Annotated in this window: 59 protein-coding genes (2 of these 59 running past the window's edge); 32 read left to right on the forward strand and 27 right to left on the reverse strand. The window is 65.2% G+C overall.

Going from position 1 to position 54,236, the window contains the following annotated elements; all coding sequences use genetic code 11:
- From I4484_RS03410 to I4484_RS03440, 7 genes are all read left to right on the forward strand, one after another.
- Nucleotides 1-167, forward strand: the end of a protein-coding gene (locus I4484_RS03410; RefSeq protein ID WP_197449627.1) for a bifunctional diguanylate cyclase/phosphodiesterase. The gene continues 1,144 nt to the left of window position 1, outside the view; the window shows 167 of its 1,311 coding nt (coding positions 1,145-1,311); the start codon falls outside the window, past its left edge; the stop codon is at nt 165-167.
- 95 nt (nt 168-262) lie between these two features.
- Nucleotides 263-466, forward strand: coding sequence for a 4-oxalocrotonate tautomerase family protein (locus I4484_RS03415; protein ID WP_197449628.1), 204 nt, complete (start codon nt 263-265; stop codon nt 464-466).
- A 9-nt stretch (nt 467-475) separates the two neighbouring features.
- Nucleotides 476-1,228, forward strand: a complete 753-nt coding sequence (locus I4484_RS03420; RefSeq protein WP_197449629.1) for a creatininase family protein — start codon at nt 476-478, stop codon at nt 1,226-1,228.
- Between the two features lie 25 nt (nt 1,229-1,253).
- Nucleotides 1,254-2,084 (forward strand): alpha/beta hydrolase, encoded by an 831-nt coding sequence (locus I4484_RS03425; RefSeq protein WP_197449630.1) that lies wholly within the window; start codon nt 1,254-1,256, stop codon nt 2,082-2,084.
- A 262-nt stretch (nt 2,085-2,346) separates the two neighbouring features.
- A complete protein-coding gene (locus I4484_RS03430; protein WP_197449631.1) occupies nt 2,347-2,802 on the forward strand; it encodes a hypothetical protein in 456 nt (151 codons plus the stop codon).
- 77 nt (nt 2,803-2,879) lie between these two features.
- Nucleotides 2,880-3,317 (forward strand): phage holin family protein, encoded by a 438-nt coding sequence (locus I4484_RS03435; RefSeq protein WP_197449632.1) that lies wholly within the window; start codon nt 2,880-2,882, stop codon nt 3,315-3,317.
- Nucleotides 3,314-4,492: a DUF3618 domain-containing protein gene (locus I4484_RS03440; RefSeq protein ID WP_197449633.1), complete on the forward strand. Its 1,179-nt coding sequence runs from the start codon at nt 3,314-3,316 to the stop codon at nt 4,490-4,492. Before I4484_RS03435 ends, I4484_RS03440 begins: the two co-directional genes overlap by 4 nt.
- A 67-nt stretch (nt 4,493-4,559) precedes the next feature.
- Here the strand turns inward: I4484_RS03440 and I4484_RS03445 are convergent, their stop codons facing one another.
- Nucleotides 4,560-5,282, reverse strand: coding sequence for a YebC/PmpR family DNA-binding transcriptional regulator (locus I4484_RS03445; RefSeq protein WP_197449634.1), 723 nt, complete (start codon nt 5,280-5,282; stop codon nt 4,560-4,562).
- A gap of 146 nt (nt 5,283-5,428) precedes the next feature.
- Between I4484_RS03445 and I4484_RS03450 the strand changes: the two genes are divergently transcribed.
- Nucleotides 5,429-6,622, forward strand: a complete 1,194-nt coding sequence (locus tag I4484_RS03450; RefSeq protein WP_197449635.1) for a Xaa-Pro peptidase family protein — start codon at nt 5,429-5,431, stop codon at nt 6,620-6,622.
- A 101-nt stretch (nt 6,623-6,723) separates the two neighbouring features.
- Nucleotides 6,724-6,945, forward strand: coding sequence for a hypothetical protein (locus tag I4484_RS03455; RefSeq protein WP_197449636.1), 222 nt, complete (start codon nt 6,724-6,726; stop codon nt 6,943-6,945).
- A 28-nt stretch (nt 6,946-6,973) separates the two neighbouring features.
- On the opposite strand, the gene I4484_RS03460 is transcribed toward I4484_RS03455, so the two are convergent.
- Nucleotides 6,974-7,609 carry a glutathione S-transferase family protein gene (locus I4484_RS03460; RefSeq protein ID WP_197449637.1) on the reverse strand — a complete coding sequence of 212 codons (636 nt, stop codon included), beginning with the start codon at nt 7,607-7,609 and terminating at the stop codon, nt 6,974-6,976.
- 76 nt (nt 7,610-7,685) lie between these two features.
- Nucleotides 7,686-8,135, reverse strand: coding sequence for a redox-sensitive transcriptional activator SoxR (soxR, locus tag I4484_RS03465; RefSeq protein WP_197449638.1), 450 nt, complete (start codon nt 8,133-8,135; stop codon nt 7,686-7,688).
- A 314-nt stretch (nt 8,136-8,449) separates the two neighbouring features.
- On the opposite strand from soxR, the gene I4484_RS03470 reads away from it, so the two are divergent.
- The gene (locus I4484_RS03470; RefSeq protein WP_197449639.1) at nt 8,450-10,342 is read left to right on the forward strand and encodes an ABC transporter ATP-binding protein; all 1,893 of its coding nucleotides are present in this window, start codon (nt 8,450-8,452) and stop codon (nt 10,340-10,342) included.
- Nucleotides 10,343-10,360: 18 nt separating this feature from the next.
- Here I4484_RS03470 and I4484_RS03475 read toward each other — a convergent pair whose 3' ends face one another.
- Nucleotides 10,361-11,338 carry a LysR family transcriptional regulator gene (locus tag I4484_RS03475; RefSeq protein WP_197449640.1) on the reverse strand — a complete coding sequence of 326 codons (978 nt, stop codon included), beginning with the start codon at nt 11,336-11,338 and terminating at the stop codon, nt 10,361-10,363.
- 313 nt (nt 11,339-11,651) lie between these two features.
- Between I4484_RS03475 and I4484_RS03480 the strand changes: the two genes are divergently transcribed.
- The 6 genes from I4484_RS03480 (at nt 11,652) to aroQ (ending at nt 20,868) form a co-directional block, all read left to right on the forward strand.
- Nucleotides 11,652-12,863 (forward strand): efflux RND transporter periplasmic adaptor subunit, encoded by a 1,212-nt coding sequence (locus tag I4484_RS03480; protein WP_197449641.1) that lies wholly within the window; start codon nt 11,652-11,654, stop codon nt 12,861-12,863.
- A 99-nt stretch (nt 12,864-12,962) separates the two neighbouring features.
- On the forward strand, nt 12,963-16,136 hold the full coding sequence (locus I4484_RS03485; RefSeq protein WP_197449642.1) for an efflux RND transporter permease subunit: 3,174 nt from the start codon (nt 12,963-12,965) through the stop codon (nt 16,134-16,136).
- A complete protein-coding gene (locus I4484_RS03490) occupies nt 16,129-17,607 on the forward strand; it encodes an efflux transporter outer membrane subunit (protein WP_234283615.1) in 1,479 nt (492 codons plus the stop codon). The genes I4484_RS03485 and I4484_RS03490 overlap by 8 nt, the downstream gene beginning before the upstream one ends.
- Before the next feature lie 293 nt (nt 17,608-17,900).
- Nucleotides 17,901-19,301 carry an ATP-dependent RNA helicase DbpA gene (dbpA, locus tag I4484_RS03495; RefSeq protein ID WP_197449643.1) on the forward strand — a complete coding sequence of 467 codons (1,401 nt, stop codon included), beginning with the start codon at nt 17,901-17,903 and terminating at the stop codon, nt 19,299-19,301.
- A 17-nt stretch (nt 19,302-19,318) separates the two neighbouring features.
- Complete coding sequence (locus I4484_RS03500; RefSeq protein ID WP_197449644.1) at nt 19,319-20,221, forward strand: PA4780 family RIO1-like protein kinase; 903 nt, start codon at nt 19,319-19,321, stop codon at nt 20,219-20,221.
- Nucleotides 20,222-20,274: 53 nt separating this feature from the next.
- Nucleotides 20,275-20,868 (forward strand): gamma subclass chorismate mutase AroQ, encoded by a 594-nt coding sequence (aroQ, locus tag I4484_RS03505; protein WP_197449645.1) that lies wholly within the window; start codon nt 20,275-20,277, stop codon nt 20,866-20,868.
- A 12-nt stretch (nt 20,869-20,880) separates the two neighbouring features.
- Here the strand turns inward: aroQ and I4484_RS03510 are convergent, their stop codons facing one another.
- From I4484_RS03510 to I4484_RS03520, 3 genes are all read right to left on the reverse strand, one after another.
- Nucleotides 20,881-21,660, reverse strand: a complete 780-nt coding sequence (locus I4484_RS03510; protein WP_197449646.1) for a molybdopterin-binding protein — start codon at nt 21,658-21,660, stop codon at nt 20,881-20,883.
- Entirely contained in the window at nt 21,644-22,525 is an 882-nt protein-coding gene (locus I4484_RS03515; RefSeq protein WP_197449647.1) for a cytochrome b/b6 domain-containing protein, read from the reverse strand. Before I4484_RS03515 ends, I4484_RS03510 begins: the two co-directional genes overlap by 17 nt.
- Before the next feature lie 90 nt (nt 22,526-22,615).
- Nucleotides 22,616-22,909 (reverse strand): hypothetical protein, encoded by a 294-nt coding sequence (locus I4484_RS03520; protein ID WP_197449648.1) that lies wholly within the window; start codon nt 22,907-22,909, stop codon nt 22,616-22,618.
- Between the two features lie 203 nt (nt 22,910-23,112).
- Here I4484_RS03520 and I4484_RS03525 point away from each other — a divergent pair, with 203 nt between their 5' ends.
- Both I4484_RS03525 and I4484_RS03530 read left to right on the forward strand, forming a co-directional pair.
- Nucleotides 23,113-23,877, forward strand: coding sequence for a response regulator transcription factor (locus tag I4484_RS03525; protein ID WP_111413070.1), 765 nt, complete (start codon nt 23,113-23,115; stop codon nt 23,875-23,877).
- Nucleotides 23,874-25,349 carry a cell wall metabolism sensor histidine kinase WalK gene (locus I4484_RS03530; RefSeq protein WP_197449649.1) on the forward strand — a complete coding sequence of 492 codons (1,476 nt, stop codon included), beginning with the start codon at nt 23,874-23,876 and terminating at the stop codon, nt 25,347-25,349. Before I4484_RS03525 ends, I4484_RS03530 begins: the two co-directional genes overlap by 4 nt.
- A 15-nt stretch (nt 25,350-25,364) precedes the next feature.
- Here the strand turns inward: I4484_RS03530 and I4484_RS03535 are convergent, their stop codons facing one another.
- Nucleotides 25,365-26,114, reverse strand: coding sequence for an NAD(P)H-dependent oxidoreductase (locus I4484_RS03535; protein WP_197449650.1), 750 nt, complete (start codon nt 26,112-26,114; stop codon nt 25,365-25,367).
- Nucleotides 26,115-26,235: 121 nt separating this feature from the next.
- Between I4484_RS03535 and I4484_RS03540 the strand changes: the two genes are divergently transcribed.
- Together I4484_RS03540 and I4484_RS03545 are read left to right on the forward strand one after the other, a co-directional pair.
- Complete coding sequence (locus I4484_RS03540; RefSeq protein WP_197449651.1) at nt 26,236-27,276, forward strand: zinc-dependent alcohol dehydrogenase family protein; 1,041 nt, start codon at nt 26,236-26,238, stop codon at nt 27,274-27,276.
- Nucleotides 27,277-27,322: 46 nt separating this feature from the next.
- Complete coding sequence (locus tag I4484_RS03545) at nt 27,323-28,198, forward strand: LysR family transcriptional regulator (RefSeq protein ID WP_197449652.1); 876 nt, start codon at nt 27,323-27,325, stop codon at nt 28,196-28,198.
- 4 nt (nt 28,199-28,202) lie between these two features.
- Here the strand turns inward: I4484_RS03545 and I4484_RS03550 are convergent, their stop codons facing one another.
- Nucleotides 28,203-29,024: a helix-turn-helix domain-containing protein gene (locus tag I4484_RS03550; protein WP_197449653.1), complete on the reverse strand. Its 822-nt coding sequence runs from the start codon at nt 29,022-29,024 to the stop codon at nt 28,203-28,205.
- Nucleotides 29,025-29,109: 85 nt separating this feature from the next.
- Here I4484_RS03550 and I4484_RS03555 point away from each other — a divergent pair, with 85 nt between their 5' ends.
- From I4484_RS03555 to I4484_RS03570, 4 genes are all read left to right on the forward strand, one after another.
- Nucleotides 29,110-30,312 (forward strand): MFS transporter, encoded by a 1,203-nt coding sequence (locus I4484_RS03555; RefSeq protein WP_197449654.1) that lies wholly within the window; start codon nt 29,110-29,112, stop codon nt 30,310-30,312.
- 66 nt (nt 30,313-30,378) lie between these two features.
- Entirely contained in the window at nt 30,379-30,615 is a 237-nt protein-coding gene (locus I4484_RS03560; RefSeq protein WP_197449655.1) for a hypothetical protein, read from the forward strand.
- Complete coding sequence (locus tag I4484_RS03565; protein WP_197449656.1) at nt 30,536-31,183, forward strand: aminoglycoside adenylyltransferase family protein; 648 nt, start codon at nt 30,536-30,538, stop codon at nt 31,181-31,183. The genes I4484_RS03560 and I4484_RS03565 overlap by 80 nt, the downstream gene beginning before the upstream one ends.
- A 56-nt stretch (nt 31,184-31,239) precedes the next feature.
- Nucleotides 31,240-32,247, forward strand: a complete 1,008-nt coding sequence (locus I4484_RS03570) for an NAD(P)-dependent alcohol dehydrogenase (RefSeq protein ID WP_197449657.1) — start codon at nt 31,240-31,242, stop codon at nt 32,245-32,247.
- On the opposite strand, the gene I4484_RS03575 is transcribed toward I4484_RS03570, so the two are convergent.
- A complete protein-coding gene (locus tag I4484_RS03575) occupies nt 32,244-33,059 on the reverse strand; it encodes a helix-turn-helix domain-containing protein (RefSeq protein ID WP_234283613.1) in 816 nt (271 codons plus the stop codon). The genes I4484_RS03570 and I4484_RS03575 overlap by 4 nt on opposite strands.
- Before the next feature lie 256 nt (nt 33,060-33,315).
- Here I4484_RS03575 and I4484_RS03580 point away from each other — a divergent pair, with 256 nt between their 5' ends.
- On the forward strand, nt 33,316-33,636 hold the full coding sequence (locus I4484_RS03580) for a DUF1330 domain-containing protein (RefSeq protein ID WP_197449658.1): 321 nt from the start codon (nt 33,316-33,318) through the stop codon (nt 33,634-33,636).
- Nucleotides 33,637-33,651: 15 nt separating this feature from the next.
- Here I4484_RS03580 and I4484_RS03585 read toward each other — a convergent pair whose 3' ends face one another.
- Entirely contained in the window at nt 33,652-34,683 is a 1,032-nt protein-coding gene (locus I4484_RS03585) for an AraC family transcriptional regulator (protein ID WP_234283611.1), read from the reverse strand.
- A gap of 141 nt (nt 34,684-34,824) precedes the next feature.
- Between I4484_RS03585 and I4484_RS03590 the strand changes: the two genes are divergently transcribed.
- Nucleotides 34,825-36,009, forward strand: coding sequence for an MFS transporter (locus tag I4484_RS03590; RefSeq protein ID WP_197449659.1), 1,185 nt, complete (start codon nt 34,825-34,827; stop codon nt 36,007-36,009).
- Between the two features lie 124 nt (nt 36,010-36,133).
- Nucleotides 36,134-36,337: a putative motility protein gene (locus tag I4484_RS03595; RefSeq protein WP_197449660.1), complete on the forward strand. Its 204-nt coding sequence runs from the start codon at nt 36,134-36,136 to the stop codon at nt 36,335-36,337.
- Here I4484_RS03595 and I4484_RS03600 read toward each other — a convergent pair.
- Together I4484_RS03600 and I4484_RS03605 are read right to left on the reverse strand one after the other, a co-directional pair.
- Entirely contained in the window at nt 36,328-37,029 is a 702-nt protein-coding gene (locus I4484_RS03600) for an aspartate/glutamate racemase family protein (RefSeq protein ID WP_197450909.1), read from the reverse strand. The two genes, I4484_RS03595 and I4484_RS03600, sit on opposite strands and share 10 nt — an antisense overlap.
- A 51-nt stretch (nt 37,030-37,080) precedes the next feature.
- Nucleotides 37,081-37,782 carry a DUF899 domain-containing protein gene (locus I4484_RS03605; protein WP_197449661.1) on the reverse strand — a complete coding sequence of 234 codons (702 nt, stop codon included), beginning with the start codon at nt 37,780-37,782 and terminating at the stop codon, nt 37,081-37,083.
- Nucleotides 37,783-37,982: 200 nt separating this feature from the next.
- Between I4484_RS03605 and I4484_RS03610 the strand changes: the two genes are divergently transcribed.
- Complete coding sequence (locus tag I4484_RS03610) at nt 37,983-38,882, forward strand: arylamine N-acetyltransferase (RefSeq protein ID WP_197449662.1); 900 nt, start codon at nt 37,983-37,985, stop codon at nt 38,880-38,882.
- A 4-nt stretch (nt 38,883-38,886) separates the two neighbouring features.
- Here I4484_RS03610 and I4484_RS03615 read toward each other — a convergent pair whose 3' ends face one another.
- Nucleotides 38,887-39,210 (reverse strand): hypothetical protein, encoded by a 324-nt coding sequence (locus I4484_RS03615; protein WP_197449663.1) that lies wholly within the window; start codon nt 39,208-39,210, stop codon nt 38,887-38,889.
- A gap of 160 nt (nt 39,211-39,370) precedes the next feature.
- Between I4484_RS03615 and I4484_RS03620 the strand changes: the two genes are divergently transcribed.
- On the forward strand, nt 39,371-40,270 hold the full coding sequence (locus I4484_RS03620) for a LysR substrate-binding domain-containing protein (protein WP_197449664.1): 900 nt from the start codon (nt 39,371-39,373) through the stop codon (nt 40,268-40,270).
- Between the two features lie 50 nt (nt 40,271-40,320).
- Here I4484_RS03620 and I4484_RS03625 read toward each other — a convergent pair whose 3' ends face one another.
- The 5 genes from I4484_RS03625 to I4484_RS03645 all read right to left on the reverse strand — a co-directional run bounded on the left by I4484_RS03625 (nt 40,321) and on the right by I4484_RS03645 (nt 44,284).
- On the reverse strand, nt 40,321-40,518 hold the full coding sequence (locus I4484_RS03625; RefSeq protein ID WP_197449665.1) for a hypothetical protein: 198 nt from the start codon (nt 40,516-40,518) through the stop codon (nt 40,321-40,323).
- Between the two features lie 165 nt (nt 40,519-40,683).
- Nucleotides 40,684-41,295, reverse strand: a complete 612-nt coding sequence (locus I4484_RS03630) for a cell wall hydrolase (protein ID WP_197449666.1) — start codon at nt 41,293-41,295, stop codon at nt 40,684-40,686.
- Between the two features lie 131 nt (nt 41,296-41,426).
- Nucleotides 41,427-42,407, reverse strand: a complete 981-nt coding sequence (locus I4484_RS03635; protein WP_234283609.1) for an arsenic resistance protein — start codon at nt 42,405-42,407, stop codon at nt 41,427-41,429.
- Complete coding sequence (locus I4484_RS03640) at nt 42,404-43,468, reverse strand: calcium/sodium antiporter (protein WP_197449667.1); 1,065 nt, start codon at nt 43,466-43,468, stop codon at nt 42,404-42,406. Before I4484_RS03640 ends, I4484_RS03635 begins: the two co-directional genes overlap by 4 nt.
- Before the next feature lie 72 nt (nt 43,469-43,540).
- Nucleotides 43,541-44,284, reverse strand: a complete 744-nt coding sequence (locus I4484_RS03645; protein ID WP_197449668.1) for a carbon-nitrogen hydrolase family protein — start codon at nt 44,282-44,284, stop codon at nt 43,541-43,543.
- A 189-nt stretch (nt 44,285-44,473) separates the two neighbouring features.
- Between I4484_RS03645 and I4484_RS03650 the strand changes: the two genes are divergently transcribed.
- Nucleotides 44,474-44,860, forward strand: a complete 387-nt coding sequence (locus I4484_RS03650; RefSeq protein ID WP_197449669.1) for a gamma-glutamylcyclotransferase — start codon at nt 44,474-44,476, stop codon at nt 44,858-44,860.
- A gap of 19 nt (nt 44,861-44,879) precedes the next feature.
- Here I4484_RS03650 and I4484_RS03655 read toward each other — a convergent pair whose 3' ends face one another.
- Nucleotides 44,880-45,548, reverse strand: coding sequence for a dihydrofolate reductase family protein (locus tag I4484_RS03655; protein WP_197449670.1), 669 nt, complete (start codon nt 45,546-45,548; stop codon nt 44,880-44,882).
- A 111-nt stretch (nt 45,549-45,659) separates the two neighbouring features.
- Complete coding sequence (locus I4484_RS03660) at nt 45,660-46,172, reverse strand: OsmC family protein (RefSeq protein ID WP_197449671.1); 513 nt, start codon at nt 46,170-46,172, stop codon at nt 45,660-45,662.
- Between the two features lie 165 nt (nt 46,173-46,337).
- Between I4484_RS03660 and I4484_RS03665 the strand changes: the two genes are divergently transcribed.
- Nucleotides 46,338-47,078, forward strand: coding sequence for a dienelactone hydrolase family protein (locus tag I4484_RS03665; protein ID WP_197449672.1), 741 nt, complete (start codon nt 46,338-46,340; stop codon nt 47,076-47,078).
- Nucleotides 47,079-47,386: 308 nt separating this feature from the next.
- Here the strand turns inward: I4484_RS03665 and I4484_RS03670 are convergent, their stop codons facing one another.
- The 5 genes from I4484_RS03670 to I4484_RS03690 all read right to left on the reverse strand — a co-directional run bounded on the left by I4484_RS03670 (nt 47,387) and on the right by I4484_RS03690 (nt 52,637).
- Nucleotides 47,387-49,792, reverse strand: a complete 2,406-nt coding sequence (locus I4484_RS03670; protein ID WP_197449673.1) for a CARDB domain-containing protein — start codon at nt 49,790-49,792, stop codon at nt 47,387-47,389.
- Between the two features lie 413 nt (nt 49,793-50,205).
- A complete protein-coding gene (locus I4484_RS03675; RefSeq protein WP_197450911.1) occupies nt 50,206-50,379 on the reverse strand; it encodes an FRG domain-containing protein in 174 nt (57 codons plus the stop codon).
- Nucleotides 50,380-50,607: 228 nt separating this feature from the next.
- Complete coding sequence (locus tag I4484_RS03680) at nt 50,608-51,624, reverse strand: DUF2235 domain-containing protein (protein ID WP_197449674.1); 1,017 nt, start codon at nt 51,622-51,624, stop codon at nt 50,608-50,610.
- 148 nt (nt 51,625-51,772) lie between these two features.
- Nucleotides 51,773-52,042 (reverse strand): hypothetical protein, encoded by a 270-nt coding sequence (locus tag I4484_RS03685; protein ID WP_197449675.1) that lies wholly within the window; start codon nt 52,040-52,042, stop codon nt 51,773-51,775.
- A gap of 193 nt (nt 52,043-52,235) precedes the next feature.
- The gene (locus tag I4484_RS03690) at nt 52,236-52,637 is read right to left on the reverse strand and encodes a RidA family protein (protein ID WP_111413095.1); all 402 of its coding nucleotides are present in this window, start codon (nt 52,635-52,637) and stop codon (nt 52,236-52,238) included.
- Between the two features lie 127 nt (nt 52,638-52,764).
- Here I4484_RS03690 and I4484_RS03695 point away from each other — a divergent pair, with 127 nt between their 5' ends.
- Nucleotides 52,765-53,358 (forward strand): TetR/AcrR family transcriptional regulator, encoded by a 594-nt coding sequence (locus I4484_RS03695; RefSeq protein WP_242597197.1) that lies wholly within the window; start codon nt 52,765-52,767, stop codon nt 53,356-53,358.
- A 45-nt stretch (nt 53,359-53,403) separates the two neighbouring features.
- Here I4484_RS03695 and I4484_RS03700 read toward each other — a convergent pair whose 3' ends face one another.
- A protein-coding gene (locus I4484_RS03700; RefSeq protein ID WP_197449676.1) for a LysR family transcriptional regulator crosses the window boundary here: on the reverse strand, nt 53,404-54,236 show its 3' portion. It continues 85 nt past the right edge of the window; the window shows 833 of its 918 coding nt (coding positions 86-918); its start codon lies off the right edge, out of view; its stop codon occupies nt 53,404-53,406.

A 54,236-nucleotide genomic window follows, 5' to 3' on the forward strand; every position in this document is an offset into this window, starting at 1 on the left:
CGGTCATTCGCTCGGTCATCAGGATGGCGCACGAGCTGGGAGTGCGCGTGGCGGCGAGCGGGGTCGAGTCTCGCCTGCAGGCCGATTTCCTGCGCGAGCAGGGGTGCGACCTGTTGCAGGGCAGCCTGTGGTCGCGCATGGAGTACAGCGACCCGTCGCCGGAGTAGCGAGGCCGAAGGGCAGGCGGGACACATGAGGTTGCGGGAAAGTGCCTTTGGGCCGACCATGGACCTTTCCACCACCCGCGCTGACAGGAGCCCGCATGCCCATCGTGACCATTCAGCAGTTCCCGCGTGAACTGGCACAGAAGCGCGAGCTGGCGCGCCGCATCACCGAGGCCTTCGTCGAGATCTATGGGGTTCCCGAGCAGAGCGTCCAGGTGTTCTACCAGGAAGTGGATGGCGAGAACTGGGCCAAGGCGGGAGTGATGGGCTGCGACCGCAGCGGTGGGCAAGGCGGATCATAAGGAGACGACATGCGGCTGCAGCACGCTACCTGGCAGGAGGTCGAGGCCTACCTGCGGCGCGAGACCGGCATCATCGTGCCGATCGGCTCCACCGAGCAGCATGGCCCCAACGGCCTGGTGGGCACCGATGCCATCTGCCCCGAAACGATTGCCTGGGAGCTCGGCGAGCGTCACGGCGTGCTGGTGGCGCCGACCCAGAACCTGGGCATGGCCCAGCATCACCTGGCCTTTCCCGGCACCATCAGCCTGCGCCCCAGCACGCTGCTTGCCGTGCTGCGTGACACCGTGACCTCGTTGGCGCGTCACGGCTTCACCCATGTGTTCTTTCTCAACGGCCACGGCGGCAACATTGCGACCCTGAGTGCGGCTTTCGCCGAGATCTACGCCGAGCGCAGCCTGGGTTACGGCTCCCAGCCAGCCAGCCGGCTCAACCTCACCACCTGCAACTGGTTCGCCGGCCCGCGAGTCCGCGAGCTGGCCGAATCGCTCTACGGCGAGGCCGAGGGCACCCACGCCACCGCCTCGGAGGTGGCGCTCTCCTGGTTCGCGCGGCCCGAAGCGGTCAAGCAGGTGGAGATGTCGCCGCGCATCGCCCCTCGCGGTAGCGCCCAGTGCGATGCCGACGAGTTTCGCCGCCGCTTTCCTGACGGGCGCATGGGCTCCGATCCGACGCTCGCCAGCGTCGAGCATGGGCAACGTTTCCTCGAGGCCGGTGTGGATGATGCCTGGGAGACCTATCGGGCCTTTATCCAGGCCGGCTAGCGTGTGAGGAGGAAGGCGGAGGACCATGCTGCGCGTGATCGCCTCCCTGGTTGGCATCTACGGCCTCGTGGTGGTGCTGGCCTGGTTCTTTCAGGAGCGGCTGCTCTACCTGCCGCACATGGGACGTGAGCATGTCGCCACTCCCGCCGACCGCGGCCTGGCATGGCAGCAGATCGAGCTGGCGACCGCAGACGGCGTGACCCTGGATGCCTGGTGGATTCCCGTCGAGAGCGCCCGCGGCAGCCTGCTGTTCCTGCACGGCAATGCCGGCAACATCTCCCATCGTCTCGACTCTATCCGGCAGTTCCATCGTTTGGGCCTGTCGGTGCTGATCCTCGATTACCGCGGTTACGGCCGCAGCGAAGGCCGCCCCTCCGAAGCGGGAACGGCGCATGACGCCCGGGCCGGTTGGCGCTGGCTGATCGAGCAGGGGGTTCCTGCCGGCGAGATCGTGCTGTTCGGGCGCTCGCTGGGGGCGGCCGTTGCGGCGGAGCTGGCCGCCGCGCTGCCTCCCGAGGAGCAACCGGCGGCGATCATTCTCGAATCGCCTTTTCGCTCGGTACCGGCGCTGGGTCAGCGACTCTACCCCTTCCTGCCGGTGCGCTGGCTGGCGACGCTGGACTATCCCACCGAGCGCTACGTGAGACAGATCGAATCGCCGCTGTTGGTGATTCATAGCCGTGAGGACGAGATCATCCCCTATGCCGAGGGAGAGGCGGTCTTCGCCGCCGCCAACGAACCCAAGGCGATGCTCACCATTCGCGGCGGTCACAACACCGGCTTTATCGAAAGCGAGCCGGAGTATTCCGCCTCGATCGATGATTTCATTGCTCGCCAGGCCGGCCTGACCCGGTAGCCTTGAGCCCAAGGGCGAGGACGTGTTTGCCAGGTAAGTGCCGTTTCTCCTCGGTGAGTTTCGGGTGCCAAAGGTAACGTTCATTATCCGCTCATTGCACCCATGTGTTCCGTTTTTCCCTCCCTCCTCCGGGAAATTGACAGGCCCATCACGAGTACTATTTTGCGAGTGTCGACCACAGCTTTCGAGCCTTGGACGGAACAAGGTTGCATGGAGCCCTTCCGAGGGCGTAGTGACACTTGGCAAAACATGGAGGTGGCGAATGAGCGATACCGATAGCCGCGCGAGCCGGGAAGCTGGCGTTGGCAACGACAGTGATCGGCACGGCCTCGATCGCGAGGAGATCCGCCAGCAGGCGGAGGAGACCCGCGACGAACTGCGTGATGCCGCCCGTCAGCAGGCCGAAGGACTCCTCGACCGTCAGAAGGCGGCCGCGGCCGATCAGGCCGAAAGGGTGTCCACGGTGCTGCATAAGATGGCCGATGAATTCGAGCGTCAGGAGCAGCCGTACTTTTCCGGCTGTGTCAACGAGTTGGCCAGACGTTCCGACGCCTTTTCACGCAATCTACGCGAGCGCGACCTGGAGGCATTGATGGAGCAGACCCGTCACTATACCCGCCAGCACCCGGCGCTGTTCATGGGCGGGGCGATCGCCGCTGGCTTCATGCTGTCGCGCTTCATGCGCAGTTCCAGTCAGAGCGACGCGTCGACCCATTGAGTCGCAGCATGTGAGGCGAGAGCGTTGGCTTTCGTCGAACGATGCTTTGCCGTGAGATGCAAAGGAGGCGACACCTCATGGAAGCGGAAAACAGAGTACGTACGGGAGAGCCCTCGATAGGGTCTCTCTTCTCCAATCTGGCACGTGAAGTCACCTCGCTGGTGCGCAAGGAGACCGAGCTCGTCAAGGCCGAGATGGGCGAAAAGACCAGTCAGGCCATGGGTGCCCTGGCCTCGATCGCCATCGCCGGTGCGGTTCTCCTGTGTGGTTTCCTGGTGCTGCTTGCCGCGGCGGTCTTCGGTCTCAATACCGTGCTGCCTCCCGACACCACCCCTTGGCTCAGCGCCCTTATCGTCGGTGGGGTGGTAGTGGTGATCGGCTTCATCATGCTCCAAGCGGGGCGCAAGAAACTCAGGCAGGAAAACCTGATGCCGACGCGCACCATGGCCAGCCTGCGGCGCGACAAGGCGCTGACCCAGGAGCACGAGGCGGCGGTCAAGGAGGAGTTGAGATGAGTCAGCGTGACCGACGTACCTCGGACGAGATCGAACACGAGATTCACCAGACGCGCGCGCGTCTGGATGAGACCCTTCACGAAATCGAAGAGAGATTCTCTCCCCAAACGCTTATGAACACGACCTATGATTACCTCCGCCACGGCGGTGCAGAAAATGCGCTCTCCTCGCTGGGTAGAACGATTCGCGAGAACCCGCTCCCTGTCATGGTGACCGGCATTGGCCTGGGCTGGCTGCTGCTGGCGCAGCGCCGCTCCGGCCATGACCACGACTACCTCGACCGAGAGCCCTATGCGGGGGGCTACCCCGGCTCCACGCTGCCCGTCACGCGCATGCCCGATGGCGACACCGCCCCGGGGGGCGGCATCAGCGGCGCCGGCACCACGACCCTGGGGCATGACCCCGCGGCGCTGGGCGCCTCGCCGCAGCATGGCGAAGCAGAGCACGGCCATGGCGCTGGCATGACGCACAAGGCACAGCAGATGGCCGGCAACATGAGGGATCGCGCCCAGCACATGGGCGGCCAGGTACGGGACCGCGCCCAGCATGTCAGCGATCAGATGCGCGAGCGCGCCCAGCACATGGGCGGGCAGATGCGTGACCGCACCTCGCGGCTGCGTGATCGCCAGCACTCCACCATGCAGGCCGTCAGCCATCGCGCACGCGATGCGGGGGCACAGACCAGCCACTTCGTCCAGGATCATCCGCTGGTGGCCGGCGCCCTTGGTATCGCGATGGGAGCCGTGCTCGGCAGCCTGTTCTCGCCGACTCGTGCCGAAAACCGGCACCTGGGCGAGATGCGCGACCGGGCCCTGCAGCGCGCGGAGGACGCGGGGCGAGATCAGCTCGCGCGGGCCGAGGAGAAGATTCACGAGACCGCAGACAGGCTCAAGGAGGAGGCTCGCACGGCACAGCCGTCGAACTCGTCGAGCTACGTGGAAAACCCCTCGAGCGAAGCGCGCTATGCCAAGGCGGGCTCGGCTTCCACGTCGGGCAGCCCTGGCCCCGGGCGGGAAACGGCGGCAGGCAAAGGCGGTACCGGCACCAGCACTGCTTCTGCCGGCGGCCCCTCCGGGACCACCGCCTCGGGCTCCCGTTCGGCGAACCCGCAGCCCCCCGGCGCTTCCGGATCGAAGCCTGGCGATAGCGGTTCTACGCCGTCACGCGGGGCTTGACTGTCGGCTGAAAGCGCTTCGGCAAGAGGAACGCAACGCCGCGCCCAGCCGGGCGCGGCGTTGCGCGTCAGGCGCTGACTTCGGCGTTATGGAAGACGTTCTGCACGTCGTCGAGGTCGTTGAGGGCGTCGAGCAGCTTCTCGAACAGTGCCACATCGTCACCCTCGACCGGGGTGGTGGTCTGGGGCACGAACTGGATCTCGTCGACCTCGAACTCGAGCTCGCCGAAGGCATCGATCAGTGCCTGCTTGGCCTTGGCATACTCGGTGTGCGGGGCGAAGACGGTGATGCGACCCTCCTCGTTCTCGATGTCGGTGACGTCGACATCGGCCTCCATCAAGGCCTCCAGCGCCGCTTCCTCGTCGTCGCCGGCGTAGGCGAGAATCGCGCAGTGGTCGAACATGTGGCTGACGCTGCCCGGGGTGCCGAGCTTGCTCTTGGCCTTGTTGAAGCAGGCGCGCACGTCGCCGAAGGTGCGGTTGGGGTTGTCGGTCAGGCAGTCGACGATGACCATGCAGTTGCCCGGGCCGAAGCCCTCGTAGCGCGCCGGTGAGTAGTCCTCGCCGCCCACGCCGCTGGCCTTGTCCAGTGCCTTGTCGATCACGTGGCTGGGCACCTGGTCCTTCTTGGCGCGCTCGATCAGCCCTCGCAGCGTCAGGTTGCCGTTGGGGTCGGTGCCGCCCTGCTTGGCGCAGACATAGATCTCGCGCCCGTACTTGCTGTACACCTTGGTCTTGGCGGCGGCCGTCTTGGCCATGGATTCCTTGCGGTTCTGAAAGGCCCTGCCCATAACGTTGTCCTGTTGCATCGGATACGAGGCTGGATTCTACGAAACCGGCCTGCCCTGGAACAGCCCTATTTCGCCTCGATGAGGGCTGACATGATGCCGGTCACGGCTACACTGCCTTGAGATTCCCCAAGTGTCGGAGCCGCACCATGGACCACCACCAGTACCGCCACGCCCTGGCGGCACGGCTAGAGGCCAGCGAGCTGGCCTTCCCCGAGAGCGAGTTCGATGCCCGCCTGGCCCGCGTGCGTGACGCCATGCAGCACGCCGGCCTGGATGCCCTGCTGCTGACCGACCCTGCCGACATCTACTACCTGACCGGCTACAACACCTTCGAGGTGTCGGTACATACCTGCCTCGTCTGCTCGGCCGACCGGCTGGTGCTGCAGGTCCCTTCCATCGAGACCGGGCCGGCGGTGGTCACCGCGCGGGTCGACGAGCTGCTCGGCTACCGCTGGGAGGGCATCGGCGAGGTGATCGAGCCCCTGGCCGAGACCCTGGCTCCCTTTCGTGCCATCGGCCTGGACCTCTTCGGCGCGGGGCTGCGCCACGGCGTGTTGCGCGAGCTGCAGGCGCGCCTGGGCAGCGAGCGCTTCCGTGACGATGGTGGCGAGCTGCTCGACCGCATCCGCATCGTCAAGAGCGAAGCGGAGCTCGCCTGCCTGCGCGAGAGTGCCCGGATCACCTCGCTGGGGCTCAGGGCGGCAGCACGGATCGTCGTCCCCGGCATGACGGACGGCGACGTGGCGGCGGAGGGCGCGCGGGCGATGCTGGCGGCCGGCAGCGAGTTCATGAGCATGCAGCCCATCGTGACCACCGGCCGGCGCATCAGCGTGATCCACGTGAACCATCAGCGTCATCGCATTGCCCTCGATGAGCCGGTCTTCCTGGAGTTTGGCGCCGCCTACCGGCGCTACACCGCGCCGATGATGAAGACGGTCGTGGCCGGGCGCGCCACGCCGCCGATGCTGGTGCTGCGCGATGTGTGTCGTGACCTGTTCGAGGCCCTGGTCGCGACGATGCGTCCCGGCAACAGCTTCGACGATGCCGCCCGGGCCGCCGAGGCCGTGCTCGAGCCCCACGCCGAGCGAGTGTTCTTCTCGGGCGTGTTCGGCTATGCCGTGGGCGCGCAGTTTCCGCCCAGCTGGGTCGAGGGCAGCGGCTACATCGCCCGCGGCCAGCCGCGTCGGTTCGAGGCCGACATGGTCTTTCACCTGCCGCTGTGCCTGCGCGTGCCGGGAGCGTGGGGCATCGGGCTCAGCGATACCGTGCGGGTCACCCCCGAGGGGGCCGAGCCGCTGACCGACAACGACTGGACGCTGGCGGAGACCCTTGCCGGGTGAGACTGGACGACGAGAGCCTTTCACTATACTGAAGGAGGCAAAAGGACATCCCAACGGGGTGCCGTCGTGCTCGTAGAGACAACCAATGGAAGGAGAACGTCATGACTCTGACCGTAACGGCGACCTATCACGACCTCATGAAGGCGACCAACGCCTACGACGGGCTCATCTCCAAGAACTTTCCGCGCGAGAAGCTCCACTTCGACAAGGAGGCCAATCAGGTCAAAGTGATCGTGCCGGACGAATCGAAGCCGGAAGCGGAGGAGATTCTCAATCGTCACCAGCCTGACGATCTTTGGACACGCCCCTTCGAGCAGCATTGATCTTCCGCCGTTGGCGTACTGCTGTGCTTCAGGCTCCCTGTGGGTTGGCCGCCTGGCGTGCGGCCTGCTCGTCGAGGGAGTTGGCACGCCGGTACGCCTCGCGGTCGCTGACCCGTGCCCAGTAGTCGGCAAAGGCGGGGCAGGACTCCAGGCTGCCGAACTGCAGCCCCCAGCCGATGTGGGAACCGAGGTAGACGTCGGCGGCGCTGAAGTGCGGGCCGGCAATGAACTCGTGAGCGCTGACGGCGACTTCGAGGGTCTCCAGGACGGCCTCGATGCTGCCGTAGCCGACCCTGCCCTGCTGTTCGATGTTGGGTTCCATGCCCAGGTCACGATCGGTGATGGCGGCCTCCAGCGGGCCGGCGGCGAAGAACAGCCAGCGGTAGTAGGCGCCGCGCTCGGCGAGAGGCGGCGCCAAGCCGGCTTCGGGAAAGGCATCCGCCAGGTAGGCGCAGATGGCGGCGCATTCGGTCACCACCGTATCGCCGTGACGTATTGCGGGTACCTTGCCCATGGGATTGATGGCAAGGTACCGGGGCGACTTCATGGCTGAGCCGAACGTCACGATCTCGGTATGGTAGGTCGTCCCGGTCTCCTCGAGCATCCAGCGGGCGATGCGACCGCGGGACATGGGGTGCGTGTAAAGCGTCAGTGGCTCAGTCATGGCGGGTCCCTCCAGGCGCGCTTAGCACAAGATAGCAGGTCCCGTCGCTAACGTAACAGAACGGTTAAACGGTAGTTCAGTCGGGGTCGAGTAATCGCGGTCCCGAGCCCTCGGCGGCCAGTTCGTCCTCGGGGTTGCGCAGCGGGCAGTCCTCCATCGACAGGCAACCGCAGCCGATGCAGTGGTCGAGCTGGTCGCGCAGCTGGGCAAGGCGGGCGATCCGTTCGTCCAGAGCATGCCGCCAGTTCGTCGAGAGCCGCTTCCAGTCGGCGGCGGTGGGGGCGCGGAAGTCGGGCAGGTCCTCGAAGGCGGTGCGGATCTCGGCGAGGGGGATACCGGTCCGCTGGGCGACCTTGATGATCGCCACGCGCCGCAGCACGTCGCGGGAGAAGCGGCGCTGATTGCCGGCGTTGCGGCGGCTCTTGATCAGCCCCTTGGCCTCGTAGAAGTGAATGGCGGAAACCGCCAGGCCGCTGCGCTTCGCGACTTCGCCAACACTGAGGTCGCGCTGGAGGTGGGCCGGCATCTTCCGTCTCCTTGGCTTCTGCTGGGGAGACGTTTTTAGCGCTTCGCCAAGCGTCTGGCAAGTCATTGCACGCATCCTCCAGACTTGGGCTTATATATATAAGGTTTCTTGATGATTAAAATCACCAAGATTGATTTTGCATTCACACGGTAGGCTCGTATGGTTTTCAGCTCGCCTTTCTCTCATTTTTTTCATTCTCCTTCTTGACCTCAATTTAAGTTTAGGTTTTAGCCTGCGAACTGTCAGTCGCTCTGGAGCCTCGGGAATCATTCCGGAAGCGCCGCCTGTTTCTTTTTCCTGACGATGGAGTTGTCATGTTCCGTTTCTTCGAGACACTGGTGGATCCCTACCCCTCGGGGCAGACCGGGACACCGCCGCGGGAGCTCGGCCCGTTCATCCTGCACTTCTCGCGCCCACTGCTGCCGCTGCTGGCGGCGCTGGCGCTGTTGACGGCGCTGGTCTCTGCCGCGGAGGTGGTGTTCTTCAGTTACATGGGCGAGGTGGTGGACTGGCTGGCGGACGCCGAGCGCGAGGGGTTCTTCGCCGAATATGGCTGGCGCCTGGCCGGCATGGCGGCACTGGTGGCGATCGGTCTGCCGCTGCTGACCCTGCTGCAGTCGCTGGTGATGCATCAGGGTATCTTCGGCAACTACCCGATGCTCGGCCGCTGGCTGGCGCACCGTCACATGCTCAGCCAGAGCCTGGCCTTCTACCAGGACGAGTTCGCCGGACGCGTCTCGCAGAAGGTAATGCAGACGGCCCTGGCGATCCGCGAGACGGTTACCAAACTGCTCGACCTGATGGTCTACGTACTGGTCTACTTTGCCGGCGCCATGCTGGTGATGGGGCAGGCCGAACCCTGGCTGATGTTGCCGCTGCTGGTGTGGCTGGCCGGCTACGTGGCGATCCTGCGCCACTACGTGCCGCGGCTGCGGCGGGTCTCCATGCAGCAGGCCGACGCCCGCGCGGTCATGACCGGGCGCATCGTCGACAGCTACAGCAACATCCAGACCATCAAGCTGTTCGCCGACACCCGTCGCGAGCAGGCCTATGCCCGCGAAGCCATGGAGCAGTTCATGGTGACGGTACATCGCCAGATGCGCCTGGCCACGGGGCTCACCGTGAGCCTGACGCTGCTCAACTCGCTGCTGCTGGCCGGGGTGGCGGCGGTGGCCATCGGCGCCTGGTACCTCGAGGCCGTGTCGCTGGGCATCATCGCCGTGGCCATCGCGCTGGTGATGCGCATTCGCTTCATGTCCAACTGGATCCTGTGGGAGGTGGCGGCGCTGTTCGAGAACATCGGTACGGTGCAGGACGGGATCAATACCATCGCCCGCGAGCAGGCGGTCCAGGACGTGCCCGGTGCCGGTGAACTCGTGGTGCCGCGCGGCGAGATCCGCTTCGAAGCGCTGCGCTTCGGCTACGCGCGCCCGGACGGCGAGACGAACCGGGTCTTCGATGGCCTTACCCTGGACATCGCCCCGGGGGAGAAGGTCGGGCTGATCGGGCGCTCGGGGGCCGGCAAGTCGACCCTGGCCAACCTGCTGCTGCGCTTCTACGACCTGGAGGGCGGGCGCATCCTGATCGACGGCCAGGACATCGCCGGTGTCACCCAGGAGTCGCTGCGCCGCAAGATCGGCATGGTCACCCAGGACACCTCGCTGCTGCACCGCTCGGTGCGCGACAACATCCGCTACGGCAGTCCCGACGCCAGCGAGGAGGAGATCCGGGAGGCGGTGCGCCGCGCCCACGCCGATACCTTCATCGACGAGCTGGTGGATCTCGAAGGCCGCCGTGGCCTGGACGCCCATGTCGGTGAGCGCGGGGTCAAGCTCTCCGGCGGCCAGCGCCAGCGCATCGCCATCGCCCGGGTGCTGCTCAAGGATGCGCCTATCCTGGTGCTCGACGAGGCCACCTCGGCGCTCGACTCCGAAGTCGAGGCGGCGATCCAGGAGCAGCTCTATACCCTGATGGAGGGCAAGTCGGTGATCGCCATCGCCCACCGGCTCTCCACCATCGCCATGCTCGACCGCCTGGTGGTCATCGACGAGGGGGAAATCGTCGAGAGCGGCACTCACCGCGAGCTGCTGGCGCAGGGCGGCCTCTACGCCTCGCTGTGGCGCCGCCAGTCGGGCGGTTTCCTGGGACTGGATACCGAGGAGGAGGCCGAGCGCCGGCATGACAAGCCGCTGGACGTGGCGCCCTGAGTTGCGGCGCCCGGCGAATCATGCCGTTTCGTCGACGGCCTCGGCCGCTGCGCCGGTGGACACCGGCGGCCGCCACGGCTCGGGTGCCGACAGGCTCTCGATCCGCATGCTCTCGACCACGAAGTCGACGAAGGTGCGCACCTTGGGCGAGATGAGCTGGCCGCCCGGGAACACCGCGTTGAGCTCCACCTCGGGGCCTTCCCAGCCTTCGAGGATGCGCCGGGGCCGCGCGGTTTCCGCACCGAGGCAGACGACGAACTCGTTGGCGAGCATGATGCCCTGGCCATCCTCGAGCATGCCGCGCAGGGCCAAGGGGTCGTTGGCAATGGCCACCGGATCGACTTCCACCTCGACGCTTTCCCGGCTCGCGCTGTTGCGCAGCTGCCAGACGTAGCGCTGGCCGCGCTGGTCCAAGGCCTTGGCCAGCACCGCATGGGAGGCCAGGTCCGATGGCGTGCGCGGCTCGCCGTGGCGAGCGAGGTAGCTCTCGCTGGCATAGACGAACGAGCGGAAGCGGGCCAGGGGGCGCGCCACCAGGCTGGAGTCCGGCAGGGCGCCGACCCGCAGGGCGACGTCGATCTGGTTGGCGACCAGGTCCAGGCGCTCGTTGGAGAGCACCAGCTCGATGCGCACCTGGGGGTACAGCTGGCGGAAATCGCGTATCAGGACCGAGGTGAATTCGGTGCACATGGTGAAGGGGGCGGTGACCCTGAGCCAGCCGCGGGGGCTCTCCTCGAGGTGGTGCACGGCCTTTTCCGCCTCGCCGAGGTCGCGGGCGATGCGATTGCAGTAGTCGAAGTAGATGGCACCGGCTTCGGTGAGGCTCAGCCTGCGGGTGGTGCGGTTCAGCAGCCGGGCACCGAGGCGCCGCTCCAGGTCCTGCACCTTGCGACTGACGGTGGTCTTTCCAAGGCGAAGCTGCTTGGCAGCGGCAATGAAACTGCCCTGCTCCACGACCTTGGCAAAGATCAGGGCATCGTTGAGGTCTTGCAGCATGGTCGTTGTCCTGTGCCGTGCATGCAATGTCAGGGGAGAGCAACACTGCAGGGCGAGAGTCGACGAGAACGGCCGCACGGAAACTGTCCCGCCAATGGGACAGTATTTCCCTGTTGGCCCGACTAATCAAGTGACCGGTAACACTATATGGTGGCCTTCGGCAAAGTTTGCAGTTGTCGATTTATCGCGCCGACAAACGACATTAATAAATCAAGACACAGATATTAAGAATAATGAGGCAAGGGATGGGCGTCGCTGGCCGGAACGAATAACGACACTGCTAACTGCTACTTGTATCGGGAGAAAAGAAACAATGAACGTCCACAAGATGTTCGCGAATCGAGAAGGCCGGCGAGCGCTCATGGCTACCGCCGTGGTCGCCGGGTTGGTCATCCTGACAGGATGCGAAAGCCAGGCCGATACCCAGGAGGCTGCGGAGCAGGGGCCGCCGCCGCCCCAGGTCAGCGTGGCCCAGGTGCTGGTCGAGGACGTGGAGCTGTGGGACGCCTTCACCGGCCGTATCGAGGCGGTGGAGACGGTCGACCTGCGCCCGCGCGTGTCGGGCTACATCGAGAGCGTCAACTACACCGAAGGCCAGGAGGTCGAGAAGGGTGAGGTGCTGTTCGTCATCGATCAGCGCCCCTACCGCGCCGAGCTGGAGCGCGCCGAGGCCGAGCTGCAGCGGGCCCGGGCGCGTGCCGAGCTGGCGCGCAGCGAAGCCGCCCGGGCCGAGGCGTTGGCCCAGAGCCGCTCGATCTCGCGCGAGGAGCTGGACCAGCGGCGCGCCGCGGCGGCCACCGCCGAGGCCGACATCCTGGCGGCCCGGGCCATCGCCGAGACGGCCAGGCTCAACATGGAGTTCACCGAAGTGCGCGCGCCCATCGCCGGGCGTGCCGGCAGGGCATTGGTCACCCCGGGCAACCTGGTCTCCGAGGCCTCGCCGCTGACCCGGATCGTTGCCCTGGACCGGGTCCATGTGCACTTCCACAGCGACGAGCTGGCCTACCTGCACTACGACGCCATGGCGCGTAACGGCAGCCAGGCCAGTTTCCGCGAGGGCGGCATACCGGTGCGCGTGGGGCTGGCCAACGACGAGGGCTACCCCTACCGCGGCGAAGTCGATTTCGTCGACAACCGCCTCGATGCCGAGGCCGGCACCATTCTCACCCGCGCCGTGCTCGACAACAGCGACGGCCGCTTCGCCCCGGGCATGTACGCCCGCGTACAGCTGCTCGCGGGGGAGGCGGAGGGCTCCCTGCTGATCGACGACAAGGCGGTGCTCACCGACCAGGACCGCAAGTACGTCTACGTGGTCGACGAGGAGGGGCGCGCCATGCGCCGCGACGTGCAGCTGGGGCGCATGGCCGACGGACTGCGTGTCGTCGCCGCCGGTCTCGAACCCGGCGACCACGTGGTCGTGAATGGCGCCCAGCGGATCTTCTTCCCGGGGATGCCGGTGGCGGCGGAGAGCGTCGACATGCGCGGCCAGGCCGAGGGAGGCAACGAGCTGGCCGCCACGCACTGACCGCCAGACTCCACTGCCCGATGTAACAGAACAAGCGCTATAAACCCTGAACGATCTTCGGCGCGGACGTGGCTGTCCGCGCCGGGAGGGAGTCTTGTCATGGATTTCGCCAAGTTCTTCGTCGACCGGCCGATCTTCGCCGCGGTGCTGTCGATCCTGATCTTCATCGCCGGTGCCATCACCATCCCGCTGCTGCCGGTCAGCGAGTATCCCGACGTGGTGCCGCCCACCGTGCAGGTGCGCGCGGTCTATCCCGGCGCCAACCCCAAGGAGATCGCCGAGACGGTGGCGACACCGCTGGAGGAGGCGATCACCGGGGTCGAGGACCTGATGTACATGAAGTCGGTGGCCGGCTCCGACGGGGTGCTGGCGATGACGCTGACCTTCCGCCCCGGTACCGACCCCGACGAGGCCCAGGTGCAGGTGCAGAACCGCGTCGCCCAGGCTCAGGCGCGGCTGCCCGAGGCGGTGCGCCGCCAGGGCGTGACCACCGACAAGCAGTCGCCCGACCTGACCATGGTGCCGCAGTTGATCTCGCCCGACGGGCGCTACGACAGCACCTACCTGCGCAACTACGCGGCGCTGCACGTGCGCGACGAGCTGGCGCGGCTGCCCGGGGTGGGGCAGGCGATGCTGTTCGGTGCCGGCGATTACGCCATGCGGGTGTGGATCGATCCCGACCGGGCCGCCGCGCGCGGGCTCACCGCGGGTGACATCATCGCGGCGATTCGTGAGCAGAACGTGCAGGTCTCGGCGGGACAGCTCGGCGCGCCGCCGACCCCGACCGCGTCGGATTTCCTCGTCTCGATCAACGCCCAGGGGCGCCTGACCACCGAGGAGGAGTTCGGCGATATCGTGGTCAAGGCCGGAGCCGACGGGCAGATCACCTACCTCTCGGACGTGGCGCGCATCGAGCTTGGCGCCGCCGAGTACTCGCTGCGTTCGCTGCTCGACAACCAGCAGGCGGTGGCCATCGGCATCTTCCAGGCGCCCGGGTCCAACGCCATTGCGCTCTCCGATGCGGTACGCGACAAGATGGACGAGCTGGCCGAGCGCTTTCCCGAAGGCGTTGAGCACACCATCGTCTACGACCCCACGGTGTTCGTGCGCGACTCGATCAAGTCGGTGATCAAGACCCTGCTCGAGGCGGTACTGCTGGTGGTGCTGGTAGTCACGCTGTTCCTGCAGACCTGGCGCGCTTCGGTGATCCCGCTGCTGGCGGTGCCGGTGTCGATCGTGGGGACCTTCGCCGTGCTTTATCTGCTCGGTTTCTCGATCAATACCCTGACGCTGTTCGGCCTGGTGCTGGCTATCGGCATCGTGGTCGACGACGCCATCGTGGTGGTGGAGAACGTCGAGCGCAACATCGAGGAGGGGCTCGCGCCGCTGGCGGCGGCCCACCAGGCCATGCGCGAGGTGAGCGGGCCGATCATCGCCATCTCGGTGGTCTTGTGCGCGGTGTTCGTGCCGATGGCCTTCCTCGAAGGCGTCACCGGGCAGTTCTACCGCCAGTTCGCGGTGACCATTGCCATCTCCACGGTGATCTCGGCGATCAACTCGCTGACGCTGTCGCCGGCGCTGGCGGCGATGCTGCTCAAGCCCCACGATGCGCCGAAGGACCGCCTGTCGCGGCTGATCGACTTTCTCTTCGGCTGGCTGTTCCGCCCGTTCAACCGCTTCTTCAATGCCAGCTCGCGGGGGTATCAGCGCGGCGTAGGGCGCAGCCTGCGCCGGCGCGGCGCGGTGTTCGCCGTCTACGTGCTGCTGCTGGCGGGTACCGGGGTGATGTTCCAACTGGTGCCGGGAGGCTTCATTCCCACCCAGGACAAGATGTACCTGATCGGCGGCGCCAAGCTACCCGAGGGGGCCTCGCTCGACCGTACCGAGGCGGTGATCCGGCAAATGACCGACCTGGCGCTGGAGACCGAAGGCGTGAGTTCGGCGGTGGCCTTCCCCGGGCTCAACCCGCTGCAGTTCACCAACACGCCCAACACCGGCACGGTGTTCTTCGGCCTCGACCCGTTCGAGTCGCGTTCGCGCAGCGCCGAGGAGATCGTCGGTGAGCTCAACGGCAAGTTCGGCGCCATGCAGGAGGCATTCAGCTTCGCCTTCACTCCGCCGGCGATCCTCGGCATCGGTTCGGGGTCGGGTTTCTCGCTGTTCGTGCAGGACCGTGCCGGGCTCGGCTACGGCGAACTGCAGCAGGCCGTCGATGGCTTCAGCGGGGCGCTGATGCAGGCGCCGGGCATGGGCTACCCGATCACCTCCTACCAGTCCAACGTGCCCCAGCTCGACCTGCACGTCGACCGGGTCAAGGCCAAGACCCAGGGCGTGGCGCTGACCGACCTGTTCGAGACCCTGCAGGTCTACCTCGGCTCGGTCTACGTCAACGACTTCAATCGCTTCGGTCGTACCTGGCAGGTGATGGCCCAGGCCGACGGCGACTACCGCATGGACGTGGAGAACATCGATCGCCTGCGCACTCGCAATGCCTACGGCGAGATGGTGCCGATCGGCAGCATGATCCGCATCGACCGAACCTTCGGCCCCGATCCGGTGATCCGCTACAACGGCTACCCGGCGGCCGACCTGATGGGCGAGGCCGACCCGCGGATCCTGTCGTCGAGCCAGGCCATCGAAGTGGTGGAGCAGCTCGCCCCGGCAGTGCTGCCCGCCGGCATGAGCTTCGAGTGGACCGACCTGAGCTACCAGCAGGTCAACCAGGGCGGGGCGGCGCTGGTGGTGTTCCCGCTCGCCATCCTGCTGGTGTTCCTGGCGCTCGCCGCGCTCTACGAGAGCTGGACGCTGCCGCTGGCGGTGATCCTGATCGTGCCGATGTGCATGCTCTCGGCATTGATCGGCGTGAAGCTCACCGGCGGTGACAACAACATCTTCGTGCAGGTGGGCCTGGTGGTTCTGATCGGCCTGGCATGCAAGAACGCCATCCTGATCGTCGAGTTCGCTCGCGAGCTGGAGCTGCAGGGTCGCGGCATCGTCGAGGCGGCCCTGGAGGCGTGCCGCCTGCGCCTGCGTCCGATCATCATGACCTCGATTACCTTCACCGCCGCGGTGGTGCCGCTGATGCTGGCCGGCGGTGCCGGCGCCGAGGTACGCCAGGCGCTGGGCACGGCAGTGTTCGCCGGCATGCTCGGCGTGACCCTGTTCGGCCTGTTCCTGACGCCGGTGTTCTACGTCGCTCTGCGCAAGCTGGTCACGCGCGGTCAGGTCGAACCTCGCGACGCACAGCCTGTGGAGGGCGCCTATCATGCCTGATCTGGCCACGCGCAAGAGAACCATGCGACACCTGCTGCCTTTGCCTCTCGTGCTGGCGTTGGCCGCCTGCGCGGTGGGGCCCGACTACCGCGCGCCGACGCTGCCCGAGCCCGCCGCCCTGGTGCGCGCCGAGCCGGGACTGGTGACGACGGAAGCCGTCGAGCGGGACTTCTGGCGCGGCTTCGACGATGCGCTGCTGACCGAGCTGGTCGAAGAGGCCTTCGACGCCAACCACGACCTGCGCATCGCCCTGGCGCGCCACGACCGCAGCCTGGCGCTGCTGCGCCAGTCGCGTCGCGACCTGGCGCCCAGCGTCACCGCCGAGGCGGGCGCCGCCCATCAGCGCGCCAGCGCCGACCAGATGCCCGAGGCGACACGCTCCCAGCGCGACTTCGAGAGCTATGATGCCGGCGTCGCCGCGCTGTGGGAGCTCGACTTCTTCGGCCGCGTGCGGCGTGCCGTGGAAGCCCAGCAGGCCGAAGCGGAAGCCTCGGCCGCCGATGTGCGCGCCATGCAGGTAGTGGTGGTCGGCGAGCTGGTCGACCAGTACATGCGCCTGCGCGGCCTGCAGGAGCAGCTGCGCGTGGCCGAGGCCAATGCCGATTACCAGCGTGAGTCGCTGGAATTGGTGGATGCACGGCTGGAGGCCGGGCGCGGCACCGAGTTCGACAGCGTGCGCGCCCGGGCGCAGCTCGAGAGCACGCTGTCGCGCATCCCGGCGCTCGAGGCCGAGATCGCCGCCATCACCCATCGCCTGGCGGTGCTGACCGGCCGCGAACCCGCCGCGCTGGTCGCCCGGCTGGAGGCTCCGGCGCCGCTACCGGCATTGCCGGACCAAGTGGCGGCCGGGCTGCCCGGCGAGCTGCTGCGTCGACGCCCGGACATCGCCGCCGCCGAGCGTCGCCTGCACGCCGCCACCGCCAGCATCGGCGTGGCCACCGCCGACCTCTACCCGCGCTTCACCCTGAGCGGCCTGCTCGGTACCCAGGCCGCCAGCACCGGCGACCTGTTCGGCCGCGACAGCGAGACCCGGCTGGTGGCGCTGGGGGTGGACTGGTCGTTCCTCGACAGCGGGCGGGTGCGCGCGCGCATGGCGGCGGCCGATGCCGACGCCGAGGCCAACCTGGCGCGCTACGAGCAGGCCGTGCTGCTGGCGCTGGAGGAGGCCGAGACGGCACTTGCCCGCTACGCCCAGTCGCTGCGTGAACGTGAGCATCTGGCGGCTGCCGCCGAAGCCAGCACCGAGGCGGCCCGACAGGCGCGGGTACGCTTCGAGGTCGGCGTGATCGACTTCCTCGAGGTGATCGACAGCGAGCGTTCGCGACTCGAGGCCGAGGATGGCCTGGCGCGAGCCAACGTGCGCGCTTCCAGCGCCCTGGTGGGGCTCTACCGGGCGCTGGCCGGCGGCTGGGACGAGCGCATGGACGAGCCGCGCCAGGCGAGTGAGGAACCTGCACTGACCTCCACCTGAGGAGGGCGAGCCCTGGTTTGCCCTTCGAAGATGAGCCGGCATGGCGCCATGCGTCGTGCCGGCTCAACCTGTTCCATGTTCCGCGTTTCACGTTCTATGTAGCACGTTCCGCGGTACGGCCCCAGTAAGCACTCGCTGACTCGGCGCTGTCGATAGCACGATGCCGTCCGCCTTTTTCTGCTATGCTGCCTGCCTTTCCCCAGCAGACGAAGCCCGGCCTCGGCTCGTGCCTTCGCATTCACCCTCGCTTGCTTGCCGCTTCGGCAATCGCTCAGTCTCGCAGGTCCATTTCCGTGTCCGACTCTCCCAACGACGGGGCCTTTGCCTCGTTGCCGCTGGCACCAGAACTGCTGGCCAATCTCGATTCGCTCGGCTACCACGCCATGACGCCGATTCAGGCCGAAAGCCTGCCGCCGCTGCTGGCGGGCCGCGACGTGATCGCCCAGGCCAGGACCGGCTCGGGCAAGACCGCGGCGTTCGGCCTGGGGCTGCTTTCGCGCCTCGATATCTCGCGCTTCCAGGTTCAGGCGCTGGTGCTCTGCCCCACGCGCGAGCTGGCCGACCAGGTGGCCGGCGAGATCCGGCGGCTGGCGCGCACGCTGCCCAACGTCAAGGTGCTGACCCTGTGCGGCGGGGCGCCCTTCGGCCCTCAGCTGGCCTCGCTGGCGCATGGTGCGCATGTGGTGGTGGGCACCCCCGGCAGGGTGGAGGAGCACCTGCGCAAGGGCGCACTCGATCTCGCTTCGCTCGACACGCTGGTACTGGACGAGGCCGACCGTATGCTCGACATGGGCTTTCAGCCCAGCCTGGAGGCGATCGTCGGTGCGACGCCGGCCAGCCGCCAGACCCTGCTGTTCAGCGCCACCTTCAGCGACGAGATCCGACGCATCGCCGAGGGGCTGCTGCGTGATCCGGCCGAGGTGGCGGTGGCCGCAAGCCATGACGAAAGCACCATCCGCCAGCGCGTCTACCGGGTGGCCGACGAGGCGCAGCGCTTCGAAGTCCTGCGCGGGCTGCTGCTGCAACACCGGCCGCGCTCCAGCGTGGTGTTCTGCAACACGCGGCGCGAGACGCAGGAGGTGGCCGATGCCCTGTGCGAGGCGGGCTTCAGCGCCCTGGCGCTGCACGGCGACCTGGAGCAGCGCGATCGCGACCGCATCCTGGTACTGTTCGCCAACCGTAGCATCTCTATCCTGGTGGCCACCGACGTGGCGGCACGCGGGCTGGATATCGCCGCGCTGGATGCGGTATTCAACTACCAGATCGCCCGCGACCTCGAGGTCCACGTACATCGCGTCGGGCGTACCGGCCGTGCCGGCGGCTCCGGCATCGCCTGCACCCTGGTCAGCGAGAGCGAGGCCTATCGCCTCGAGCGGCTCAACGAATTCCTCGGCGAACCCCTCGAGGAGGCGCCGCTGCCGCCGCGCAACGTGCTGGCGCGGGACCCCTTCCTGCCGGAGATGACGACGCTGCAGCTCGACGGCGGCAAGAAGCAGAAGGTGCGCCCCGGCGATATTCTCGGCGCACTGACCGGCGAGGGTGGCATCGAGGGGGCTCAGGTGGGCAAGATCAAGGTGCTGGAGCGCAGCGCCTACGTCGCCGTGCAGCGCGAGGTCGCCAAGGCGGCGCTCGCCCAGCTCGGCACGGGCAAGCTCAAGGGGCGCTCGTTCCGCGCCCGGCGCGTCAGCCGCTGAGAACAGAAGGAGGATAGGTGAAGGTACCTAAACGATTGCAGCCGCTGATCGACGACGGCTTGATCGACGCAGTCGAGAGCCAGCTGATGAGCGGCAAGGAAGCCCAGGTCTTCGTGGTGGTTTCCCACGGCGAGCGCCGCTGCGCCAAGGTCTTCAAGGAGGCCAAGCAGCGCAGCTTCAAGCAGGCGGTGCAGTACCAGGAGGGGCGTCGCGAACGCAACAGCCGCCGCTCGCGGGCCATGGCCAAGAAGACCCGCTACGGCCAGAAGGAGCAGGAGCAGGCCTGGCTCAATGCCGAGGTCGACGCCCTCTACCGGCTGGCGGCGGCGGATGTGCGGGTGCCGCAGCCCTATGGCTTCATCGACGGCGTGCTGCTGATGGAGATGATCAGCGATGCCGAGGGCCTGACCGCCCCGCGCCTGGACGACGTGATCCTGAGCCCCGAGCAGGCCCGCGAGTACTACGCCAAGATCCTGCGCGACGTGGTCAAGATGCTGTGCGCCGGACTGGTGCACGGCGATCTCTCCGAGTTCAACGTGCTGCTGGCCGCCGACGGCCCGGTGATCATCGACCTGCCCCAGGCGGTGGACGCCGCCGGCAACAACAGCGCCGAGTGGATGTTCGAGCGCGACGTGGACAACATGCGCCGCTACTTCGGCCGCTTCGCACCGGAGCTGCTCGGCACCGACTACGGCAAGGAGATCTGGGCGCTCTATGAATCCGGCGAGCTGCATCCCGAGAGCCGGCTGACCGGCTGCTTCGAGCATGACACCAGCACCGTGGACGTGGAGGAGCTGATGAGCGTGATCGACGATGTGCGCGAGGAGGAGGCCTATCGCCAGGGGGCGCGCAACCGCGGTGACGAACCCGGCGTCGAGGAGGCCGCCGAAGAGTGGCGGGAATCCCAGCGGGAGCGTTGAGCCGAATTGGAGTACCCTTTCGAAGCATCTCCAATAACCGAGCGAGGATCGCCATGTCGTTGCGTAAGACGTTGCCCATCCATCCTGGCCGCTGGCTTGTCGTTGCCTTGGCCCTGCTGCTGGCAGGCTGCCAGATGCAGCCACCGGAGCCACCCGACGAGGACAAGGCGGCCATCGACCGCATGCTGGGGCTGATCGACGAGCGGCTCGACGTGGCGCCGCTGGTGGCCCAGTCCAAGTGGAACAGCGGTGCGCCCATCGAGGCGCCCGAGCGCGAGGCGCAGATCCTCGACCAGGTGGCGGAGGATGCCGAAGCCGCCGGCGTCGAGGAGGACTTCGCCCGGCGCTTCTTCGAGAAGCAGTTCGAAGCCAGCAAGCAGATCCAGCGCCGCCTGCACCATCAATGGCTGCAGGAGGGGCGTTCCCCCTTCGCCGACCCGCCCGACCTCGCCGAGGAGGTGCGCCCGGTGCTCGACCGCCTGACGCCGCAGCTGATCGAGTCGCTGGCCGACATCGAGCGTATCGCCGCGGTCGAGGGTTCGGGGCGCTATCTCGAACGGCGCGCGACAGAGCTGATTCAGGACGACTTCGACGGCGAACCGCGTGACGTCTCGATCCAGCCGCTGCTGGAGCGCCTGTCGCGGTAGTACTCGGCTAGCCTATATCCCCGCCCACCACTCGTAGCCGCAGTCCTCCCAATAGCCGCCCCGGCCGCGGCCGAGGTGGGCGAAGTTCTCCACCAGTTCGATGCGCATCACGTACTTGGCCATCTTGTAGCCGAGCTGGCGCTCGGCTCGCAGTCTTATTGGGGCGCCGTTGGCAACGGGCAGATTGCCACCGTTCAGGCCGTAGGCCATCAGCGTCTGGGGGTGATAGGCCTCGATCATGTCCAGGCTTTCGTAGTAGGCATCCCCGCCGCGGTAGCGGTCGGCACAGTGGAAGACCACGAAGCGCGCCTCGTCACGCACCCCGACCTGGGCCAGCAGGTCACCGAGGACCACGCCGGTCCATTGGCCGATGCAGCTCCAGCCCTCGACGCAGTCGTGGCGGGTGATCTGGGTACGCGAGGGCATGCTCCTCAGCTCATCGAGCGAAAAGCGCTGCGGACGCTCGACCAGCCCGTCGACCGTCAGGCGCCAGTCGCGGAAGCCGTCGGCCGCCAGGCGTCGGTAGGTTGCGTCCTGCGGGTCGGTCGTGCCGTTGGCGCGAAAGGTCGGCGCGATGTCCTCGGGCGAGTATTCACGGGCGAGGGATTCGCGCGAGGCCAGCAGGCGCTGGGCTTTCTGGGTCAAGGCACTGCTGGCATCGAACAGCCGGCCCATGGTGTCACTGCGCGTCAGCCGGTCGCAGCCCGTCAGCAGGACGGCGGATGCGGCCAGCAGCGAGCGGGTCAGAAAGCGTCGACGCCGAGGGTCGGTGGGTCTATTTTTTCTGTTCATCGGAAAGCACCTCCTCGCTCGCGGGCAGGGCCGGGGGCAGGCGATAGCGCCCGGTGATCATCGAGCGCAAGTTGTTGGCGACGCCGGAGACCAGCACCAGCACGATGTGAATCAGGAGGAACCCCACCAGGGCCAGGGCGCACAGGAAGTGGATCGTGCGTGCGCTCTGGCGGCCGCCGAAGACATCCAGCAGCCAGGGCCAGGCGGCATCCATGGTCGGTGACATGGTCAGCCCGGTCAGCACGACCAATGGCATGACGACGAACAGCACCAGCAGGTAGGCGAGCTTCTGCAGCAAGTTGTAATGGCGCGCTTCCTCGCCGCGCGGAAAGCGCAGCCGCAGGTGGTCGTAGAAGGTCTGGCCGAGGGTTCGCCATTCCTGCCGACGCGGCAGCAAACGTCGCCTTAGCTGACCGCTGAGGACCAGATACGCCAGGTAGGCGAGCAGCATGGGAACGAAAACCCAGGCGGCAAGAAAATGCCACCCACGACCCGCGGACAGCCAGCGCGGGCCGGGCAGGGTGGCCCAGGCCGGGAAAGCGCGTCGTTCACGGGCCTCATCCGGGCCGGAAATACCCAGCACCCCGGTAGTATCGAAGCGGTAGGGGCCGATCTGGGTGATGCCGCGCCACTCGCCGTCGTTACCCGTCGCGGCGTGAATCGACAGTGCCGGGTTGGCGAAACTGGAATCCTTGCCCCAATACAGGGCGGGATGGGCGTTGAAGATCTGCAGGCCACTCATCAACAACACCAACAGACAGGCGGCATTGACCCAATGCCAGAGCCGTGTGAAGGCGCCATGTCGCTGGATGACCGTGGCAGCCTGGTCCCTGTTCGTACCGGTGAATGAGTCGAAGACACGCATCGCGGCACCCTCCTGCGAGCGAAGATCGAGAAAAATCGGCCGGTGGAGGGAAGGAATGGACGAGCACCGGCCGATACCGCGAGTCGAGCTTCACATGGCATCGTCGTCCGACATCATGTCGTCGTCTTCCTCCTCCATCATGTGATCGTCTTCCTCCATCATTGCGCCTTTCTCTTCCATGGCGTCTTCTTCCATCATTGCGCCTTTCTCTTCCATGGCATCGCTGTCCATGGCATCGCTGCCCATGTCATCGCCGGTCATGGCCTCGTGCTCCATGCTGTCGCTTTCCATGGGCTCGTCGGCCAGGGCGACGGTCGGCAGCAGCAGCGCGGTGGCGAGCAGGGTGGCAAACAGCGCGGTCTTGGGACGGTTCAACGGGTTCATCGGCTTGCACCTCTTGTTCGGATTGGTTGTTCGGATTGGCCGTCGGCGATATGCCGGAGCGGCAAGGGTCACACTAGTCAGGCACTGTCATGGGTTCATCACGGAACCATCACGTCGTGGTATCTTTTTCCGTGATGATTTCGTGATGTAGCAGAGCCAGTGCCGTTCTAGAGTGGGCGCAGGCAACGGGCGGGAGTCTGGCGATGAGCTATCGAATCCTCTGTGTCGAGGACAATGCCGAGATCGGCAGGCTGCTCACCGAATCGCTGGCGGCGGCGGGGTATGCCTGTGACTGGGTTCGCGACGGCGAGGCGGCGCTGGCACTGCTTGGTGCCGAGGCGGCGGGAGTACGCTATGACCTGGTGACCCTGGACCTGATGCTGCCCGGCGTGGATGGCCTGGAAGTGTGCCGCCAGCTACGTCGTCGCGACAGCCTGACGCCGGTGCTGATGGTGACCGCCAAGGCGGCGATCCGCGACGTGGTGGTGGGGCTGGAGATCGGTGCCGACGACTACGTCACCAAGCCCTTCGCCATGCCGATCCTGATGGCCCGGATCCAGGCCCTGCTGCGCCGCGGCCAGCGCCAGGCGCCCAGCGACGACGGCCTCGCCAGCACGCCGCCGCTGGTCTGCGGCCCGCTGGTCATCGATGCCGACCGGCACCGGGTCCAGCTCGATGGCAAGCCGCTCCAGCTCACCGGCAAGGAGTTCGCGCTGCTTTCGCTCTTCGCGCGCCATCCCGGGCGCAGCTTCAGCCGCGGCGAGCTGCTCGATCATGTCTGGGGCGAGGAATTCGATGGCTACGATCACACCGTGAACACCCATATCAATCGTCTGCGCAACAAGATCGAGGTCGACCCGGCCAGGCCGCGCTTCATCCAGACCGTCTGGGGGGTGGGCTATCGCTTCGCCGAGACACCGGAGGGCCAGGGCTCGCCGTCGTCCGCGCCGGGCGCCGAGCGCCCATGAGGGGGCTGCTGCGCCGCTGCGGGCGGCTGGGGCGTAGCCTCTATGCGCGCATCGCGCTGGTCTACCTGAGCAGCCTGTTGCTGCTGTCGGTGGCCACCGCCTGGATCGCCATCAGCCAGTTCAACCAGCTCACCCGGGAACTGCAGCAGCGGATGGAGATCGATCTCGCCAAGAATCTCGCCCAGGTTATGCAGCCGGCCTTGTGGCAAGGTGCCGGGAGCGACGCCGCGCGCGACATGGCCCGCCATATTCTGTCGATCAACCCCTCCTTGTCGCTGTATGTGCTCGACGAGCAGGGCAGGGTGATCGCCGACTACGCCGAGCCGGCCTGCGGGCTGGGGCGGCGGATCGAGATTGGGGCGCTGGAAACCCTGCTGAGTGAAGAGCCGATGCTGCCCGTGCTGGCGACGGCGCCCTGCGGTAGCGAACCGGGCATCTTCTCCGTCGCGCCCATCCAGCATGGTGAAGCGCGCCGCCAGGGCTTTCTTTACGTCGATCTCGCCAATGCCGGCCAGGCATCGATGTTCTCCATGCTGCGCACCAGCTCCATCACGCGCACCCTGGTCGCGGCCGGGCTGATGGCGCTCCTGGTGTCCGGAGTCTTCGGCCTGGTGTGGTTCGCGCTGCTGACCCGACGCTTCTCGCGCCTGACCACGGCGGTGCAGCGATTCGCCAACGGCGTCTACGGGCAGCGCATCGCCACGCCCCGCGACGACGAGCTGGGCCGCCTGGCCAGGGCCTTCAACGACATGGCCGGGACCATCGAGGCACAGCTCCAGGCCATGCGCGAGACCGATCGCCAGCGCCGCGAGCTGGTTGCCAACCTCTCGCACGACTTCCGCACGCCGCTGACTTCGCTGCGCGGCTATACCGAACAGCTGCTGGCCGCGGAGACCGCCGACGAGGGCCGCCGGCGCATGCTGACGGCAATTCTCGACAATGCCGACCGCTTGACCCGTCTCGCGCAGCAGCTCTCGACCCTGGCGCGGCTGGACGCCGACGACCGGCCACTGCAGTGCGAGCCGTTCTCGCTGGCTGAACTGGCCCACGACATCGTCGGCAAGTTCCAGCATCAGGCCCGCACGGCCGGCATCTCGCTGACGGTAGCCTGCGAGCCCTCGCTGCCCCGGGTCGAGGCCGATCTGGGGCTGACCGACCGGCTGTTGTCCAATCTGATCGACAATGCCCTGCGCGCCACCCCCGCCGGGGGCTGGGTGCGTCTCGACGCCGAAGCGTTGCCGGAGGGGGTGCGGTTGGCGGTGATCGACAACGGCGTCGGTATCCCCGAGGAGGAGTTGCCGCTGGTGACCCAGCGCTTCTACCGCACCCGGGCCAGCCTCGACAGGGGCGATGGCTCGGGGCTGGGGCTGTCGATCGTGCGCGAGATCTGCGAACGGCAAGGGGTGGCGTGGAAGATCGCCAGCGCGCCGGGGAAGGGCACCGAGGTGAGCGTCATCCTGCCCCGCGCGTGACGCTCACCCAGGTATTCACAGTCGCCAGGTCTCGGGATGTCCCGCTTTCAGCACGCCCTGCTCGTCCCAGTCGTCCCAGCCGGCGAAGGGGATCGGCGCCTCGCCGTCGAGCCCTTCCAGCCGCCGTGCCCAGGCGGCCTTCTCCGCTTCCAGGCGCTCACGAAATGCCGCCTCGTCCTGGTAGCTCAGCCCGCCGCCCTGCACCCCGTAGGTGACCTGGGGCGGCAGCACCCGCACCCCGAGGTAGTAGAGCGAGTAGTGGATCGGCCACAGCAGCGCCACGATATGGCCGCTGCGGCCATGCCGGCTGAAGGTCGGCGCCGGGGCGCCGGTGGTCACCGAGAGCATCACCCGCTTGTCGGGAAAACGGCCGCGGTCGTAGCGCATGCGACCGCTGTAGAGCCCACCGTAGACGAATACCCGATCGAACCAGCCCTTGAGCATGGCCGGCTGGGCGTGCCACCACAGCGGGAACTGCAGGATCACCAGGTCGGCGCGCTCCAGGCGTTCGATCTCACGCTTCACGTCGGCGGGCAGGGTGCCGCCTTCAAAAGCGCTGCGCTGCTCGGTGAGGGGGAAGAACGTGTCAGGCTCGGCCCGTTCGACGTAGTGGCCAGGCCGCTCCAGCGGATCGAAGCCTTCGGCGTAGAGATCCGAGACCTCGACACGGTAGCCTTGCCGCTGCAGGGTCTCGACGGCGGCCTCCTTCAGGGCGCCATTGAACGAGCGCGGTTCGGGGTGGCAGAACACGATCAGGGCGTGCATCGGAACCTCCGGAAGCGTTGAGTGCTTCGCTTCAGGCTATGCTGTACGTTGACGAACCGACATTCCCAAAACATGACAGCTGACTTTGCATGATTGAACAAACCGCCAGAGAGGATCTTGCATGAAAGCCGTGGTCTACGAGGCCTTTTCCGCTCCACCGCAAATCCAGCACGTTCCCGACCCGACGCCGGAAGCGCACGGCGTGGTGGTCAAGGTAATGGCGACGGGCGTGTGTCGCAGCGACTGGCACGGCTGGATGGGCCACGACCCCGACATCCGGCTGCCTCACGTGCCGGGGCACGAACTGGCGGGCATCGTCGAGGCGGTGGGCAAGGACGTGACGCAATGGCGCGTGGGGGATCGCGTCACGGTGCCGTTCGTCGGCGGCTGCGGCAGCTGCCCCGAGTGCTACTCGGGTAACCACCAGGTCTGCGTCAGCCAGTTCCAGCCCGGCTTCACCCACTGGGGCTCCTTCGCCCAGTATGTCGGTATCCATCATGCCGACATCAACCTGGTGGCCTTGCCGGAGACGCTGGACTTCGCCACGGCGGCCAGCCTGGGCTGCCGCTTCGTGACCTCGTTTCGCGCCGTGGTCGACCAGGGCAAGGCATCCGCCGGGCAGTGGGTGGCGGTGCACGGCTGCGGCGGCGTCGGCCTCTCCGCGATCATGATCGCCAACGCCGTGGGCGCCAACGTGGTGGCCGTCGATATCTCTGCCGAGAAGCTCCAGTTGGCCCGCGAGCTGGGCGCGGTGGCCACCGTGAACGCGACCGAGGTGGCGGACGTCGCCGAGGCCGTCATCGAGGTGACGCGGGGCGGTGCCCACGTGTCGCTGGATGCGCTGGGGCACCCCACTACCTGTTTCAACTCGATCAGCAATTTGCGCAAGCGCGGCAAGCACGTTCAGGTCGGGCTCATGCTGGCCGATCACAGCACGCCGGCCATTCCGATGAGCAAGGTGATCGCCAACGAGCTCGAGATTCTGGGCAGCCACGGCATGCAGGCCTATCGCTACGGCGCCATGCTCGACATGATCCGGACCGGCAAGCTCTCGCCCGAGAAGCTGGTTGGCCAACGGATCGACCTGGAACAGTCGATCAAGGCGCTGACGAGCATGGACGAGTTCCAGGGTGTTGGCGTGACCGTGGTCACCGAATTCTGAACAGTGACCGGAGCCGAGCCATGCCGGTGCTGGATGGGAGTGAGCCGTGAATGAGCAGTCGCTGCACTGGGACGACCTGCGTATCGTGCAGGCTATCGCCGAGGCGGGTTCGCTCTCCGGCGCCGGCCGGCGGCTGGGGGCCAGCCATGCCACGGTGTTCCGCCGCCTGAACGCCATCGAGCGGCGCCTGGGCGTGGCGCTGTTCGAGCGCTCACGCACGGGCTACGCGCCGACCCCGGCGGGGGAGGACCTGGCCGCCACTGCTTCCCGGGTGGCGGCCGAGGTGCATGGCGCCGAGCGGCGCGTGGTGGGGCGTGACCTGCGCCTCTCCGGCGCCATCCGCGTGACCACCACCGATACGCTGCTGATGGGGCTGCTGTCGCCGATCTTTGCCGACTTCCAGCGTACGCATCCCGAGATCGTGCTCGAGGTGGCGGTCTCCAACCAGCTGTTCAACCTCTCCCAGCGCGACGCCGACGTGGCGGTGCGGCCCTCGCCCATGCCACCCGAGCACCTGGTGGGGCGGCGTATCGGCACCATCGCCCAGGCCATTTACGCCTGTTCGGATAGCGCCGCCGATGCCTGGGTCGGGCCGGATCGCCATCTGGGCTATGCCGCGCTCGATGCCTGGATGGCCGAGCAAGGAGCGAATGCGTGCTGCCGCTATCGCGTCGACACCATGTTCGGCATGCTGGCCGCCGCCCGCGACGGGCTGGGCCGTGCCGTGCTGCCCTGCTATCTCGCCGATGCCGAACCGACCCTTACGCGACTCGGCGAGCCGATCCCCGAACTTGCCACCGACCTGTGGCTGCTGACCCACCCCGACCTGCGCCGGGTGGTGCGCATTCGCGCCTTCATGGCCTTCGTGGCCGAGGTGCTGGTCGCCGACGAGCGCTTGCAGCAACCTCACGGCATGGAATAGCGACTCAACCGCCACCGGCCGGGCGGGAAAAGTAGCGCCCGGGGCTGACGCCGAGGCTGCGGCGAAAGGCGGCGATGAAGGCGCTGGGCGATTCGTAACCGACCTCCTGAGACACGGCCGTGACCGGGCGCCCTTCCGCCAGCATGGGCAGGGCGGCGAGCAGGCGGGCCTGCTGACGCCAGGCGGCGAAGCCCAGGCCGGTCTGCGCCTGGAAGCGCCGTGCCAGGGTGCGTGACGAGGCACCGACCGTGCGGCCCCAGGTGGCCAGGTCGTCCCGGTTGGCCGGGTCGTCGCGCAGGGCGGCGCAGATCCGCCGCAGCGCGGGGTCGTCGGGCTCGGGGAGGTGCAGCGGCAAGGTAGGCCCCTCGTGCAGCTCATCCAGCAGCACCGCGACCAAGCGTGCTCCGACACCGTGGGCAGTCGCCTCGGCCGGCAGCTCCATCAAGCGCAGTATCAGCTCGCGCAGCAGCGGCGAGACGTTGACCACGCGCGGCTGGGTGGGTAACCCCGGTAGCCGCTCGTCGAGATAGAGCGTACGCAGCTTCACGGCCCGATGCATCAGCAGGGCATGCTCCAGGCGAGCCGGTATCCATACCGCGAGCTGGGGCGGCACCACCCACCATCCCGCCGGGGTCGAGACCGTCATCACGCCGTGGGTGGCGAAGACGAGCTGAGTACGCAGATGATGATGGCGGCCGGTATCCCAGCCGGCGGGATAGTCGCAGGCATAGGGCTGTACCGGACCCGAGGCGCTCTCGATGCGCCGCTGCTGGGCTTCGCGTGAGAGGGGCAGGGAGTGGGCCAGAGTGTGAAGCATGTTGTCCATTACGCGATATATCTTGTCAGAATGGCGAGAGAAGTCGCCTCGCCTCCAGTTTAGCCTGAAAGTCCGGCAATCCTGGAGTCTGGTCATGAGCGGCAATCGCGTTCGGTTACTGTTCCTCAATGTGGGGCACGCCTATGCCCACTATTTCATGCTGATCCATCCCACCGTGGCGGTGGCGCTCGAGAGTCGTGGTCAGGGCGATTACGGTGCACTGCTGTTGCCGGCCACGGCGGGCTTCGTCGCCTTTGCCGCCTTCACCCTGCCGGCGGGCTGGCTGGGCGACCGCTGGAGCCGGCACGGCATGATGGCCGTGATGTTCCTGGGGCTCGGCGTGGCTTCCCTGCTCACCGCTTTCGCCAGCGGCCCCTTCCAGATGGCGGCTGGGCTGTTCCTCATGGGCAGCTTCGCGGCGATCTATCATCCCGTCGGCATCGCCCTGGTCGCGGAGAGCGGCGAAGGGGTTGGCCAGGCGCTGGGAGTAAACGGCGTGTGGGGCAACATGGGCGTCGCGGCGGCGCCGCTGGTGACCGGAGCGCTCACGGGCATGTTCGGCTGGCAGGCGGCCTTCCTGATTCCCGGCGCGCTGTGCCTGGCGAGCGGTATCGCCTACCTGATGCTGGTACCGGCCGAATGCGGTAAGCGTGGGGCGTCCGCTGTCGCCGCCGAACCCCCGGCAGCGGTGCCGACCGCGGTGGCGCTGCCGGGCCGAATCCTCGCCTACCTGGTCATCACGGCGCTGATGGGCGGGCTCGTGTTTGCGGCCACCACCGTGGTGCTGCCCAAGGTCATGGAGGACGCCTTCAACGGTGGCGGGAATGGCCTGGTCAGCGCTGCCGGCCTGGCATCGATGGTCTTTGCCTGCGCCTCCGTGGCGCAACTCGTCACCGGCAGGGCCGTGGACAGGGTCTCGCCGCGGCAACTGATGCTGCTGCTGGCGCTGTTGCAGGTGCCGCTGTTCCTGCTGATGGGGCAAGCTGGGCAGTGGTGGGTCGTGGCGCTGTCGCTGGGGCTGATGATAACGGTGTTCGGCGTCATTCCCGTGCAGGACGCCATCGTGGCGCGCCATACCGCAAGCGACTGGCGAGCACGGGTCTATGCCGTGAAGTACGTGCTGTCGCTGGGCGTCGGCGCCCTGGCCGTGCCGGTCGTGGCCTGGGGGTACGACCCGGCCAGCGGCTTCATCCGGCTCTACCTGCTGCTGGCCGCCTGTGCCGTCGGCGTGGCGATGGCCGCGCTGCTGCTGCCGGCCCGGCGCTACGCGCAGGCGGCCCTGGGCGACAACGCATGACGTCGACCGCCGGGCGCCTGCTCTGGCAGAGGCTCGTGGCCTGGCAAGACGCAATGGAGATAACGAATGAAGCTCTCTTCCCGGGCGGCCGAACGGCCGCTACCCAAGGAGGCCGTGGCCGCCTTCGACATCATCGTTCGCGAGCTGGGCGAGAGCGTGGTCGGCGTCTATCTGTTCGGCTCGGCGCTCACCGGCGGCCTGCGCCCCCAACAGCGACGTGGACATGCTGGCGATCATCAGCCAGCCACCCGACGAGCCGGTGCGCCGGCGCCTGGTCGAGGCGCTGATGCGGGTCTCGGGTAGCCCTGCGAACGACGGCTCGCCCAGGCCATTGGAAGTGACGCTGCTGTGTCGAGAGTCGCTGGTGCCGTGGCGCTACCCGCCGAGAAGCGAGCAGGTCTACGGCGAATGGCTGCGGGACGAGTTCGCGCAGGGCCGCATTCCCCCGGCGACTACCGATCCCGACCTGGCGCTGGTACTGACCACCGCCAGGCAGGCGAGCCTGGCGCTGTGCGGGCCGGAACTCGCGGAGCTGATCGCGCCGATTCCCGAGGCGGACCTGCGACGGGCGATCGTCGATTCGCTGCCCGGCCTGATCGATGGCTTGCCGGGCGACGAGCGCAACGTGCTGCTGACCCTGGCACGAATGTGGATGACTCTCGAGACGGGAGAGATCGCGCCCAAGGACGTGGCCGCCGCCTGGGCCCTGGAGCGCCTGCCCGCGGAGCTTCAGACCGAAATGGCACTGGCGCGGCGCGGTTATCTTGATGGGGACGGCGGCGACTGGCCACAGCGTATGCCCCAGGTGGAAGCGCTGGCGGCCTATCTGCGGCGCGCCATTGCTTGCCCTTCCTCCGGCATGATGGACTAGTCTCTTGGCACTCTCAGTAAATGCCAAAGGCAGTGAAAAGATAGAGGAGTGCCGAGATGAAAGTGGTAACCCTGAAGAGCCCCGGCGGGCTGGACCAGCTGCAAGTCGTCGAGCGGGAGGCACCCGGTGAGCCGGGACCGGGCGAGATCCGCGTGCGCGTGCATGCCAGTTCGCTCAACTTCCATGACTACGGCGTGGTGTCCGGCAAGATGCCGACCGAGGATGGCCGCATTCCCATGTCCGACGGCGCAGGCGTGGTCGAGGCGGTGGGCGAGGGCGTCGAGGCGTTCGCCGTGGGCGATGCGGTGGTCTCGACCTTCTTTCCCTACTGGCTCGACGGCCCGGCGCGGGTCGGCGATTTCAAGACCACGCCCGGCGACGGTGTCGATGGCTACGCGCGCGAGCAGGTCATTCGCCCGGTCACCTGGTTCACCCACGCGCCGAAGGGCTACAGCCACGAGGAGGCCGCCACGCTGACCACCGCAGGCCTCACCGCCTGGCGCGCGCTGGTGGTGGACGGCCACCTCAAGGCCGGCGATACCATCCTCACGCTGGGCACCGGCGGCGTTTCCATCTTCGCCCTGCAGTTCGCCAAGGCGATGGGAGCGCGGGTGATCTCCACCTCGTCTTCCGACGAGAAGATCGAACGGCTCAAGCAGCTCGGCGCCGATCACACCCTCAACTACAAGGCCGAGCCGGAGTGGGGCAAGAAGGTGAAGGCGCTGACCGACGGCCAGGGCGTCGACCATGTGATCGAGGTCGGCGGGCCGGGGACGCTGCCGCAGTCCATCGACGCCGTGCGCATCGGCGGTCATATCTCGCTGATCGGCGTGTTGACCGGGCGTGGGGGCGAGGTACCCACCGCCAAGCTGATGGCCAAGCAGGCGCGCCTGCAGGGGCTGATCGTCGGCAGCCGCATCCACCAGCAGGAGATGGTGCGTGGCATCGAGGCCAGCGGTGTACGCCCGATCATCGACAGCCGTTTTTCTCTGGAAGAGATCGCCGACGCCTTCCGTCACGAGGAGGCGGGGCGCCACTTCGGCAAGATCTGCCTGTCCTTCTAGCCGGAGGAGGCCGCCGCCAGCTGCTGCAGCGCGTCCTGGGTGGCGGCATCCGCGGGGAAGAACGACTCGATGGCGAGTTCCTCCAGGGTGATGTCGAGCGGAGTGCCGAACACCGTGGTGGTGCTCAACAGCGACAGCACGCGGCCATCCGGCATGACCAGCTCCAGCGGCACGACGATGCCGCCGTGGCGCGACGGCGCGCTGGCCAGGTGGGGGCGAGCGCCGGCCGGCACCGGGTAGCCCTTCAGCTCCTCGCCGAGCGAGGCCAGCGCCGGGTCGGCGGTCGTCTCGGCCTGGCGGGCCAGGCGTTCGAGAATATGCGCGCGCCATTCGCGGAAATTGCCGATACGCGATGCCAGTCCACGGGGATGCAGGGTGAGCCGCAGCACGTTGACCGGGGGCTTCAGCAGTTCGGCGTCGATGCCGTCGAGCAGCCGCTCGAGCGGGCGGTTGGCCATCAGCAGGTGCCAGTGGCGGTCGACGGCCAGCGCCGGGTAGGGGGCATGGCTGGCCAGCAGCCGCTCGATCACGCCGCGCACCGCACCCAGCTCGGGTGCGTCGATGCCGCGCTCGCCGAAGGCCGGGGCGTAACCGGCGGCGAGCAGCAGCCGGTTGCGCTCGCGCAGGGGAACGTCCAGTTGCTCCGCCAGGCGCAGCAGCATCTCCCGGCTCGGCACGGCGCGGCCGGATTCGACGAAGCTCAGGTGGCGCTGGGAGACGTCGGCCTCGGCGGCGAGCGCGAGCTGGCTCAGCCGCCGCCGCTGGCGCCACGCCTTCAACAGCTGCCCGGGGGTGGGGGAGTTCGTGGTCATGGCACCAGATTAGGGAAACACTGCGCAAATGCCTACACAAGCGAATCGCTGCGTTGCGCGGTGCGCGGAATCCTCACATATACCCCATATGCTCCGGTTCCTGTGCTCCGTGCGCCTTGCGCTTCATCTCGCTCGGCTATTTGTCCAGCATTTCCTTAGCGCCAAGCGATATGCCTGGCTATTACCTCGCAGGTAATCGCCAGGCTCTGTGAGGCGGGCGAAGCTGTCCAGGCAAACCCACCACAGGAGCAACGCCATGACCGCCTACGCCATCGCCCGCCTGCAGGATGTCACCATGGGCCCGGAGATCGTCGAGTACCTGGAGAAGATCGATGCCACCCTCGCGCCCTATGGCGGTCGCTACCTGATTCATGGCGGCCCCCTCGAGGTGCTGGAGGGCAACTGGCAGGGTGACACGATCATGCTCGGCTTCCCCGGCCTGGAACAGGCCCGGGCCTGGTATCGCTCCGAGGCCTACCGGCGCATCCTGCCGCTGCGCACCGCCAACGCTGTGGGCGACGTCATTCTGGTGGAAGGCGTCGAGGAAGGGCACCGGGGCGTCGATATTCTCGGCTGAAGGACTCAGGCGCCATCAGCCTGGTTCGACGACCGAGCGTGCATACTCGCCCTTGGCTGCGGTAGCCCCCGGGGCAAGCGAGATCACGTTGGCGTCGGCCTCGCGCTGCTGGCGCAGGGCTCCGGGCGGATGGCCGTGGACACGTTTGAAGGCGCGGCTGAAGGCGGCCGCGCTGCCGTAGCCCAGGCGGTAGGCCACGGTTTCGATGGGTTGACGCTCGCGGCCGATCCACTGGGCCGCCAGGCGCATGCGCAGCTCGGTCACGTAGCGGTGCGGTGTCATGCCCGTTACCGCCAGGAAGCGCTCGGCGAACACCGAGCGCGAGCTGCCCATCTCGGCGGCGAGTTCCGCCACCGTCCAGTGGCGCCCCGGCTCGCGATGCAGCGCGGCGATGACGCGGCCCAGGCGCGGGTCGCGCAGCGCCTCGATCCAGCCGGTGGCATCGCCGCAGCCGCACTCCACCCAGCCGCGCACGATGAAGGCGGCCATCACGTCGGCGAGCCGCGCCAGGATGGCGGCATAACCCGCGCGCTCGCTCTTCGCCTCACGCTCCATCGCCTCGAGCATGGGCAGGATCTCGGGCTGGCGCTCGAGCAGGGTGCCCACGTACATCACCTCGGGCATCAGCGAGACCAGTGCATGCATGCTGCCCAGGTCGAATTCCATGCAGCCGCTGAAGGTCAGGGCGCCGTCGAGGGTGCAGTCCCTAGGGCAGGCGCGGATCGCGCTGACCGCCTCGCACAGCTTGGCGCTCTCGAAGGCGGTGACGTCCCGGGCCGGCTGGTCGGGGGAGGAGAGCAGGGCATGCAGGCCGCCGCGTGGCAGCAATAGCGCATCGCCCGTCGAGAGGGGATGCACGCTGCCGCTGGGGCTGCGCAGGTAGACGGGGCCGCGGGCCACGAAGTGGAACTGGGCCCAGCCCTCCACCTGGCCGAACTCCACCCCCAGCGGGGGCGAAAGTTGGATACGGCGATAGGCGATGCCGCGCAGGCGCATGCCGAGCAGCAGCTCGCTCACCAGGTCGCTGGGCAGTTCCGGCGTTGGCATCTTGGGCTCCTGTTTCGGTTGGCATTCATCAGTTCCGGATGAATGATCAAGCATTCGAGAGTTTCTAGCATAGATCGTCCGGTCTGATCGCTCTAGTCTTCTCGTTCCTGACGAACGCTTCTCTAGGATAGGAGAACGAACATGAACGAGTTGGTACAGCGGGCACGGCCCGCTTGGGGGGCGGTCATCTCGATGGCCCTCGGCGTGTTCGGGCTGGTCACCGCGGAGTTCCTGCCCGCCAGCCTGCTCACACCCATGGCGGCCGACCTGGGCGTGACCGAGGGCATGGCGGGGCAGGCGGTGACCGCCACCGCGGCGGTGGCACTCTTGACCAGCCTGCTGATCTCCACCGCCACCCGGCGCATCGACCGGCGCCATGTGCTGCTGGGCTTCTCGCTGCTGCTGGTGGCCTCGAACCTGGTGGTGGCGTTTGCCCCCAGCCTGTCGGTGTTGCTCCTCGGGCGCGTGCTGCTGGGACTGGCGCTGGGCGGGTTCTGGACCATGTCGATCGCCACCGTGATGCGCCTGGTGCCCGAGGAGATGGTGCCGCGGGGGCTGTCGATCATGTTCAGCGGGGTCTCCGCGGCAACCATCGCCGCGGCACCGCTGGGCAGCTACTTCGGCGACCTGCTCGGCTGGCGCGACGTGTTCCTGCTGGCCGCGCTGCTCGGCGTGCTGGCGCTGACGGTGCAGTTTCTCACCCTGCCGCGCATGGCGCCGAGTGGGCAGACACGCCTGTGTACCCTGTTCGACGTGCTGATGCGGCCGCGAGTCGGTCTGGGCATGCTGGCCGCGGCGCTGGTCTTCACCGGTCACTTCGCCTTCTTCACCTACATTCGACCATTCCTCGAGACCGTGACCGGCGTCGGCGTGACCGGCGTGGCGACCATCCTGCTCGGCTTCGGCGTGGCCAATTTCGTGGGTAACTACCTGGGCGGCTGGATGGTCGAGCGCAGCCTGCGCCTGACCATGATCGCGATGCCGCTGCTGATGGGCGCGCTCGGGGTGGCACTGGTGGTGCTGCAAAGCACGCCGGCTACGGACGCCGCGCTGGTGGCAGTGTGGGGGCTGGCCTTCGGCGCCATTCCGGTGGCGTGGTCGACCTGGCTCACCCGCACGGTGCCCGACGAGGCCGAAAGCGCCAGCGGCCTGCTGGTGGCGGCCATCAACCTGGCGATCGCCACCGGGGCGGCAGCGGGGGGATTTATCTTCGACCTGGGCGGAGCCCTCAACGTGTTCGCCGCCAGCGGTGCCGTGCTGCTGCTGGCCGCGCTGATGATCCTGATGGGCGTAAGGACACGGCCACTGGCGACTGCCGGAACCTGAAAACCGCTCCAACAGGAACACTGCAGAATGAATGCGGCCCGCTTCGGCGGGCCGCGTTTTTGCCATCGCCTCCGTTAGCTGTTAGCGTGGCTTGACAGAAGAACCAAAAAATGGAGCAAGCCACATGGATTCAGCCGTCAACGCCATCGTCGGCCAGTCGATGATCATGCAGCAGGCCCAGGCCGCGCAGCAGGTGCAGTTGGAGGTCTACAAGGACGCCCTGGACATGCAGAAGGACCAGGTTGCCGCCGTCATGGCCTCGGCTTCACTGCAGCCACAGCTGGCCAATGAGGGGATGGTGGGTACTCACATCAATACCTACGCTTGATCCTCCAACGCCCACTTCACTGCCTCTTCGGCGTGTATGGCCGTGGTGTCGTAGAGCGGCACCGCGGTATGGCGCTGCTGCACCAGCAGGGCGATTTCGGTACAGCCGAGGATCACCGCTTCGGCGCCCCGCTCGCGTAGCGAGGCGATTATCTCCAGGTAGCGCTGGCGCGACGTCTCCTTCACCTGCCCCAGGCACAGTTCGGTGTAGATCACCTCGTGCACCAGATCGCGCTGAGCCTCGTCGGGCACCAGCACCTCGATGCCGAAGCCTTCGGCGATCCGCCCCTTGTAGAAGTCCTGCTCCATGGTGAAGCGGGTGCCAAGCAGGCCGACGCGACGAATGCCGTCGGTGGCCAGGCGCTGCGCCGTGGCATCGGCGATATGTAGCAGCGGGATCGAGACCGCTTCAGCCACCTGCGGCGCGACCTTGTGCATGGTGTTGGTGCCGATCAGCAGGAAATCCGCGCCGCCGGCCTCCACGCTGCGGGCGGCCCGGCGCAGGATCTCGGCAGTGGCGTCCCAGTCGCCGGCGTGCTGCAGCCTTTCGATTTCGGCGAAGTCGACGCTGTACAGGCACAGCTTGGCCGAGTGCAATCCGCCCAGGGCGGCCTTTACCCCTTCGTTGAGCGCCCGGTAATAGCTGACGGTGGATTCCCAGCTCATGCCGCCGAGCAGGCCGATGGTCTTCATGGTCATGGTTTCCCTCTGTTGTCGTTGTTTCCTGGCTCGCCGTACGCGTGGTCACGTCTCGTATTCGTCGTGGCGCCGGTTCCACACGTAGGGTGGCGTTTGCGGCCAGCCGGGGGGTGAGTCCTCCCAGGTTTCCTGGCGTCCGTAGGGCGTCAGGTCCAGGTAGGTCCATAGGCTGCCCAGGTACTCCACGCCGCGCTTGCCGCTGAAGTAGGTACGATACACTCGCTCGCCGTCGCGCAGAAAAACGCTGATACCATGCCGCTCGCCGCGGTCGGTGCCGGGGGCGTCGCAGTGGCAGCTCGTCACGCCCATGTCCTGGTTGAAACGGCTGTTCAGCGACGAATACCACGTCGGGTGCTGCCAGCCCATGCGCGCCTGGTAGCGTATGAGCTTCTCCCGTGGCGCCCGGGAGACCAGCACCAGGGTGGTATCGCGGGCGTTCAGATGGGCGGGGTGGGTCATGGCGTCCACCACCCAGGAACAGCCGTCGCAGCCGGCCTCCCAGTCGGGCCCGAACATGAAATGATAGACGATCAGCTGGCGGCGCCCCTCGAACAGGTCGAGCAGGGTGGCTTCCCCCTGCGGCCCGTCGAAGACGTAATCGGTGCGCACCTCGGTCATCGGCAAGCGGCGCCGCGCGGCGTTGAGCCGGTCGCGCTCACGCGTATGGGCTTTTTCACGAGCGATCTGTTCCTCCAGAGCGCTGCGCCACTTCTCTTCGGAGACGATGGGGGGAAGCGGTGAGTTCATGGCACGACTCCTTCCGTTCTTGTATTGAGGCACTCGGCAGCTTGTCATCAAATAGGCGCCGTAGCCATGAACAGTCAACCTCCTGCTCAGATGGCCTGTGGCTATGGGAGCGATTGGGCTTTCTTGGCTTTACCTCAAGCAAGGTTGAGGCGTTAGCCTGCATGACAAAAGGTTGCCCTTCGAAGAAAAAGGAGAACGACATGCAGGCTGTATCGACCACCCAATCGCTCCACGAATCGGCCCGGTGGGAGACCCCGGCGCTCGATCTCGAGGCCTACCTGGCCCGCATCGACTATCGGGGGCCCCTCACGCCCAGTGTGGAGACTCTCAAGGCCCTGCAGCAGGCGCACCTCGCCGCGGTGCCGTTCGAGAACCTTGATGTCGTCACCGGCGGCGAGATCCGTATCGACCTGGAAAGCCTGCAGGACAAGCTGGTCCGGCGCCGGCGCGGCGGTTACTGCCATGAGCACAACACGCTGTTCGCCACGGTACTGGATCGGCTCGGCTTCGAGGTCGCGGGGCGCAACGCGAGAATGCTGATGGGAGAGGATGCCAGTGTCGTCACCCCGCTCGGTCATACGATGCTGGTGGTAACAGCGGAAGGCCGCGACTGGCTGGTCGATGTCGGCGTCGGCAACGTCGGCCCGCGTGAGCCGATCCTGCTCGAAGTGAACAGCGAGGCGAGCCATGGCCCCTGGGAGTATCGCCTGGAGCGCTCGCCGCTGGGATACTGGCTGCTGCGTCATAAGCGCCTCGGTGAGTGGTTCAACATCTACCAGTTCAGTGACGAACTCACCTATCGCGCCGACTCCGCCGAATACAACTATCTGGCATCTCATCATCCCGCATCGCCCTTCGTGCGGCGAATCGTGGCTCAGCACAACGGCGCGGAGGTAAGACTTGCGCTGACCGACCTCGAGCTGAAGACTTTCCGCCCGGGTGAGCCACCGGAGCTTCGGCGGATCGCTGCCGGCGAACTGCCCGGTGTGCTGCGCGAGCGCTTCGGCCTGGCATTGGCACCGCAGCAGGAGCGTCTCCTGCTGCGGCGCGCCGAGGCGCTCGCCGAGACCTCCTCCGAAGGCGAGCAGCTCGGTACCTGAGCGGTCAGCGCCGCTGTTTCGCCTTGCGCTTCGCCCGCCGCTGCTCCAGCGCCTGCTCGGCATCCTCCTTCAATGGCAGGCGCGAGGCCCACAGGATGTCGTCTCGGCTGTGGCCCATGTCCTCGAGCATATGGTCGTCGTAGGCCAGCAGATGCAGGAAGCGCTGGCGAAACCGCCGCCGGCGCCGGTACTCCTGCCACCTGGTTTCGAGTGCGTGGATCAGCCCCAGCGGGGGCATGGCCGGCATGAAGAAGTCCGGCTGGGGCGGTGGGGTGGGGCGTTTGTCGAACTCCGTGCGCGGCTGGCGTAGCGGCTCGTACTGGCTCATGTCGCACCTCCTGACGGGCAGCCGCCGTCGGGCGGTTGCCGTGAAGATTCACGTTGAAAGGAGGGTCGCGACCTCTTGAAGGAGAGCTTGGCTCGGCTTGATGGATCAATCCAGCGAAAAGGTCTACATTGTCATTTAAGGAAAATTGAAGGGTATAGACATGACGCAAGCCGCCGCTCCCCCTGCCGACAACTGGCAGGCTTCGACACCGCTGCTCGATACCGACGTGTTGCGTACCTTCGTGGCGATCGCCGAATGCGGCAGTTTCACCCGGGCCGCCCGGCAGGTATTCCGCACCCCTTCGGCGCTCAGCATGCAGATCAAGCGGCTGGAGGAGACGCTCGGTCAGGCGCTGTTCATACGCGAAGCCCGCCAGGTGCGGTTGACCCCGGAGGGCGAGGTGCTGCTCGGCTACGGGCGGCGCCTGCTCAAGCTCAACGAAGAGGCGGTTACGCAGTTCCTGGCGCCCAGCGTATCGGGCCGGCTGGGCTTCGGTACCACCGACGACGTGGGCACGCGTATCCTGCCCGGTGTACTGGCGCAGTTCGCCCGCTCGCATCCGGCGGTTCAGGTCGACGTGGTGGTCGGCAGCAGCCGGGAGATGCTCGCCAGGCTGGATGCCGGCGAACTCGACCTGGTACTGGTCACGGCGGGCAATCCCGGCCAGGAAGCGCGCGGCGAGATCGTCCACAGCGAGCCGCTGGTATGGGTGGGGAGGGAAGGCGGCGTGGCCGCCCGGCGCTCGCCGCTACCGGTGGCGCTGGCACACCAGGGCTGCGCTTGGCGCGGCATGGCGCTGGAGGCGCTGAATCGGGCCGGCATCACCTTTCGCATCGCCTATTCCTGCGAGCACTGTGCCGGCCAGGAAGCCGCCATGATTGCCGACCTGGCGGTCTCCCCCTTCCCGCAGAGCCTGGTGCGCCCGCCGCTGCGGCGTATCGACCCCGACCTGCTGCCGCCGCTTGGGGAATACCAGCTCACGCTGGTCAAGCGTCCTGGCGCCAGCCAGGCCTGCGAGACGCTGGTGGGGCATGTGACGGCGGCATTTCGCAGCTATTGAGCGAGAAGCGAGCCGGTAACCCGGGCCGCGGCGTCAGGGCGCTTGTACGATCAGGCGTGCTCGGTACGGAGACGGTTGAGCTGACGCTTGATCTCCGCCCGTTCCAGAATCAGCAGGTCGAGCAGTTCGTCCCGCTCTTGCCGGTTCAGGCCTTCGTCGCTCATCAAGCCATCGAGCAGTGCCTCGATATCGGCTTCATGCAGGGTATCGGAAACGGCGGCGGAGCGGGGGATCAGTGAAACGAACATGGGTGCGTACCTCCAAAGCATACTGGCCCTGACGGGCTACCTTATTGTCGTTTTACGAGTGAGTTCTGGTTCTTGTAACTTCCATGGTGGTTTCTCACGGCGCGCTGCGTCAAACCGAAATCGGCCATGGATCGCAACGCTTTGTGCATTCGGGCGATAAAACCGTCACTCCGGGGTGCCATTGGGTCGGTAGAAGATGAAGGCCTCGGTCTCTGAGGTCAGCAGGTATTCGTTCGCCCACGGCGGATGAACGGTACGGTCGTGGAAGTAGAGCGCCCCGTCGGTATGGTCGGGAAGTTCCTGATTGAGAGCCTGGCGCGCGACATCCTTGGCCACCTCGTAGGCGTCGCCTTCCACCACCTCATCGGGCCGGCCGTCGCACCACCAGGAGAACTGACACGGGCTCTGCTCGGAGCCCTGCTTCACCACTTCACAGACGGTATTGGGAAACTCTTCGCTGGCCAGGCGGTTAATCACCACGTTGGCCACCGATTCCATGTCGAGGCCCGGCACTCCCTTCGCTTCCCAGTAGATGGTACGTGCCAGGCAGGTGATCGGCTCCTCCAGCGGGTCGGTGCCCTCGGGGTCGACGACCTCCACCTCCTGCTCGCTGAGCGGTTCCACCGGCTGGGTGACCTCTACATCGGGCGCTACCACCTGCTCCAGCACCTCGGCCTTGCGTTCGGCCTCGTCCGCCTGTGGCGCGGGGTTGATGACCGCCAGCGCGGCCATGGGCAAGGCAAGGAGGAACCAGCCGACGGAGCGAAAGGGAGACATGGCGAGAACCTTTGGTATCGTTATGGGGTGGTTCCATTGCGTAACGAAGCGGCACGCCGCGTAACGAGTATAGTTGTCCGGAACGGCTCGTGCGCGCGGCCATGGAGGCTCATGCCCCCTGCCGGCGCGGATCAGCGAGCCGAGGGGAAGAGTCCTCGCGGCACCCACCACAGGAACAGCGCCATGCCGATGAGCTCCACCAGCGACTGGAACACGATGGCCACTACGGCTGGCTCGTAGGAGGCGGGGAGCGCAAGGGCCAAGGGCAGCACGACGAAGGAGTTGCGCGTGCCCAGGCTGAAGGCCAGCACGCGCCCTTGCGCTGTGGGCAGCCTGAACACGCTGGTCAGCACACGAGCCAGCAGTGCCGCAGCAACCAGGAAACCGACAAAGGCCAGCAGCAGCCCGCCGAGAAGGGGTAACGAATCGGCAACGGTACCGACCTGGGTAGCGGCGATGCTGAACACCACCAGGCCCAGCAGCGGCACCGGCAGCCACCCCAGGCGCTCGATGCCGGCTTCACGCCTGGGCTGTCCCTGAGCCCAGGCTTCGGTCACGAAGGCCAGCAGCAATGGCAGCACGATCAGCCCGGCAAAGGCCAACAGCAGCTCGCGCTGCACCATGGCGAGGCGCAGGTTCTGGTCCAGGAACAGCCAGAGGTAGACGGGCAGCAGCGCGATTTGCAGCAAGAGGCTGATCGGGGCAAAGGCGATTGCATGGCGCGCATTGCCTCCTCCCAGATGTGAGAAGGTGATGAACCAGTCGGTGCAGGGCACCAGCAGGACCAGCAGCATGCCCAAGCGGATCGCCGGCTCGTGGGCGAACAGGTTTGCCAGCCCCCAGGCGACCAAGGGTAGCAGCAGAAAATTGCCCACCACCGCGGCCGCCATGAAGCGTGTATCGCGCCATGCGCCGCTCAGCTGCGTCAGCGGCACCTGGGTGAAGGTGACGTAGAGCAACGCCCCCAATAGCGGCCACAGCAGCGACTCAAACGCGTCGACCCGGTTTGGCCAGGCGGCACCCAGCGCCAGGCCCATGGCGATGAATGCCAGGTAGACCAGGACCTGATACTTCTCGAGCGTCTGGCGAGTCAAAGCCGGCGGTCTTCTCATGCCCTCTTCGTTGTACGCCGCAGTTCGGGCACCGCCAGCACGGTGAGCGTCAGGCCGGTGATCGGCAGCACGAAGTAGAGCATCAGCGTGCTGAAGCCGGCCAGGGCGTCGTGCTGGGTGGCGGCCAGGATCAGGTAGGCGGTGTAGGCCACGTAGTAGCCCAGCAGCACGGCGCCCTCCCAGCGGTTGATGGCGCTGGCGGTGAAGCAGATCGGCAGGCAGGCGACGGCCACGGCGAGCATCACCGGAATGTCGAGGCTGAGCATGGCGTCGGTCACGGCAATGCCGGCGGGGGCGATCAGCCCGGCCAGGCCGAGCACGCCGAGCAGGTTGAAGATATTGCTGCCGACCACGTTGCCCACGGCGATGTCGCGCTGACCGCGCAAGGCCGCGACGATCGACGTGACCACTTCGGGCAGCGACGTGCCGGCGGCAACCACGGTCAGGCCGATCACCTGTTCGCTGACGCCGAGCCAGGTGGCCAGCACCACTGCCGCATCGACGAATAGGCGCGAGCCGGCCACCAGCATGGCGAGCCCACCCGCGACGAACAGCACATCGATCCCCCAGTGGCTGCGCGCCGACTCGCTGACCTCCGTCTCGGCGGGCTCCGACTGACGCCGCCCCTGCCACAGCAGGAAGCCGGTATAGACGACCAGCCCCAGGAACAGCAGCCCGCCGTCCAACCGGCCGATGCTGCCATCCAGCGCCAGCAGCAGCATGAGCAGCGAGATACCGATCATCAGCGGAATATCCAGGCGGATCAGCTGTTGGGCCACCGCCAGCGGCACGATCAGCGCCGAGATGCCCAGGATGAACAGCACGTTGAAGATGTTGCTGCCCACCACGTTGCCGATGGCGATGCCCGCCTGGTCATCCAGGGCCGCCTTGATACTGACGACGAGTTCCGGGGCGCTGGTGCCGAAGGCCACCACGGTAAGCCCGATGATCAAGGGGGAAATGCCCACCTGCAGGGCCAGGCGAGAGGCGCCCCGAACGAGGCCCTCCGCGCCCGCGATCAGCAGTACCAGGCCGAGAGCCAAAAGCAGCAGCGTCACCATTCGTGAGCTCCTTGTCTTGTCGCAGTGGAGCGCGCGGCCCCGGTGGGCCGGCGCAAGGAATCGAGGAGGATGCTAGGCCGCCGGCGCGGCCAGCATGAGCATGCGGCTGGCGAGTGTCGCGGTATCCAGCAGCAGCATGGCTTCTTGCTGGCCATCGAGCGTAGCGACCCGCTTGCCCCTGTCGATCCAGGCCGCCGAGCGGCCGCCGCCGGTCTCTCCGTCGCAGGGGCCGATGCAGTTGGCCATCAGGATCGTCATGGCGTGCTCGCGGGCGAAGGTGGCGTAGTAGGCATAGGCCTCGTCCATGCGCGGCGAGAGCTTTGCCACGCTGGCGAGGTACACGTCCGCGCCAAGGCTTGCCGCCGTGGCGACATGATCGGGCTGCAGCGATTCATAGCAGATCGCCTGGGCTAGGCGGTGTTCGCGGGTTTCGATCAGCATCGGCCGCTCGCCGGCCGAGAAGTAGGGCAGCTCGTCGTCGTGCAGCCGCTGCTTGGCATAGGCCTGGCGGCCCAGGTGGGGCTGGAACACTACCATACCGATCTGCGGCTTGGTCGAGGTGACCAGCGGCAGCCCGGCGGCGATGATGATCCCATGGCTGTCGCTCAGTCGCTGAAATGCATCCAGCCGCGGATCCTCAACGTGGGTGGCCAACGCCCTGGCCAGCGAGGGCTCGTAGCCGGTCAGCGAGAGTTCGGGAAAAAAGATCAGCTCGGCATCGTGCGCTGCCGCCCGCTCGACGAATTCGACATGACGCTCCAGGTTGGCCTCGATATCGCCCGTCACGCAGGCGTACTGCACGGCACACAGCTTCATCGGCTCGCTCCCTCTGGCCCGGCTCTCAGCTAAGCGTACTCCATTTTGCCGTTGGAAAAATGACCGTTTATCGTCGATGACGGCATGTCGGCCGGCACCTGGCCAGCCGGGTCGTTGTGGCTTCTTCGTCGTGAAAAAACGCTGGGTTAGACTGCAAGCAGAGATCGTTGCAGCAAGGAGTCAAGCTGGATGTTTGCACCTGCGTACTCCATTTCCCGCACGCCGCTGGTGGCCGTCTACGGCACCCTGAAGCGTGGGCTGCGCAACCACCACTGGCTGGAAGGGGCCGACTTCGTGGGCAGCGACCGGCTGACCAGCGCCACCCTCTACGATCTCGGCCCCTTCCCCGGGGCCAAGCCCGAACCCTCGCGCGGGGTCGAGGTGGAGATATACCGCATCGATGCCAACCTGCTTACCGAACTGGACAGGCTCGAGGACTTCCGCCCGCGCCAGCCGCACGCCGGGCTCTACCACCGTGCCATTCACGCCACCACCTTCGGCCCCGCCTGGCTCTATCTCTACAATCCCGAGGTTGCCGGCCGTACGGCGATCCGGCAGGGCGGGTGGTGGCCATAACTTAACGTAGTTAACCTACCTAGCCCTCCCGCTGCATCTTCTCGCGCCGTGCCACTTCCGCCGCCGTGGGTGGGTCCATGGCAAAGTCGCCGGTCTTCACCGCGCCGTCGCGTTCATAACTCGCGATCACGATGCCATTGGGCGACACCCGATTGGCGACGAGCTTGAATGCCGCCCCCTGGGCGCCGTCGTCAAACAGCTTCTTGCCTTGCCCCAGCACCACGGGGCAGATGAACAGCTTGAGTTCATCGACGAGATCGTGCGCAAGCAGCGTGTGGACCAGCTCGGTGCTGCCCTGGGTAACCAGCGCCGGCCCATCTTCCTGCTTCAGCCTGGCAACATCGGCCGCCGCGTCGCGCAGCGCTACCGAGTCTTTCCAGGTCAACTCCAGGCCCTTTCGGGTCGCCACGTACTTCTTGATCGAGTTGAAGGTCTTGGCGATGGAGTCGTCCGGCCCTTCCTCGGCGTAGGGCCAGTGCGCAGCGAAGATTTCATACGTCTTGCGCCCGAGCAGCAGGTCGAACGGCTGACCGAACAGCTTGTCGATCTCCTCACCGAATACCTCGTCCACCAACGGCGCGACCCAGCCGCCATGGCGGAAGCCTCCGGTCGGGTCTTCCTGCGGCCCGCCGGGCGCCTGCATGACGCCGTCCAGGGAAACCATGCCGCCAACGATCAGTTTGCGCATCTGCTCATCCTCGTGGTTTGCACGTTCAGCCAGTATTCGAACGAGCTACGTAGGAATCGACAGGCTTGCGATGAACGGCGGCGACGGCTTGTCGAGTGTGAGGTATAACGCTCAGTCCGTTGCGCGTTTGCGAGCTACCGACAGCGCCGGGGGGTGTGCCAGCGTCTGGTAGACAACGCAGTACCGCTCCGTCAAACGCAGGAGAGTGTCGAGCTGCTCTTCCGAGGCATCGGTGTCGAGGGTGACCTGCAGCCGAATGCTCTGGAAGCCCACGGGCACTTCCTTTGCCACGCCAAGCGTTCCACGAAAATCGAGATCGCCTTCCGCCTGGAGCGAAGCATCTCGCAACTCGATGCCGAGCGAGGTGGCGACGGCGTTCAGCGTCACCCCGGCGCAGGCCACCAACGCTTCGAGCAGCATGTCGCCCGAACACGCGCTCTGACCGCTCCCGCCCGTGGCGGGATGCAGCCCGGCCTCGACGAGCGCCTTGCCCGTCTCGATCTTGCAGCTCACACCTTCACCGAGACGCCCTTGCGCGCGCAGAGTGATCAGTGCGGCATCCGGTACCTCGCGATAACGCTCCTTCAGAGGCGTCTGGACGGAGCGCAACTCTTCAGCCTTCATGACACTCTCCTCATGCTCGTTTTGGCGGCACGGCAGCCGTCGATGCCAGCTGTCTCAAACACCTCAATCAAAATAGGCTAAGGTACTCGAGCCGGCCAAAGGCGGATCTTTGGCACATTCGTCCCTGACAAGATCCCTTTGCCATCGACCAACCCGGAGCCCGCTATGTCTCGCGCTATCGAAATCCCTGCCGCCGACGGCACCATCGACGCTCATGTCTTCACGCCCGGGAACGCCGACCGTCCTCTTCCGGCCGTGGTGCTGTTCACCGATATCGGCGGCCTGCGCCCCTGCTATCACGAGAAGGCCCAGCAACTCGCGGACAACGGCTATGCCGTGTTGATGCCCAACATCTACTATCGCGATGTACGCGGCCCCGTCGTGCCGGAAGGCAAATCCTTCCGCGACCCGGACGTGCGACCGATATTGTTCGGGTATGCCGGCCGCCTCACACCCGAGGCGCTATCCCGCGACTTCACCGCGCTGCTGACATGCATCGACAGCGAGGCCGAGTTCGCCGACGGCAAGCTAGGCGTAGTGGGCTATTGCATGACCGGCGCCTTCGCGCTGCGCATGGCGGCCGAGCACCCCGAGCGCGTCGCCGCCGCGGCCGGCTTCCACTCGGCCAACTTGGCCAAGGCCGACGACCCGAACAGCCTCGTGCACGTGGTCGGCACCATCGGGGGGCGCGTCTATTTCGGCCACGCCGACAATGACGAGCTGCTTCCCCCCGACCAGATCGCCCGCCTGGACGAAGCCCTGGCCAAGGCCGGCGTGCACTTCACCACCGAACTCTACAAGGGCGCCGCCCACGGCTTCACCACCAAGGACGCCCCGAGCTATAACGCGACCGCCGATGCGCTGCATCACAAGCGGCTGGCTTTGCTGTTGGAGGAGGCGTTGTAGTGGGGGGCAGTCAGTTTTTGGGCGGCCCCGAGGATGGGGCTGCGGTGCTATTGGTGTAAGGTGGGAGTGGCTGGTTACCTGGCTTGTGTCTGTATTCGGCCAAGAGCGGACATTTAGGCCACCCTGACATAACGCTTCACATCACCGGAAGCAAAAAACAGAGCGACTGTAAGGGGCGGCGCTTTATGCTGTCCGAGTGCATGTAATTGTAATTCAAGAAAATTATGAGCGATGGGGTAAAGGGCCTCATCATTTAGTGGTGATAAAAATATTGTGGAACGGAATTTTACCCACCATACCTGATTTTTCTACTTCTTCCAGAGAATGATGTACCCGGCATTTGACGGAAACTTTATGTATGCCTCACACTTATAGTGGCCATCAATCGGGTCCATAAAGCAGAGTTGTTTGCTATCTGCACCCCATACGACTATCGCATGGCTCCACTGCCCACCCCACGCGGGGTCCATATAAATTAGCAATACATGGGAATTCTTTAACTTCGGCCCCAGGAAAGATTTTGTAATGCGGTCATATCGTAAAACCATCTGATTTGGATTACTTCCGACTTGGGGAAAATAAGGCTCCATCTCTAGCCCGAAATAGTCGCGCACACTATATAGGCCCTTGGGTGTGAGACCGCCATTGGCTTCGACGTCGTTGGCAAATAAATATTGCAATTCGGCCGGCTCATAATAATTTCCGTTGGATTTAAGAAAGGATGAGAGGGCGGCAGCCCAGCAAGATTGACCTTGCTGGATCTCGACAACGGGTTTCTTTCTCCAGTATCCGTCGACTGCTTTGTCCAACAACTGTTCCAACTCGTCCCACTCACTACCGTCTACTTGATCATCGAAGTCATCTTTACTAAATCCTGGCTTCCGCAACATCTCCCACCGATCGTCGAGCGACATTGATTTCACTAAATTAATGATCACACGCTCTTCCGCGTCGTATGTAGTTGTATCGAACAACCCCTTAATGAGGTCCAATTTGCCATTTAGCGGCAAATTCTGTCCCTTAACAGATACAATATTCAGCGTATTCTTCCACTCTGCTCCGTCAATTTCGTCATCAATAGCACTAAGACCACCTAATTTAGACACAACGTTACTAAACCGACTAGGGGGCAGGGCCTCCAGTACTTTGTTGGCTGCGTTTTCGTCTTCATCTAGAGTGGGTCCGTCAAAAAGTTTTTCTATCATATCCACCAATTGATCATCATTAATCGCGTTAATCTCATGCTGCTCTAGCCGTTTAATGACGTCGCGCACTTTGTCATCGGTGTCATCTGTAAATAGTGACTTGATCCATTTCGCAGTTTCTACAAATGGCTTTGCCCAATCAATGTCACTACTTCCGCTACCACCGCCGGACCCACCACCGCCACCCTCAGATTTCTTTGAAATTTCCGTATACGCAAATATCTTCTTTCTGATTACACCAGATTCGTTCGTTCCAGGAAAAGTAAAGAAATATGCCTCAGGAAGATGTCCAGAAGAATTCAATGAGGCTTGCAACAACGGCTTGTATATGTCATATAGTGAAAAAACGATAAGAATTTGGTTCTTACTATCAAGTGTTTTCTGATACACAAATTCTGGGTCAACCTGAAGGACGAATTGACGTTCAGATTTTGTAGCCACATATATTTTCCCAGTCTCATAATCCCACCCTTTAATAGGAAGAGTTATTGTAAGAAGTTCTCCTGCCTTCGGTAACTGTTTTTCTGTAAATTTGATTACGTCAAACTGTTGCTGAGTTGGGCCTCCACCAATCTCGTAAAGGTGGACTGAAAACGGCCTTGTAGCATCGATCTTACCTTTGTTGCGGATATCAAATGAAATAACTGGCCTACAGTTGCTCTGGATTGAAGGAGTAATTCTGCACTCGACCACCTCTAGATCAACGGCCGCAAATTCAAGATGCATAGTGTATAAATTATTATTCTTTTTGCTTTCGTTAATTTCGTTATAGGCATCCACTTCAACATCAATTTGGTCGTTTTTTTTGCTCATCGACTTAATAGATCGCTCAAGAACAACTGATTCATATGCTTTGAGCTTTGGAATTTCTTGTGTAATTATATGTATCCCATTTGATTTAACAAATACCCAAAACGGATGAACAACATCAATCTGACCTTCGTTGGCAATCTTAACTTTCAGAGTAACCTCTTGACCGATCTCTACAGAATTAGTGGGTTCAATGACTTTAGCGGTTAAGTCGGGCAACTGCTGTTTAGTGACCGAGGTGATTAAAGTATCGAATATGTTGTTTGCCTCGCTTTGTTCTATTACTTCATTTTCTGCATCAACGACCCAGCGAAGAGTATGTATCCCTTTGAGTGGAGAAGTCACACACTCGAATGTTTTGGTCGCCTGTCCGGGTAAAAGCGGTTGGTACTGATGTGCAGGGTCTTCTTTTTTATCAATATGGTGGAATTTCCAGCTTCCCACCTGAACCCCATCCATGTAGAGGTATGTTTTGAAATCAAGAGCGGGTTTTTGACCAAGATTGCGGATGCGAAACCGTATAGTGGCAGGTTGACCGCTTACAGGTGGGTAGGGAGTTATCCAATTCGCAAGCAGCTCAAGCTGAAGGTCAGGCGCGATAAGGGTAAGTCGATCTGTCAAATCACGCACTTGGACTCTGTTTACAAAATGTGAAAAAGGAGTTGGTTTTGCCACATGCTTATTATCTGATTTTTTCATTTCGAACCTCCATTTCTATTTGCATAACGCCGCCAGCACTTGCGACTACGGAATGGAGGCGAAGCCGCAATGTAGTAGGCATCTCCGTGCCTGGCATGGCCGCTTTTGGCTCGCCAGCTATCGCAATAGCACCATAAGCATAGCCTGAGATTCACCATTCGGCCAAGAGAAAGTTAAGCATTCAAGCTATATGTTTTATAAGCTTCTCCAAAAAATACTTTTTGCGCTCAGAGCGTTTTACGATTTTTTATTGCTGGAGACTCAAGCTTCATATTGCTCGTTGGATGAATTGTAAACATCCGCGGCTGAGATGTTACTCTTTTGGTTGCGTGGGAGGGAAAGAAAGCTACAATGCCCGTCAGTTTTGAGACATCTAATTCTTCTTCTTTTCTGAAGCGCCCTACATCATACACCTATATACCCGCATCTGAATTAGTAAGACTCTGCACAGCAAAAAAACATGCAACAAGAGGGCTTAGGCTCCAGTCTAGTAATCTTGTGGGAAGGCCATGATGCTGAGCATTCGCGAGCCACTCAATTTCATTGCCAGGACAGCTATCCAGATACGGCTTATATAACTGCTGTATTAGATAGCGTGCTCGATATTACACTTGAACGCGCACGCGCGTTCAACAATGCTATGCTGCGCGCTAGAATGCAGCTCATCCCATTGAAATTCCTGAACATTAAGTACAGCTCGGCAGTATAACACCAATCATCATGCGTGCCGCATATCCCCAATGAACGTGCTCGCTGCCTTTTCCGGTATGTCTGCTTTGGGTCGAAAGCCGCCATTCTCTTGAACCAACCACCCCTCACCCCACCAACTCCACCCGGTCCCAATCCCCACCCACCGAGTCGAGCAGTTGGCTTAGTGCCGGGCTTTGGTAGGTCACGTGCGGGTCTTCCCAGCGCAGGCGTACGCTCTGGTGCAGGCAGGGTTCGGGGGTGCGGTGCTGCGAGCGGCGCATGATCTTGTAGAAGCCCTTGTACTCGTCGTGCTGCCTGCCGCTGTGGCGCGGGTTCATCGAGGTGAGGAAGTGCGGTTCGAAGGTGAGGCCGAAGCGTTCGGCCTCGGTGGCCATCCATTGTCCGGCGTAGTCGCCGAGTTCGCGCTGTGGATAGCCGCCGCCGATATCGGTATGCACGCCGGCGAACCACACCTGCTTGAGGTCGATGCCGGGCTTGGCCGACCACAGCGTGGGTTCGAAATCCTGGCGGTTCTCGTCGATGGAAACGGCATGGCGGGCGTGGCGGATGATGCTGCTGGGTTCGGTGTCGTGGAACAGGTAGCGCTCGGTGCCCAGGGTGCCGAGGAATGGGGCGGGAATGCCGAGTGCGCCGACGGTATCCCACACGCCGATGAACTCGATTTGGGTTCTGTCCGCCACGGCGTAGGCTCGGCGAAAGTTGGCGGCTCTGTCGCCACTGGGGGCAGAGCTTCGGGAGCGTTGACGGTAGAGTACGTAGGCTTCCGGGATGCGGTCAGCGTAAAGGCGCAGCAGGATGCCGCAGTTACGAATGAGCCCGGCGAGGGAGCGCACGGTATAGGCGCCACGGCTGAAACCGAACAGGAAGAGCTGATCGCCGGGCTCGTAGTTGTGAACGATGAAGCGATAGCAATCGGTGATGTTCTTGTCGATACCGGCGCCGGTGGCACCGCCACGAATGCTGTCTCCCTCGGTGCCAACGCCCCAGTCGTAATAGACGACCTGCTTGGTGCCGGCTTGGCAACAGGGGGCGATGCCGCGGGCCAGGCGCAGCACATGCGTGGGTTCGTCACTCTCGGGGCACTGCCAAGTGCCGTCCGCGCAGATGACGATGCGCTTCATCCCACTCCCTCCCCGCGTGCTTTTTTACTAAACGTAAACCCATTGTTTCGGGTGTGCCACGCCAGTACGCCTAAAGATGACTCTAGTCAGCGCAATTGAGGATATGGCTTACGCTTTGTAGTAAATCGCTTACAACGTTGGATGAAGATCACTCGTCATACGAGTCATCTGTGCGCGGTGCATCAGGTAGCTGCGCATCCAGCGATTGGCGGTACTTGATGCAGCCTTTCATGAATTCCGGCCATTCCGGTACCACGGGGACCGGGTCGGTCTTGTCGGGCAGTAATGCCCACAGGGCCGGGTGATGCCAGCAGAGGTCGTGCCCGCTGCAGTCCCGGTGTTCGCGGATTCCCTGGCGGAGCCGTTTGGCTTCTTCGATCAGTTCCTCTCGTGTCATCCGTTCGAGGTCTTCGTCCATGGGAGCCTCCATAGGGTTTTCCGATCGCTCACAGTCCCATTCGGCGAGCGGGGTTTACCCTGATCGGTCAGGCACTGCCTGCCGTGAGTGATGCCGCTCGCTGCAGTATTGGTTAGCGTGCCGAGGCCTGCAATCGATGAAAGCGCACCGCCGCCGTTCCGGCAGCGGTGCGTTCCTGGTGGGAGGCGTGGCGTTACGCCGCTGGCGCGGGAATCCGTGCGATCACCTTGATTTCAAAGTCGAAGCCCGCCAGCCAGTTGACGCCGACGGCGGTCCAGTTGGGGTAGGGCGGTTGGCCGATTTCCTTGGTGCGAACCCTGTCGATCGCTTCCCACTGGGCGGCGGGATCGGTGTGGAAGGTGGTCACGTCGACGATGTCGTCGAAGGTGCAACCGGCGGCTTCGAGAACGGCCGAGAGGTTGTCGAAGGCAAGCTGCACCTGGTTTTCGAAATCCGGCTCGGGGGAGCCATCCTCACGGCTGCCGACCTGGCCCGAGACGAACAGGAAGTCGCCCGAGCGGATGGCCGCCGAATAGCGGTTGATCTCGTAGAGTGCCTGCCGTCCGGCAGGAAAGACTGCATCGCGTTTAGCCATCGTGCTGCTCCGGTGGGTAAAATTGATATACGGGCCGTATGTGATTATGCTGGCACATACGCGGCGTATGTCAATACGCATACGGCGCGTATGTGAAAAACTTTTGCAAGCGATGTCAGGAGAGGGTGTGGCGACGAAACGTGCGCAGATGATGGAGGAGACCCGGGCCAAGCTCATTCGAGCCGCTCGGGAGGCCTTCGCGACCAAGGGCTATGCGGCGGCTTCTATGGACGACATCACCGCCGATGCGGGGCTGACGCGAGGGGCGCTGTATCACAATTTCGGGGGCAAGAAGGGGCTGCTGCAGGCCGTGGTCGATCAGATCGATGCGGAGATGGTGGCACGGCTGATCGCGGCCCAGGAGCAGGCGCCAAGTCCGTGGGAGGGGCTGCTGGCGGAGGGCGTGAGCTATATCGAAATGGCGCTGGAGCCGGAAGTCCAGCGCATCATGCTGCTGGATGGGCCGGCCGTGCTCGGCGACCCTTCGCAATGGCCCAACCAGAATGCGTGCCTGTTGCGCACGACCCAGACCATTCAGGCGCTCATCGAGGAGGGCACGGTCAAGCCGGTGGATGCGGAAGCCGCAGCCCGGCTGATCAACGGCGCGGCGCTCAACGCCGCACTGTGGATTGCCGCAGCCGACGAACCTCGTGCCGTGCTACCGAAAGCCGTCGAGGCGTTCCGGCAGCTCACGGCCGGCCTGCTGCAAACCGAGCGCTGAGCGGCGAGTCTCCAGTCTTCAGGTATCGTACGCGGCTAGAGGGCGCTACCCGGTCTCCACCGAAAGCTTGCAGGGGATGGCCTGGGCAAGGAAGTCGATCAGCGCCCTCACGGAGGGCACGAGCCCCTTGCGATGGGAGAAGACCGCCTGGATCGTGCCGTAGGGGGAGCGCCATTCCGGCAGCACGTGTACCAGTTCCCCCTTGGCGAAGCTCACCCGGCAGATATGGATGGGCAGCAGCGCCACGCCTAGCCCCTGGCACGCTGCCGCGAGCAGCATATCGAAGTTGCTGCACATCAGCCGGGGGCGAAGGGCGATTACGCGTGTCTCGTCGTTCGGTCCCGTCAGCTCCCAGCGAACCTCGTCCGTTTCGCTGCCCATCGAGAGCGTCGGCACCTCCGCGAGTTCGTCGATGGTCAGCCCCCGCTTGCAGGCGGCATGCACGGCGGGGCTGACCGCCATCACCAGATGGTTCTGCCCCAGCGGCCGCATGATCAGCGAGGCATCGGTCATGTCCGGCCTGCTGCGCACGCGGATGGCCACGTCGAGCCGATCCTCGATCAGGTCGGCGCGCCGGTCGAACACCTGCATGTGCACGCGAACCTTGGGGTAGGTCTTCATGAAGGCCGGCAGGACCTCCTCGATGAGGTTCTGGAGCAGGCCCTGCGGGCAGCTCAGTCGCACGATGCCGTTGGGCTCCGCGTGGGCCTGGGCCACTACCGTTTCCGCCGCTTCGGCGCCGGCCAGCATGGTCTGGCAGTGCTCGTAGAAGGATCGCCCCACATCGGTGGTGCGAATCTTGCGGGTCGAGCGCTCCAGCAGGCGCACCTTGAGCCGCTCCTCCAGCCGCGCGATGCGCTTGCTGAGCGTTCCCTTGG

Origin of the sequence: Halomonas sp. SS10-MC5 (assembly GCF_015992245.1) — a bacterium.
GTDB lineage: Bacteria > Pseudomonadota > Gammaproteobacteria > Pseudomonadales > Halomonadaceae > Halomonas > Halomonas sulfidoxydans.

Excerpts from the sequence above, each read along its gene's own strand:
- I4484_RS03585 (WP_234283611.1), bottom strand. The coding sequence starts at position 34,683 with ATGCCAACGCCGGAACTGCCCAGCGACCTGGTGAGCGAGCTGCTGCTC.
- I4484_RS03630 (WP_197449666.1), bottom strand. The coding sequence starts at position 41,295 with ATGTCTCCCTTTCGCTCCGTCGGCTGGTTCCTCCTTGCCTTGCCCATG.
- I4484_RS03430 (WP_197449631.1), top strand. The coding sequence starts at position 2,347 with ATGAGCGATACCGATAGCCGCGCGAGCCGGGAAGCTGGCGTTGGCAAC.
- soxR (WP_197449638.1), bottom strand. The coding sequence starts at position 8,135 with ATGCCGGCCCACCTCCAGCGCGACCTCAGTGTTGGCGAAGTCGCGAAG.
- I4484_RS03520 (WP_197449648.1), bottom strand. The coding sequence starts at position 22,909 with ATGAACCCGTTGAACCGTCCCAAGACCGCGCTGTTTGCCACCCTGCTC.
- I4484_RS03620 (WP_197449664.1), top strand. The coding sequence starts at position 39,371 with ATGACGCAAGCCGCCGCTCCCCCTGCCGACAACTGGCAGGCTTCGACA.
- I4484_RS03570 (WP_197449657.1), top strand. The coding sequence starts at position 31,240 with ATGAAAGTGGTAACCCTGAAGAGCCCCGGCGGGCTGGACCAGCTGCAA.
- I4484_RS03605 (WP_197449661.1), bottom strand. The coding sequence starts at position 37,782 with ATGAACTCACCGCTTCCCCCCATCGTCTCCGAAGAGAAGTGGCGCAGC.
- I4484_RS03425 (WP_197449630.1), top strand. The coding sequence starts at position 1,254 with ATGCTGCGCGTGATCGCCTCCCTGGTTGGCATCTACGGCCTCGTGGTG.
- I4484_RS03590 (WP_197449659.1), top strand. The coding sequence starts at position 34,825 with ATGAACGAGTTGGTACAGCGGGCACGGCCCGCTTGGGGGGCGGTCATC.
- I4484_RS03625 (WP_197449665.1), bottom strand. The coding sequence starts at position 40,518 with ATGTTCGTTTCACTGATCCCCCGCTCCGCCGCCGTTTCCGATACCCTG.
- I4484_RS03470 (WP_197449639.1), top strand. The coding sequence starts at position 8,450 with ATGTTCCGTTTCTTCGAGACACTGGTGGATCCCTACCCCTCGGGGCAG.
- I4484_RS03690 (WP_111413095.1), bottom strand. The coding sequence starts at position 52,637 with ATGGCTAAACGCGATGCAGTCTTTCCTGCCGGACGGCAGGCACTCTAC.
- I4484_RS03650 (WP_197449669.1), top strand. The coding sequence starts at position 44,474 with ATGTTTGCACCTGCGTACTCCATTTCCCGCACGCCGCTGGTGGCCGTC.
- I4484_RS03510 (WP_197449646.1), bottom strand. The coding sequence starts at position 21,660 with ATGAACAGAAAAAATAGACCCACCGACCCTCGGCGTCGACGCTTTCTG.
- I4484_RS03610 (WP_197449662.1), top strand. The coding sequence starts at position 37,983 with ATGCAGGCTGTATCGACCACCCAATCGCTCCACGAATCGGCCCGGTGG.
- I4484_RS03660 (WP_197449671.1), bottom strand. The coding sequence starts at position 46,172 with ATGAAGGCTGAAGAGTTGCGCTCCGTCCAGACGCCTCTGAAGGAGCGT.
- I4484_RS03515 (WP_197449647.1), bottom strand. The coding sequence starts at position 22,525 with ATGCGTGTCTTCGACTCATTCACCGGTACGAACAGGGACCAGGCTGCC.
- I4484_RS03615 (WP_197449663.1), bottom strand. The coding sequence starts at position 39,210 with ATGAGCCAGTACGAGCCGCTACGCCAGCCGCGCACGGAGTTCGACAAA.
- I4484_RS03420 (WP_197449629.1), top strand. The coding sequence starts at position 476 with ATGCGGCTGCAGCACGCTACCTGGCAGGAGGTCGAGGCCTACCTGCGG.
- I4484_RS03665 (WP_197449672.1), top strand. The coding sequence starts at position 46,338 with ATGTCTCGCGCTATCGAAATCCCTGCCGCCGACGGCACCATCGACGCT.
- I4484_RS03560 (WP_197449655.1), top strand. The coding sequence starts at position 30,379 with ATGAAGCTCTCTTCCCGGGCGGCCGAACGGCCGCTACCCAAGGAGGCC.
- I4484_RS03555 (WP_197449654.1), top strand. The coding sequence starts at position 29,110 with ATGAGCGGCAATCGCGTTCGGTTACTGTTCCTCAATGTGGGGCACGCC.
- I4484_RS03600 (WP_197450909.1), bottom strand. The coding sequence starts at position 37,029 with ATGAAGACCATCGGCCTGCTCGGCGGCATGAGCTGGGAATCCACCGTC.
- I4484_RS03670 (WP_197449673.1), bottom strand. The coding sequence starts at position 49,792 with ATGAAAAAATCAGATAATAAGCATGTGGCAAAACCAACTCCTTTTTCA.
- I4484_RS03535 (WP_197449650.1), bottom strand. The coding sequence starts at position 26,114 with ATGCACGCCCTGATCGTGTTCTGCCACCCCGAACCGCGCTCGTTCAAT.
- I4484_RS03580 (WP_197449658.1), top strand. The coding sequence starts at position 33,316 with ATGACCGCCTACGCCATCGCCCGCCTGCAGGATGTCACCATGGGCCCG.
- I4484_RS03550 (WP_197449653.1), bottom strand. The coding sequence starts at position 29,024 with ATGGACAACATGCTTCACACTCTGGCCCACTCCCTGCCCCTCTCACGC.
- I4484_RS03540 (WP_197449651.1), top strand. The coding sequence starts at position 26,236 with ATGAAAGCCGTGGTCTACGAGGCCTTTTCCGCTCCACCGCAAATCCAG.
- I4484_RS03480 (WP_197449641.1), top strand. The coding sequence starts at position 11,652 with ATGAACGTCCACAAGATGTTCGCGAATCGAGAAGGCCGGCGAGCGCTC.
- I4484_RS03435 (WP_197449632.1), top strand. The coding sequence starts at position 2,880 with ATGGAAGCGGAAAACAGAGTACGTACGGGAGAGCCCTCGATAGGGTCT.
- I4484_RS03645 (WP_197449668.1), bottom strand. The coding sequence starts at position 44,284 with ATGAAGCTGTGTGCCGTGCAGTACGCCTGCGTGACGGGCGATATCGAG.
- I4484_RS03525 (WP_111413070.1), top strand. The coding sequence starts at position 23,113 with ATGAGCTATCGAATCCTCTGTGTCGAGGACAATGCCGAGATCGGCAGG.
- I4484_RS03460 (WP_197449637.1), bottom strand. The coding sequence starts at position 7,609 with ATGACTGAGCCACTGACGCTTTACACGCACCCCATGTCCCGCGGTCGC.
- I4484_RS03440 (WP_197449633.1), top strand. The coding sequence starts at position 3,314 with ATGAGTCAGCGTGACCGACGTACCTCGGACGAGATCGAACACGAGATT.
- I4484_RS03490 (WP_234283615.1), top strand. The coding sequence starts at position 16,129 with ATGCCTGATCTGGCCACGCGCAAGAGAACCATGCGACACCTGCTGCCT.
- I4484_RS03450 (WP_197449635.1), top strand. The coding sequence starts at position 5,429 with ATGGACCACCACCAGTACCGCCACGCCCTGGCGGCACGGCTAGAGGCC.
- I4484_RS03455 (WP_197449636.1), top strand. The coding sequence starts at position 6,724 with ATGACTCTGACCGTAACGGCGACCTATCACGACCTCATGAAGGCGACC.
- aroQ (WP_197449645.1), top strand. The coding sequence starts at position 20,275 with ATGTCGTTGCGTAAGACGTTGCCCATCCATCCTGGCCGCTGGCTTGTC.
- I4484_RS03655 (WP_197449670.1), bottom strand. The coding sequence starts at position 45,548 with ATGCGCAAACTGATCGTTGGCGGCATGGTTTCCCTGGACGGCGTCATG.
- I4484_RS03640 (WP_197449667.1), bottom strand. The coding sequence starts at position 43,468 with ATGGTGACGCTGCTGCTTTTGGCTCTCGGCCTGGTACTGCTGATCGCG.
- I4484_RS03445 (WP_197449634.1), bottom strand. The coding sequence starts at position 5,282 with ATGGGCAGGGCCTTTCAGAACCGCAAGGAATCCATGGCCAAGACGGCC.
- I4484_RS03635 (WP_234283609.1), bottom strand. The coding sequence starts at position 42,407 with ATGAGAAGACCGCCGGCTTTGACTCGCCAGACGCTCGAGAAGTATCAG.
- I4484_RS03475 (WP_197449640.1), bottom strand. The coding sequence starts at position 11,338 with ATGCTGCAAGACCTCAACGATGCCCTGATCTTTGCCAAGGTCGTGGAG.
- I4484_RS03575 (WP_234283613.1), bottom strand. The coding sequence starts at position 33,059 with ATGACCACGAACTCCCCCACCCCCGGGCAGCTGTTGAAGGCGTGGCGC.
- I4484_RS03415 (WP_197449628.1), top strand. The coding sequence starts at position 263 with ATGCCCATCGTGACCATTCAGCAGTTCCCGCGTGAACTGGCACAGAAG.
- I4484_RS03565 (WP_197449656.1), top strand. The coding sequence starts at position 30,536 with ATGCTGGCGATCATCAGCCAGCCACCCGACGAGCCGGTGCGCCGGCGC.
- I4484_RS03685 (WP_197449675.1), bottom strand. The coding sequence starts at position 52,042 with ATGGACGAAGACCTCGAACGGATGACACGAGAGGAACTGATCGAAGAA.
- I4484_RS03595 (WP_197449660.1), top strand. The coding sequence starts at position 36,134 with ATGGATTCAGCCGTCAACGCCATCGTCGGCCAGTCGATGATCATGCAG.
- I4484_RS03530 (WP_197449649.1), top strand. The coding sequence starts at position 23,874 with ATGAGGGGGCTGCTGCGCCGCTGCGGGCGGCTGGGGCGTAGCCTCTAT.
- I4484_RS03680 (WP_197449674.1), bottom strand. The coding sequence starts at position 51,624 with ATGAAGCGCATCGTCATCTGCGCGGACGGCACTTGGCAGTGCCCCGAG.
- I4484_RS03485 (WP_197449642.1), top strand. The coding sequence starts at position 12,963 with ATGGATTTCGCCAAGTTCTTCGTCGACCGGCCGATCTTCGCCGCGGTG.